We start from the raw sequence: 56553 nt of genomic DNA, 5'->3' as shown, positions 1-56553 counted from the left end.
CGGTGATCGACATGTCCGTCTGCTGTAGCAGTTCGCGCGCGCGTTCGAGCCGCAGCTGCAGATAGAAATGCGTGGGCGTGTCGTTCAGCGACGCGCAGAAGAGGCGCTCGAGCTGTCGCCGCGTGACGCCGATTTCGCGCGCGAGCGCATCGGGCGCAAGCGGCTCTTCCATATGCCGCTCCATCACACCGATCACCTGGATCAGCCGCGGATTGTGCACGCCGTAGCGCGCGGCGATCTCCATCCGCTGATGATCGGAGCGCTGGCGGATGCGGCCCAGCACGAACTGCTCCGAGACTGCCGACGCGAGCGCGGCACCGTGGCTGCGCGCGATCATGTCCAGCATCATGTCGATCGACGCGGTGCCGCCCGCACAGGTGATGCGGCGCTCGTCGATTTCGAAGAGCTCCTGGCTTGCCTGCAGCGACGCATAGCGCTCGTGAAACGCGGAGCGTGCTTCCCAGTGCAGCGTGAGCCGATGCGATGGCCGGAAGAGTCCCGCTTCGGCGAGCACGAAGCTGCCGGTGTCGATGCCGCCTAGTGTCACCCCCACGCGATCGAGCTTGCGCAGGCATTCGCCGAGCGCGCGCGTGTAGCACGCGAGCGGTTCGAAACCCGCGACCACGAACAGCGTGTGCGATGGCGGTGGAGTTTCGACCGATGCTTCCGCGTTCAGCGAGATGCCGTTGCTGGCGGCCACCGGAGCGCCATCGGCACTGAGAATGTGCCAGCGATACAGGTCGCCGCGAAAGCGGTTCGCGACGCGCAACGGCTCCACGGCGGACATGAAGCCGAGTGCCGAAAAGCCCGGCAGCAGCAGGAACGAAATGTCTTCTGGCATCGCGCGAGCGTAGCAAGCGTATGCGGCGTGGGCAAGACCGCCAATATTCATGCAGTTTCGTGCACGAGGCGCGCGGCCCGCGATGCTGCATCGCATCGTACGCGTGGTGCTGGTTTTCCCGCATGGTCGCTGATGGGCAAGAACGGGTCGCCGATGGTCGCTTTGCGGTCAATATGGGGCAGTAACGTTGAGGCGTTCGCACGGATGACATGCGAGTGCGGTTGCGGAGCCGGCGGCGCGCCCGAAGCGCATGCCGGCAAGGTCATACACATTCAACGAAGGCAAAGGGGATGGAGATGAAGTTACGCATCAAGGCGCTGTCCGTCTGCGTCGCCGGCGCACTCGCGCTGCCGGCGTTCGCGCAGGACCCGGCGTCGTGCCGCGACGTGCGTTTCGCGGACATCGGCTGGACCGACATCACGTCGACGACGGCGCTCGCGTCGACCGTATTCGAAGGTCTCGGCTACCAGCCGACGACGACCGTCGCGTCCGTGCCGATCTCGTTCGCGGGCCTCAAGAGCCGGCAGATCGACGTGTCGCTCGGCTATTGGTGGCCGGTGCAGGAGAAGGCGCTCGCGCCGTTCGTGCAGGCGAAGTCGATCGACGTGCTGCAGCCGCCTAACCTGTCCGGCGCGAAAGCGACGCTCGCGGTGCCGAGCTACGAATACGAAGCGGGCCTCAAGACCTTCCAGGACATCGCGAAGCATCGCGCGGAACTGGACGGCAAGATCTATGGGATCGAACCGGGCAGCAGCGCGAACGCGAAGATCCAGAAGATGATCGACTCGAACCAGTACGGGCTGGGCGGCTTCAAGCTGATCGAGTCGAGCGAGGCCGGGATGCTCGTGACGGTGCAGCGCGCGACCCGCGAGAAGAAGTGGGTGGTGTTCCTCGGCTGGGAACCGCATCCGATGAACATCGAGATGAGCATGAACTATCTTGCCGGCGGCGACGACGTGTTCGGACCGAATTACGGCGAAGCGCGCGTCTACACGCTGACTGCAACGGATTTCATGTCGCGCTGCCCGAACGCCGGCAAGCTGATCGGCAACCTGCACTTTACGACGCAACTGGAAAACCAGGTCATGCAAGGCGTGATGAACAAGGAGAAGCCGTCGGAGGTGGCGAAAGCGTGGCTGAAGAAAAACCCGCAGGTGCTGGACAGCTGGCTCGCGGGCGTGAAGACCTACGACGGCAAGGACGGGCTGCCGGCTGTGAAGGCATACCTGGGACTGTAAGCAGCGGAGACGGATACATGAACTACGAAGTCATCGTGACCTGCGCGGTCACCGGCGCCGGCGACACCGTCGGCAAACATCCGGCGATCCCGGTCACGCCGAAGCAGATTGCCGATGCGGCGATCGAGGCGGCGAAGGCGGGCGCGACGGTCGCGCATTGCCACGTGCGCGATCCGAAGACAGGACGCGGCAGCCGCGATCCGAATCTGTATCGCGAAGTGGTCGACCGGATCCGTTCGGCGGATACGGACGTGATCATCAATCTCACGGCCGGCATGGGGGGCGATCTGGAAATCGGCCCCGGCGAAGACCCGATGCGCTTTGGCGCGAACACCGATCTGGTCGGCGGTTTGACGCGGCTGGCGCACGTCGAGGAACTGCTGCCGGAGATCTGCACGCTCGACTGCGGCACGCTCAATTTCGGCGATGGCGACTATATCTACGTGTCGACGCCCGCGCAATTGCGTGCAGGTGCGGCGCGCATTCAGGCGCTCGGCGTGAAGCCGGAGCTCGAGATTTTCGACACCGGTCATCTGTCGTTCGCGAAGCAGTTGCTGAAGGAAGGGCTGCTCGATGCGCCACCGCTGTTCCAGCTCTGCCTCGGCATTCCGTGGGGCGCGCCGGCGGACACATCGACGATGAAGGCGATGGTCGACAACCTGCCGCCAGGCGCGCAATGGGCTGGCTTCGGCATTGGCCGCATGCAGATGCCGATGGTCGCGCAGGCGATGCTGCTCGGCGGCCATGTGCGGGTCGGGCTCGAAGACAACATCTGGCTCGACCGCGGCGTACATGCGAGCAACGGTTCGCTGACGCAGCGCGCGGTGGAGATTGTCGAGCGGCTCGGAGCACGCGTGCTGACGCCGGCGGAAGGCCGCCGCAAGCTTGGTTTGCCGGCGCGCGGCGAACGTCTGCTGGAGCGGCGCACAGTCGAACAGTTTGCCTGATCTTTTTATCAAGGATCACTGAATAAATATTCCAAGGGAAATCGTCATTCATGGCATGGATCGTCGATGTAAAGAAGTTTGCGGCTATCGGCGCGGGCGTGATCGGCAGCGGCTGGGTGTCGCGCGCGCTTGCAAACGGGCTGGACGTTACCGCATGGGACCCGGCGCCCGGCGCGGAAAAGCAGTTGCGCGAAAACGTGGCGAACGCGTGGCCCGCGCTGGAACGGGCGGGCGTGAAGCCGGGCGCATCGCCTGAGCGGCTGCGCTTCGTCGCGACCGTCGAGGAATGTGTGCGCGACGCGGATTTCATCCAGGAGAGCGCACCCGAGCGCGAATCGCTGAAGCTCGAACTGCACGCGCAGATCACGGGCGCGGCGAAGCCCGATGCGATCGTCGGTTCGTCGACGTCGGGCCTGTTGCCGAGCGACTTCTATGCGCGCGCCGTGCATCCGGAGCGCTGCGTGGTGGGCCATCCGTTCAATCCGGTGTATCTGCTGCCGCTCGTCGAAGTGCTCGGCGGTGGCCGGACCGCGCCCGATGCGATCGACGCCGCGTGCCAGGTTTACACATCGCTCGACATGCGGCCGCTGCGCGTACGCAAGGAGGTGCCGGGCTTCATCGCGGACCGTCTGCTCGAAGCGCTGTGGCGCGAGGCGCTGCATCTCGTCAACGAAGGCGTGGCGACGACCGGCGAGATCGACGATGCGATCCGCTTCGGCGCGGGCATCCGCTGGTCGTTCATGGGCACCTTCCTGACCTATACGCTGGCGGGCGGCGACGCGGGCATGCGGCACTTCATGCAGCAGTTCGGCCCCGCGCTCGAGCTGCCGTGGACTAAACTCGTGGCACCGCCGCTCACCGATGAACTGGTCGACCGGGTCGTCGACGGCACGTCGCAGCAGCTTGGCGGCCATTCGATCAAGGCGCTCGAACGCTACCGCGACGACTGCATCACGAGCGTGCTGGCGGCGATCGGCGCAGCGAAGGCGCGTCACGGCCTGCGCGCCGACGAGTGAAACGAAGCGAAGCAAGAGGACTTCAACCGCGATGCACGACAACGCGTTCACGTTCTATCACGACACCGTCAGGCCGGAGTGGGTCGACTACAACGGCCATCTGCGCGATGCGTTCTATCTGCTCGTCTTCAGTCTCGCGACCGACGGGCTGATGGACCGCATCGGCCTCGACGAAGCGGGGCGCGCCGCGCGCCAGCGCACCATCTACTCGCTGCAGGCGCACGTCACCTATCTGCACGAGATCAAGGAGGGCACGCGCATGCGCGTCGACGCGCGCGTGCTCGCGCACGACGCGAAGCGCATCCATCTGTACATGGAGATGTTCGCCGACAGCCGCGCAGATGACGATGGTCCGGTGTCGGCCTGCGAGCAGATGCTGCTGTGCGTCGACACCACGGGACCCTCCGCGGCACGCTTCGACCCGGACGTGCTCGTGAAGATCGAGGCGCTGCACGCGCAGCAGGCTACGCTGTCGCCGGCGAAATACGCGGGCAGGGCGATCGCATTGCCGTCGCGTCGTCAGGGATAGCGAGCGGGGCTGAATCACGTGCGGATGCCGGCTTCGCGCATCGCGATGCCACGAGCGAAGCTATGAGCGAAGCCTGCGCGCGAGCCAGCGTGTAGGTCGCGCGCGCGTGTAAGCTCCCGCCTGTACGGATACCCACCGGAAACCGACTGGAGCCCGCCGATGCTGGAGCCCGAGATCGCCGCGTTCATTGAACAGGTGAACCGCATCAACCCGCGCGACAAGCCGCCGCGCAATGTCACGGAGCAGCGCGCGTTCTATGAACGGATGGCTGCCGCGCTCACGCCGCCGCTGCCTGAGGGCGTGATCGCCGAGGATGCGGCGCTCTCCGCGCCGGCGGGTCATCGCATCGGTCTGCGCCTGTTCCGTCGCCGCGATGTAAGCGCGCCGCGCGCGACGCTGCTGTTCTTCCATGGCGGCGGCTTCGTGGTCGGATCGCTCGACAGCCATCAGGTGATCACCGCGCAACTGGCCGCGGACACGGGCTTGTGCGTTGTCGCGGTCGACTACCGGCTGGCGCCCGAAGCGCCCGCGCCGGCCGCGCACGACGACTGCCTCGGCGTCACGCTGGCCGCGCTCGACGGCCGGCTGCCTTTCAGCGCCGCCCAGACCGGTGGCGCGCCACTTCCGACGACGTTGCTGCTAGCCGGTGACAGCGCGGGCGGCAATCTGTCGGTCAGCATCGCGGCGTGGCTGCGCGATCACGGTCACGCGGACCGGTTGTCGCAGATCAAGGGAATTGCGCTCGCGTATCCGATGGCCGCGTGGGACCCGGAGCTTCCCGCAAGCGAAACCGAAGCGCAGGCGCCGATGCTCACGCTGCCGGGCCTGCTCGTCTACCGGCAGCGCTACTGGAACGACGTTCGCGAGCCAGCGTGGACCATTCCGCTCGACGCGCGCCGCTACGATGGACTGCCGCCGGTGCTCGCGATCGGCGCGGAGCACGATCCGTTGCGCGACGATGCGCGCGTGCTGGCGGAGAGGATTCGCGCGGCCGGCGGCAACGCGCGGTTCTGGCTGGGCGAGGGGCTCGCGCATGGCGTCTGGCGCGCGGTGCACCAGAGCCCCGGCGTGCGCCGGATGCACGATGAAGTGTGCCGGTTCCTGCTCGATGCGGCGGGTTGAGACGAATCCTGCCTGCGGGTCGGCGGACGTTTCGGCGAAAAGCGTGGCTGGACGCTCAAGCGTAGCGCTCGGGCAGACCGCTCAGGTGAAGCGCTCAGCTCGACCGGTCAATCGTGGGCGAGGTCGCCGAGCATTTCGGCCGCGATCATGATGGCCGCGTTCGACGGAGCGGGGCGTTCCGCAGGTTTGAACACCGCGTCGCCGCGGCGGATCTTGCGGCGCGACAGCGCGCAGGTGCCGGACGTGTGAGCCGAGCGCCGACGCCAGCGTTGCTCGCCGTAATGACAGCGGCCAGGCTCGACCCAGCGGATGATCAGGATGGTCTCGGACTGTTCGAGGATCTGGATGCTCGCGCCGTTTGTGCCCTGCAAGGGGATCGACTCTCTGGTCTTCATGGTCGGCTCCGTAGGTGGGTGTGCCGAATGTAGACCCGCGCGCGCGTTAGAGCCATTGTGCCGCAGTTGAAACACTGTTCTCGTTTTAGCAATAATCACCCGCCAAGTCCGCCGCCCGACGATGCAATGCGGGTTTCCCAGCATATCTCCCCGATAACGTGCATTTTTGCAACGCACTGTTGCTTCCAGCGCGACGAGGGACGGATGCCGAAGGGCTTGCCGGGCGGGCTCCACAGCGCCACCTGATGACACCGGAGAAGCGGGGGCAGGTTGCTTTAAGATGCCTCAAGCGGCCGGGGCGCGCGACTTGCGCGTTTTCCGGCGATTCATGACCAATGACACGAGGTCTCATGGCAATACCCCCAAGCGGTCGGCACGACAACGCATCGCCAGGCCGCCCGAAAGTCCAGCGCATCGCATCGTACGTGTTGTACGGCGTGCTGGTGCTGGTCGCGCTGTGGACCGTACGCGATTTCATTCCCGCTGTCGCGTGGGCTTGCGTGATCGCGATCGCGCTGTGGCCGCTGCTCACCCGCATCGAAGGGCTGCCTGGGCTGCGCGGACGCACGACCTTCATCTCGCTCGTTCTCACCGCGGCCGTGATGCTCCTCGTCGTACTGCCGATCGCGCTGGCCATTGCGCGCGGGGCGGCCGAGGCGCACGAACTGCTCGGCTGGTTCCACTCGATCCAGCACGACGGCATCCCGATGCCGGCGTTCGTCGGCCGGCTGCCGTACGGCTCGCAGCAGATTTCGAACTGGTGGCAGGCGAACCTCGCGCCGCCGCTCGGCCAGTCGCCGGCCATGAAAACCTTCCACGGCGACGAGTTCGTGACGCTCAGCCGGCACGCCGGCGCACGAGCCGTGCATGCGCTGGTGCTGTTCGGCTTCACGCTGCTGACGCTGTTCGTGATCTTCCGTGCCGGTCCGAAGCTGTCTGGCTCGCTGATTCAGGGCGCGCAGCGCGCGTTCGGCGAGGATGGCGCGCAGCTCGCGCAGCAGATGGCATCGGCGGTGCGCGGCACCGTGACCGGGCTGGTGGTGGTCGGGCTCGGCGAAGGCGCGCTGCTGTGCGTCGCCTACGCGCTGGGCGGCGTGCCGCATGCGACGCTGCTCGGCCTCGTGACCGCCGTCGCCGCGATGCTGCCGTTCTGCGCGCCCATCGTGTTCGGCTGCGTGGCGCTCTGGCTGCTGACGCAGGGCTCGATGGTGGCGGCGATCGCCATCGCGGTATTCGGCTCGGTCGTGGTGTTCATCGCCGAGCACTTCGCGCGGCCGCTGCTGATCGGCAATTCGTCACGGCTGCCGTTCCTGCTGGTGCTGTTCGGCATTCTCGGCGGCGCGCAGACGTTTGGCCTGATCGGGCTGTTCATCGGCCCGGCGCTGATGACGGTGCTGATGGTGTTGTGGCAGGACTGGGTGGGTTAGAGCCGCAGTGCCGAAGCATCTGGCGGGGCGGCTGGTTGGGTCTCTTCGCTTTCTGGGCAGTTGTCGGCCGTTCAGGCCGTGGTCTCTCCATCCGCGATACGCGACCGCAACGCGCCGATGAGCCGCTGCGTCGCCGAGGGAGCATGCGCGACGGCGACCAGCGCGCCGATCGCGATGGCATCCGCCGCGAGCCCGAGTGGAATGTCGAGCCAGCCATCCGTCAGCCAGTACAGCACCGAATCGACGACGAGCGAAATGACGGTGCCCGCAACGAAACACAGCAGGCCTCTCCGCCCGATCTCGCCCACCCACGGCAGCCTGCGCGCGAGCCGGCCGATCCAGCCGCGTTGCACCATGCACGCGACGAGCCATGCGAGCGCCGCGAAGTTCGCGACGCGAAACCACGCGAGCGTCTGCTTGTACACACCGTCGAGCGGTGCCACTTCGATGGCGAGCTTGTAGAACGCGGCGCCGCCCAGCACGGCCAGCGCTGCCGCCGTCACGAGCGGAGCCATGCGGTGCGCGACGATGCGCGGGTACACCGGCTGGCAGCGCACGATCACACCAGCCACGAACAGCAGTTGCCACGCGAACGGGTTGAAGTCCCACTGACCGTCTTCGACCACCGGAAGCAGCCCCTGCAAGCGCGGCGCGGCGTACCAGAGCGCCGCGCTGCCGACGAACAGCAGCCACGGGCGGCGCTTCGCGAGCGGCAAAACGACGGGCACGGCGAAGGCGAAACACGCGTACATCGGCAGTACCGACGCGAGATAGGGCTGACGCCTGAGCAGCAGGATATCGCGCAGCGCCTCGCCGGGCGACGACAGCAGATCGTCGAGATCGGCGAGCGGCAGATTCGGCGCATCGATGCTGAACGCGACCAGCAGGGCGCTCGTCAGCAGCATCAGGCCGGCGGTGACGAGGAACGCGCGATAGACCTCCAGCGCCCGCCGCACGAAGCGGTAGCGCGCCGCGGTTTCGCTGTGCCGCGCGGCGAGCGATGCGTAAGCCGTGGCGGTGGCGAAGCCGCCGAGGAACACGAAGACTTCGGCTGCGTCGCACACCGCGTATGCGTGTAGCGTGACCCGCGACACGATGCTGCCGCCGATATGATCGACGACGATGATCAGCAGCACGAGGCCGCGAAAGAAGTCCAGTTCGTGCAGACGTTGGGGTCTGGTTTGCATGCGGGGTCAACGAAAGGCGGAACGCCGGCTGACCCCGGTCCGCAGGGGCGGAAGACCGGGGCGACGGCGCAGTAGACGGCCAGATATCGTGGATACCCGGCCGCTGCGACGTCGCAGTGTATTACAAAAAGCCTTCACAAATAGCTGGCAGCTGGCACGTTAGCCGTGTGGCCAGGGGTGCCTGTATCGGAACGGAGGGGCGGCGACGAGCGGACGACTGAGCCGATAACTGAGCCGATAACTGGGCGATGGCCCGCGCGTGCGGGTGGCGGCCCGGCCGCGCCGAGGGAGATCCCGAAACGCGGCCGTTGCCCGGCCCGTCGAGCCAGCCGGATCAAGCGTTGCAGAGCTCGAACCTCAGCCGCTTGCCGAGCGCCGTGGCGGCGCTGGCCAGCGTGGAAAGCGTGAGGCTCGTGTCCGTTTCGTCCAGCAGGCGGTTCAATGCTGCCCGGCTCGTTTTCATGCGCGCCGCCATCGCCGTTTTGGTGATGTGTTGCGCCTTCATTTCCTCCTCGATCTGCCAGGCAATCACGCGCTTGATAGCGGTTGCCGTGCTCTCATCGAGGATGCCTTCCTCGTGGAGAAATTGATCGAAGTCGCTTCCGACGTGTTGGTTAGCCATGTTTCGCTCCATGTCCTGGCCAATTGGTCAAAATGTCCGGATACGCATGAGCCTGTTTCATACGCATCTCGGCAAGTTCGAGGTCTTCCAGCGGCAATGCCTGCGACTGCTTGACGAAGCCGTGCAGCAACACCATGTCACGTGCGGTGACGGTGAAGAAAATCCGGGCAATGTGGCTGAGCAGATGCACCCTGATTTCCCACAGATCTTTCCTGACCTTCCTGACGAGCGGCATGCCAAGGGGCCAGCCGTACTGCACGGTCTTGATGTCCTCGCCTATCGCTTTCTTCTCCGCCATTTCCAGATGTTTCAACCATTCCCGGACTGGTTCATTGCCGCGTTCGGTCCGGAAAAAGCGAACGTGCAGGGTGGGTGCCGTCAATCTGCCGACATCTAACTTCATGGTTGCCGACCTCGATCTTCATAACGCGCCCCTGCTGTGAAGCGCCTTCAATGCACCAAAAAAGATACGATCCGCGCAAGAAAAATGTATGTTTTGCGAAGTGAGGACGATGTGCCGCTCCCAGGCGACGCACGCGGGCGCGGTGCGGCACGCCGACATGTCTTCCCGTCACAGGCGTCTGCACGCGAAAGTTAAAGTTGTGTCTCAAGTTGCCGATATGGCATGCAGGCGGGCAATGCAACCTGCGCGCAGGCGGGCGTCATGACGCGCGACGAACGCCACGGCAGGCGATGGTGGTAAGCGTTGTATCGAAATGTTCGCCTGGCGAAATTTCTGCAAACTGGGATTTACAATCCCGCTTGATATTCAGCCGCCAATCTGGCCCTTTCTGAGCGCAGCGGCGGCTGGCAGAGTGAACCTGACGGATCGAACGCAGGCCGTTCCACGGCCGGCTTCGCCATGCGAACCGCGCCGGGCGGTCCGTCGATGAGCAGAGGTCGAACATGTTCAACGTTCGTTTCGACACGACGAAGATCGCCGCCGGATCCGCGGGCAGTGCCCTGGTGGCGATGCTCCTGCTGGCCGGCTGCGCCAACGTCGCGCAGCAGCAGGCTACCCAGCCGGCCGCCACGGTCGACGCCACGCCCGCGCCCGCGCAGCCGGCCCCGCCGCCGGCACCCGTCGGTCCGCTGACTTACCGCGTGCAGCGCGGCGACACGCTCGCGGGGGTCGCGCAAAAGAACCGCTGCAGCGTGAAGGACCTCGCGGCGTGGAACGGCGTGAAGCCGTCGGCGCGGCTGAAGATCGGGCAGGTGCTGAAAATCGTGTCGCCGGACGTCGCGGCGGCGGCTGCGGCAAGTGCGGCAACAGCGGCCAGCGCGAACACCGGAGCAGGCGCGAGCAGCAATGCCAGCGCAGGCGCGACGACGTCGCCCGCGAGCCCCGAACTCGAACGCCAGGTCGCGGCGGAACTCGATCGCCGCGCGCAGAGCGTGCGGCTCGTGTGGCCGGCGAAGGGCTCGGTGGTCGAGCCGTTCCAGCCCGGCGAGACGCGCGGCATCGAGATCGCTGGCCATCCCGGCGACCCGGTGCGCGCGGCCGCGGACGGCAAGGTGGTCTACGCCGGCACGGGTCTCAACGAGTACGGCAGCCTGATCATCGTCCAGCACAACAAGGACTTCCTGACCGCGTACTCGCACAACCGCCGGCTGCTCGTGAAGATCGGCGACATCGTGCGTCAGGGGCAGACGATCGCCGAGATGGGCGACGAGGCGAACTCGCGCGTGGCGGTGCTGTTCGAAGTGCGCCACGACGGCATGCCGGTCGACCCGATGCCGTATCTGCCCAGCGCGCGCGGCTAACCAGCCGCAGCACGCCGCGCGGCCGGCTGCAGCGCTCAGATCACGTACAGATCCACGTACTCATGCACCGGCATGGCCTCGAGCCGTGTCTGATCCAGCGACACGTCGAGAATCGCGGCCTGCTGCTTCGCGGGGAAGCGGCGCGCGAGGTTGGTCCTGAACTTCTCGACCAGCAGCGGAATGCCTTCGTCGCGACGCCGCCTGTGACCGATCGGGTATTCGACGGCGACTTCGCCGAGCGTCGACCCGTCGTTGAATTCGACCGTGAGCGCATTTGCGATCGAGCGCCTGTCCGGATCGTGATAGTCCTTCGTGAATTGCGGGTCTTCGACGCAGGTCATCTTCGCGCGCAGCGCATCGATGCGCGGATCCGTCGCGATGTCGTCCTCGTAGTCCGCCGCCGTCAGCCGGCCGAAGATCAGCGGCACCGCGATCATGTACTGGATGCAGTGATCGCGGTCCGCCGGGTTCGCGAGTGGCCCCTGCTTGTCGATGATGCGGATCGCGGCTTCGTGCGTGCGGATCGTGATCGTGCGGATGTCGTCGATCTTGCGGCCCTTCGCGGCGAGTTGCGCATGCAGCGTCATGGCCGCTTCGGCCGCGGTCTGCGCGTGGAATTCGGCGGGGAACGAGATCTTGAACAGTATGTTCTCCATCACGTACGAACCGTAGGGACGCTGGAAGCGGAACGGCTGCCCTTTGAACAGCACGTCGTAGAAGCCCCACGTCTTCGCGGTCAGCACCGACGGATAGCCCATTTCCCCGGTCTTCGCGATCAGCGCGAGGCGCACCGCGCGTGAGGTCGCATCGCCCGCGGCCCATGATTTGCGCGAACCCGTGTTCGGCGCGTGACGATAGGTGCGCAGCGCATGTCCATCGACGAACGCGAGCGAGACCGCGTTGATCAGCTCGTCGCGTGTGAGTCCGATCATCTGCCCGACCACCGCAGTGGACGCGAGCTTCACGAGCAGCACGTGATCGAGCCCGACCTTGTTGAACGAGTTTTCGAGCGCAATGCAGCCCTGGATTTCGTGCGCTTTGATCATGCCGACGAGCACGTCTTTCATCGTCAGCGGCGTGCGGCCGGCGGCGACGGCATTGCGCGACAGCCAGTCGGCCGTGGCGAGGATGCCGCCGAGGTTGTCCGACGGATGACCCCATTCGGCGGCGAGCCACGTGTCGTTGAAATCGAGCCAGCGGATCATCGCGCCGATGTTGAAGGCCGCCTGCACCGGGTCGAGCTGGAACTGCGTGCCGGGCACTTTCGCGCCGTGCGGCACGATCGTGCCCGGCACGATCGGCCCCATCAGCTTCGTGCAGGCGGGGTAGGAGAGCGCTTCGAGGCCGCAGCCGAGCGTGTCGATCAGGCAGTTGCGCGCGGTTTCCAGCGCGAGCTCGCTGTCGATTGAAAAGCCGAGCACGTAATCGACGATGTCGACGAGCACCTGATCCGGCTCGGGACGAACGTTGGAAATATGACTGCTCATGATGTCGTCAGAAAAAGAGGTGAACAGGTAACGCGTGCCGGCGGATTCACGCACGCTTCGCGAGCGGCGCGAACTTCAGATTCTCGGGTCCGGTGTAATTTGCACTCGGTCTGATGATCTTGTTGTCGATACGCTGCTCGATGATGTGCGCGCTCCAGCCCGCAGTGCGCGAAATCACGAAGAGCGGCGTGAACATCGCGGTCGGCACACCCATCATGTGATACGACACCGCGCTGAACCAGTCGAGATTCGGGAACATCTTCTTCGCATCCCACATCACCGTTTCGAGGCGCTCCGCGATGTCGAACAGCTTCAGGTTCGACTGCTCTTTCGAGAGTTTCTTCGCGACGTCCTTGATGACCTTGTTGCGCGGATCCGAGATCGTGTACACCGGGTGCCCGAAGCCGATCACCACTTCCTTCGCTTCCACGCGGCGACGAATATCCGCTTCCGCTTCATCCGGCGTCTGATAGCGCGACTGGATTTCGAATGCGACCTCGTTCGCGCCGCCATGTTTCGGGCCGCGCAGCGCACCGATCGCGCCGGTGATTGCCGAGTACATGTCGGAGCCCGTGCCCGCGATCACGCGGCCGGTGAACGTCGACGCGTTGAATTCGTGCTCGGCATACAGGTTCAGCGACACATGCATCGCTTCGACGCACGACTTGCGCGGCTCCTCGCCATGCAGCAGATGCAGGAAATGGCCGCCAATCGAGTCGTCGTCGGTTTCGACCTCGATGCGCTTGCCGTTGTGCGAATAGTGGTACCAGTAGAGCAGCGCGGAGCCGAGCGATGCCATCAAACGATCGGTGATATCGCGCGCGCCCGGCAGGTTATGGTCGTCCTTCTCGGGCAGCACGGTGCCGAGCACGGAGACGGCGGTGCGCATCACGTCCATCGGATGCGCGGAAGCGGGCAGCCATTCGAGCGCGGCCTTCAGGTTCGCGGGCAGGCCGCGCAGCGCTTTCAGCTTCGTCTTGTACGCGGCGAGTTCGGCGACGTTCGGCAGCTTGCCGTGCACGAGCAGAGATGCGATTTCCTCGAATTCGCACGCACTGGCGATGTCGAGAATGTCGTAGCCGCGGTAGTGCAGGTCGTTGCCGGTACGGCCGACCGTGCACAGCGCGGTGTTGCCGGCCGTCACGCCGGAGAGCGCGACGGATTTCTTCGGCTTGAATGCGCCGGTGTTCGGGATGCTGTTGTCTGCTTCGCTCATCGTGTCGTCCTCCAGTTTTTCAGGTTACTTCTGCGCGGCAAAGAGCGCATCGAGCTTGTCCTCGTATGCGTGATAGCCGAGATAGCGGTACAGGTCCTCGCGCGTCTGCATCGTCGGTACGGCAGCTTTCTGCGTGCCGTCGCGCAGCGTCGTTTCGTAGAAGTTGAGCGCCGCCGCATTCATCGCGCGATACGCGCCGCAGCAGTACAGCGCGATGTCGACGTTCGCGTCGCGCAGCTCGGTCGTCGTGAAGAACGGCGTCGAACCGAACTCGGTCAGGTTCGCGAGGATCGGCACCTTCACGGCCGCCTTGAAGCGCCGGTAGTCGTCAAGCGACTTCATCGCTTCGGGGAAGATCATGTCCGCGCCCGCTTCGACGTACGCGACGGCGCGCTCGATCGCGGCGTCGAGGCCTTCCGACGCCGCCGCATCGGTGCGGGCCATGATCACGAACTGGTCGTCGGTGCGCGCGTCGACGGCGGCCTTCACGCGATCCACCATCTCGTCCTTCGCGACGATTTCCTTGTTCGGCCGATGGCCGCAGCGCTTCTGGCCGACCTGGTCTTCGATGTGCACGGCGGCGACGCCCGCCTTGATGAACGAGCGCACCGTGCGCGCGATGTTGAACGCGCCGCCCCAGCCGGTATCGATGTCGACGAGCAGCGGCAGGTTGGTCGCGTCGGTGATGCGGCGCGCGTCGATCAGCACATCGTCCATCGTGCTGATGCCGAGGTCGGGGATGCCCAGCGAGTTCGCGGCGACGCCGCCGCCCGACAGATACACCGCCTTGAAGCCGACGGCTTCGGCCATCTTCGCGGCATACGCGGTGATCGCGCCGACGACCTGCAGCGGCTGGTTTTCGGCCACGGCCTGGCGGAAGGCGGCGCCGGCGCTCGCCGGCTGACGTGTGGTGAGGTTCATATTCGTTCCTTCAGTAACTTGAGAGATGCCTTTGAAGGGCAAGGAACAGGCCAGCCGCGCGCGGGGCCGCCAAGTACCTGATTTGGCGGGAAATCCTGACTGAATGAAGGCGTTGTTCAATTTCATTGATGAATTCATTCATTTCAAAAATGAAATAACGCTGGCACAATGAAAACCTGCTTTCACGTTCGCCACGTTCACTCTGTTGAACCTGTCACCCCTCATGCCCACCGAACCCGCTCCCGATCTCTCCGCCCGTCCACGCATCTGGGCGATCGGCATCAGTCGGCTGCGCGACCTGTTTCGCGATATCGCTGGCGAATACGACGGGCGCGCGGAACTGCGCGTCGTGTCGCGCGGCTATGAAGACGCGGTGCAGGAAGTGCTGGCAGCGGGCGCGGCGCGGCCGGACATCGTGATTGCCGGCGGCTCGAACGGCGCGTATCTGAAATCGCGCGTCGAGGTGCCCGTGATGCTGATCAACCCGACCGGCTTCGACGTGATGCATGCACTTGCGCGCGCGCGGCGCGATGCGGCGTCCGTCGCGCTCGTTACGCATGGCGAGACGCCGGACGAAGTGCGGCGCTTCGCGCTCGCGTACGGCATCGACGTCGTGTTCGCGTCGTACGCTTCCGAGCAGGAGGCGGAGAGCTGCGTGCTGGACCTGCGCGACCGCGGCGTCGGCGCGGTCGTGGGTCCCGGGCTCGTGACCGACCTTGCCGCACGCGCCGGCATGGGTGCGGTGTTCCTGTACTCGCGCGCATCGGTGCGCGCGGCCTTCGATGCGGCGCTCGACGTCGTCCACGCGACGCGTCTCGAAGCGCTGCGCCGGCTGCGGCTCGACAACCTGCTGCAGCATCTGCGCGATGGCGTCGTTGCGCTCGATGCGCATGGCCGCATCGACGCGATCAACCAGCGGCTCGCGGGCGCGCTCGGCATCGATGCGGCGGATGCGGCCGGCAAGCGTCTCGTCGACGTGGCGCCCGAGCTCGAAGGCATCCTGCCCGATACCGACGGCGAGTCGTTCTGCGCGGTGCGCGGGGTCAGCTACGTCGTGCATCGCGGCCCGCTCACGGGGCTCGCGCCGCCCGGATCGTCCGGTCAAGCGGAAGACGGCACGGTGCTGACGTTTCAGGAATCGCGCGCGGTCGAGCGGCTCGACCGCACGCTGCGCTCACGGTCGCGCGGGCAGCAGTTCACGGCGCGCTACCGGCTCGACGATATCGTCGGCGGGAGCGCGCCGATCGCGGCGGTGAAGGCACTGGTGCAACGCTACGCGCAGTCGGACGCGACGGTGCTGATCCGCGGCGAGAGCGGCACGGGCAAGGAGATGGTTTCGCAGAGCCTGCACCGGCTGAGCGCGCGGCGCGAGTTTCCGTTCGTCGCGATCAATTGCGGCGCGTTTCCCGAAGCGTTGCTGGAGAGCGAGCTGTTCGGTTACGAGGAGGGCGCGTTCACGGGCGCGCGCAAAGGCGGCAAGGCGGGATTGATCGAAGCCGCGCACCGCGGCACGCTGTTTCTCGACGAGATCGGCGAGATGCCTCTGCCGCTGCAAAGCCGGCTGCTGCGCGTGCTGCAGGAACGCGAAGTGGTGCGGCTGGGTTCGACCGAGCCGACACGCGTCGATATTCGCGTGGTCGCGGCGACGCATCGCGCGCTGACCGAAGGCGTCGAAGCCGGTACGTTCCGCGCCGACCTCTACTACCGTTTGAACATTCTCAATATCGCGCTGCCGCCACTGCGCGAACGGCACGCGGATCTGTTGCCGCTGGCCGCGGAACTGCTGTGGCAAGCCGCGCGTCGCGAAACTCGACTGAGCCGGCTGATACGCGACCGGGACGCAGCGATGCGGGTGTTCGCGAGCGTCGGTGAAACCCTGCGACGCTATGCATGGCCGGGCAATGTGCGCGAACTGCAGAACGTGGTCGAGCGGATCGCGGTGGAACTGGGCGGCCACGATGAAGATCACGCGAGTGCGAGTGCGAGTGCGAGTGCGCGTGTGCCGGACAGGTTGACACCCGCAGTATTGCGTTCAGTAGCGCCGGAGATATTCACTGCGCGCCCACGTGGCGACCACGCGCCGATGACGTTGCGCCAGCGCAGCCGTCACGTGGAAGCGGACGAAATCCGCGCGGTGCTCGCCGCGTGCAACGGCGACCGCGACGCGGCATGCAGAACACTCGGCATCAGCAAGACCACGTTGTGGCGCAAGCTCAACGCGTCGAGCCAGTGATCATCCGCAACACCGCCGCGACGATCGCTTCGGGCGCATCTTCCTGCATCAGGTGACCGGCGTTCGGCACGGCCACGAAGTGGGCGCCGGGAATCGCGCTCGCGAGCTGCCGGCCGCGCGCGATCGGAATCCACGCATCGTCCTCGCCCCACAAAATTTGCGTCGTGCAGCGGATCGACCCATAACGCGGCTCGACTTCGTCGGTGTAGCGCTGGTCCATCTGCGCGATCTGCCGGTAGAACCCGATGCATCCCTGTTCGCTGAGCCACGGGTCCACATAGGGTTGCAACTCCGCATCGGCGAGCGGCCGGGCGATGGCGCCGCGCACGTAAGCTTTCACAATCGCCTCGTGGATATAAGCCGGCGCGCCTGAAAACGCCTCGGCGTGGTGACGTACATGCTGCACGAACGGCGAGCCCCACGGCGCTACGGCAACGGGGTCGATCAGCGTGAGGGTGCGATAGTCGCAACCGTCGATCAGATGCGCGCGCAGCGCGGTGGCGCCGCCGAAATCGTGCGCGACGACATCCGGGCGATCGAGTTGCCAGTGCGCGAGCAGTTCGGCGAGCAGCGCGTTCTGCACGCCCAGCGACACGTCCTGTCCTGCCCGCATCTCGGACTGCCCGTAGCCCAGCAGGTCGTACAGATACACCGTGCGCGTCGCTTCGAGATGCGGCGCGATCCGGTGCCACACGTACGACGAAAACGGCGTGCCGTGCACCATCACGAGCGGCGGTCCATCGCCGCGCACGCGGTAGCGCACGGTCTGCCCACGAAAATCCATCTGCCGGTCCAGCGTCCACGCTTGCATCAGGTCATGTCTCCCAGATTCGTTATGACATGCCGGCCAGGCGGCGGTGTGATTTCCGATGGCGCGACATGCGATGGTGCGAGTCAGGCAACACACGTTGCGAACGCGCGCTCCCGCAGAGTCTCACCGTTCGCGCGTGTGCAAAACGGCTCGACGAGCCGGAAACGTGCGTCGAAGAGGCGATGAACGCGCCTGCCTGACTGCCTCGACTGGCGATCTTTGCATAAAACGTCGCAAAGTGGGGCACATTCTTGCGGGTATCGGTAGTTCGGAGTGCCAGGTCCATTCACGATGGATAAAAATCGGCGGTTCGCGGCGCAACTGGACAGCGCGTATTTGTCTTTCGCGCAAAGGTGAGGCAATACAGGAGCCGACGGCGCTAACGCATCGCGCAATTCGTCGTTATGCGCCACCCTTCAGACTCTTGAGACACCCGGCGACACGACCATGCTCGTGCAGGATCGAAGGATTGTCCTGCAGCAGCGGACGATAACGCGGCAGGAACACGTTCGTCGCGTCGTCATGCTCGAACAGCATGCGCACCGCGTCGACTGCCGCGATGCGCTCGGGTAGTCCTGCTTCGGCATCGTCGAGCGTCTCGTCGACGTTCGCGATCACCGTCGAAAGCGGCGAGAGCCAGCGAAACCCCGAGCCGTTCAGCAGCACCTGCAGGAAGGTAGCCGGCGTAACCGGCCCGAATTCGCGCTCGTACGACGCGCGCTCATGATCGAGAATCGCCTTGTGCAGCGACAGCAAGGGCCTGCGCACCTCGTTTAAAAACTCGACGGCCTGCGCATCGTTCATCCGTGGATCGCTCATCGTTGCCTCCTCGTGCCGGTCATCCATCGATGGTAGCGCATCACGCGAAGCGGTTATCGCCGCATCAACGGTGCCCGGCAACCTGCTGGCGCCTGGCGAGCACACGCGCATACCACGTTAGCGGGAAGCACATCGCGAAGTAGAGCACCGCGACCATCCCGTACACCTCGAACGGCTTGAACACCGCGTTGGTGATCATCGTGCCGGTCTTCGTCAGCTCGACGAAGCCGATGATCGACGTGAGCGCGGTGCTCTTCACGACCTGCACGAGAAAGCCGACCGTCGGTGCGATCGCGATCTTCGCTGCCTGCGGCCACACGATGTAGCGCAACTGTTGCGCGAAGCCCATGCCGAGACTCGCGCCGGCGGCCCACTGGCCGCGCGGCACGGCCTCGACGCAGCCGCGCCAGATGTCGGCGAGATAGGCGCTCGTGTAGAGCGTCAGCGACACGGCCGCGGCGGTCCACGGCGAGACGTCGATGCCCACGAGCGGCAGGCCGAAGAACGCGAGAAAGAGCTGCATCAAGAGCGGCGTACCCTGGAACAGCTCGACGTACAGCACGACGACGCGCCGCAGCCACGGTAACGGCGACACGCGCATCGCGAGCAGTCCAATGCCGGCGATGCCGCCGCCGACGAATGCGATCGCCGACAGCAGCAGCGTCCAGCGCGCGGCGAGCAGCAGGTTGCGGGCGATGTCCCATGCGGTGAACTCGATCATCACGGACGTTCCACGCTGACCGAACGCGCACTGCGCGGTGTGAGACCCAACCACGCGCGCAAACCCGTGCGGCGGGTGCTCGCGGCGCGCGCCGGCACACGGCCCGCGAACAGCCGGCGGCCAAGCCGCGCGAGCAGCTGGCGCAGCACGATCGCGAGCAGCAGATACGCGGCGGTCACGATCAGGCAGGTTTCGAACGAGCGGAAATTGCGCGACTCGATATAGCTTGCCGCGTAAGTGAGATCGGGCACCGAGATCTGCGACACGACCGCCGAGCCCAGCATCACGATCAGCACCTGGCCGACGAGCGCCGGGAACACGTTGGCGAGCGCCTGCGGCAGCACGACGTGGCGGAACACGTGGCGCGGATGCAGGCCGAGCGCGTGCGCGGCCTGCAACTGGCCGCGCGGTACCGCCTCGATGCCGGCGCGGATGATTTCGGTTGCGTACGCGCCGAGGTTGACCGTCATCGCGAGGATCGCAGCCTCGACTTCGGTGATTCGCACGCCGATGCCCGGCAGCCCGAAGAACACGAAGAACAGCTGCACGAGAAAGGGCGTATTGCGGATCAGCTCCACGTACGACGAAACGAGCGCGCGCGCCCAGCGTGGCCCCGAGCGGCCGACGGCCGCGCCCGCGATGCCGACGAAACTGCCGAGCACCGTCGATACGGCAGTGAGCGCAACGGTCACGCCGGCGCCGCGCGCGAGCATGCCGGCATAGTCGCCGAAGCCGGAGAAATCGAATGCGTAGGTCATGTTGTGACTGGAATGGGGTGCGCGTGGTCCAGCGCGGTGCTTTAGCAACTTCCGGTCCAATCGGCTTCCGCTGCGGGAACGCAGGGCGCCAGGTGACGGGTGTGACGGCGGTAAACCATCGTCCCAACAAGGGAAAGTGGCGGCGGCGCCGATGTTCTTTCAGCCTTCGTGAAAGTCGAAAGCAGCCCGCCAGAAGCCGCTAACTCACGCCCATTCCTGGTGCAAGCCGGACACCGCACTACCGCCCAAGGTGCGCGACCGTCCCATCGCGAGCCATGCGTCGCGCTCATGCAAAGAGCGCCGTCTGCCATCGCCCTGTTATTTTGGATCGCGTATGCTCGCCTCAAGATTCGCCATCGGCCGGCGTCGTCGCGTCCGGGCGACCCGGATTCGAGCGATGCCCGCGTCATGCGTTTTCCAGATACCGGACCCGTGCCATGCGACGTCTTCCTCCACTCAACGCGCTGCAGATCTTCGAGACGGTCGCGCGCCATCGCAGCTTCACGCGCGCGGCGGAGCATCTGTGTCTGACCCAGGGCGCGGTCAGCCGGCAGATCCTGTCGCTCGAAGACTATTACCGCTTTCCGCTCTTCAAGCGCCACGCGAAGGGCCTGACGCTGACCGCCGAGGGCGAACTGCTGCTGCCCGCGGTACGCGAGAGCTTCGGACGCATCGAAGAGGTGTCGCTGCGGCTCACGCGACAGCGCACCGACCTCGCGCTGAAGGTGCCCACCTGCGTGATGCGCTGGATGCTGCCGAAAGTGATGCAGTTCCAGGCCGATCATCCGGACCTGCACGTGCAGATGACCACGACGTGGCAGCACGACGTCGACTTCCACGTCGAGCCGTTCGACGCGGCGATCGTCTATGGTTCGTCGCCGGGGCATGACGTCGAGGCGATCGAGCTGTTCGAGGAGCGCCTGACGCCCGTCTGCGCGCCGGAGCTCGCGCAGTCGCGGCCGCTCGCATCGATCGACGATCTCGCGCAGCACACGCTGCTGCATCCCACGCGCGATCATCGCGACTGGCGCAACTGGCTCGACCACGTGGGCGCGGGCCACGTCGACGCGGAGCAGGGGCCGAGCTTCGATACGCTTGACCTCGCGACCAACGCGGCGCTACAGGGCTTTGGCGTGGCGATCAGCGATCTCGAGCTGATCGACGAAGACGTGGCGTCGAAGCGGCTCGTGAGGCCGTTCGACGCGGTGCTGAAGACCGGCGCGCGCTACTACTTCGTGTATCCGGAAAGCGTCGCGCATCAGCAGAAGGTGCATCTGTTCCGCGAATGGCTCGAAGCGCGCTAGCGGTTGGCTAATTGCGTCCAGTCAACCCGGCGTGAACGACAGGAACAGATAGGCCGCGAACAGCGACAGATGCACGGCGCCCTGCAGGATCGTCGTGCGGCCGGTGCTGAGCGTGAGCGTGCCGATCATCAGCGTGAGCACGAGCAGCACGGTGTCGCGTCCGTCTATGCCGAGCGCGAGCGGACCGCCCGTCCACAGGAACACGGCCGCGACGGTCGGAATGGTGAGCCCGATGCTCGCAAGCGCGGAGCCGAGCGCGAGATTCAAACTGGTCTGCAGCCGGTCCGCGCGCGCCGCGCGCACCGCCGCGAGTCCTTCCGGCAGCAGCACGAGCCCCGCGATCACGATACCCACCACCGCATCCGGCGCGCCGGCCCGATGCACCGCATCCTCGACGACGGGCGACAGCATCTTCGCGAGCAGCACGACCGCGACCAGACACACCAGCAGCAAGACCGCGGCGAGCAGCGTGGCGCGCGCGGACGGCGGCGCGGCGTGCGCGCCATCGCTATCGGCCGCCAGGAAGTAGTCGCGGTGGCGCACGGTCTGCACGAACACGAACACGCCGTACAGCACCAGCGACGACACGCCCGCGAACGCGAGCTGCGAAGGCGACAGCATCGGCCCGAGCTCGCGGCTCGTGTAGTTCGGCATCACGAGCGTCAGCACCGACAGCGACGCGAGCACCGCGAGCGCGGCACTCGCGCCGCGGATCTGGAAGTCCTGCTCGCGATGGCGCAGACCGCCGACCAGCAGACACAATCCGACGATGCCGTTGCAGACGATCATCACCGCGGCGAATACCGTATCGCGCGCGAGCCCCGATTTCTCCGGGCCCGCGCCGAGCATCACCGACACGATCAGCGCGACTTCGATGATCGTCACCGCGACGGCGAGCACCAGCGTGCCGAACGGCTCGCCCACGCGATGCGCGACGACTTCCGCGTGATGCACGGCGGAGAACACGGCGCCCGCGAGCGCAACGCCGACCAGCGCGATGACGAACGGATTGCCGGGCACGAACTTCGACAGCGCGAGGATCACCCACGCGGCGGGCGGCGTCCAGAGAGTCCAGCGGGGCAGGGCGTGCGAAGTCGAGACCATCCGGCGATTCCTGTTGAATACGTGTTGTGCAGGCAGACTGCGCGATTTCCGTGGTGCAATGAAGCAGGCGCGTACGCTGACGTGCATGCATGTCGTGCAGCGCGCAGCATCGAAGGCCGACGCCAATATTAGAATAATTTGACCGTGTGTCGATCCTGTCGGCGCTCGAATGATGTTGCAACGCGTTTCACCCCGTTCATCCAGAGGAGACACACGACGTGATCCGTAGCGAGGAAACCCTCAACCTGCTGCTCGACAGCATTCGCCGGTTCGTCCGCGAGCGTCTCGTGCCGAACGAAGATACTGTCGCGGAAAACGACCAGATTCCCGCTGCGCTGCTGCAGGAGATGAAGGACCTTGGCCTGTTCGGCATGTGTCTGCCGGAAGAATACGGCGGACTCGGTCTCACGATGGAAGAGGAAGTGCTGGCCGCGTTCGAACTCGGGCAGACGTCGCCCGCATTCCGTTCGGCGATCGGCAGCAACAACGGCATCGGTTCGACCGGCATCGTGATCGACGGGACGTCCGCGCAGAAGGAGCAGTATCTGCCGCGGCTGGCCTCCGGCGAACTGATCGGCTCGTTCTGCCTGACCGAGCCCGAGGCCGGTTCCGATGCAGCGTCGCTGCGCACCACCGCGATTCGCGACGGCGATCACTACGTGCTGAACGGCACGAAGCGCTTCATCACGAACGCGCCGGAGGCGGGCCTCTTCACCGTGATGGCGCGCACCGATCCGGCGGGCAAGGGCGCCGATGCGATCTCGGCGTTCGTCGTCGAAGCGGGGACGCCGGGGCTGTCGTTGGGCAAGATCGATCGCAAGATGGGCCAGAAGGGCGCGCATACCTGCGACGTGATGTTCGACCAGTGCCGCGTGCCGGCCGCGAATCTGATCGGAGAGCGGGAAGGCGTGGGCTTCAAGACCGCGATGAAGGTGCTCGACAAAGGGCGGCTGCATATCGCCGCGGTCGCGACCGGCGCCGCCGAACGGATGCTGGCCGATGCGCTGCGCTATGCGACCGAGCGGCGGCAGTTCGGCCAGCCGATCGTCGAGTTCGAGCTCGTGCAGGCCATGCTCGCCGACAGCCGCGCGGAGATTTATGCGGCGCGCTGCATGATCGTCGATGCGGCGCGGCGGCGCGACGCGGGCGAACGTGTGACGCTTGAGGCTTCATGCGCGAAGATGTTCGCCACCGAGATGTGCGGGCGGGTTGCGGACCGCGCGGTGCAGATCTTCGGCGGCGCGGGGTATATGGCCGAATACGGCATCGAGCGGTTCTATCGCGACGTGCGTCTGTTCCGCATCTACGAAGGCACGACGCAGATCCAGCAGATCGTGATCGCGCGCGAGATGCGGCGGCGTTTCGAAGGTTGAGGCCGACGCGCGAGGTCAGACGAAAAGCCGCCCTTCGTTGCGAAGGGCGGCGCGGCAGCACAGCGGGACGAAAGGCGTGCGCGAGTCGTTCGCGAGTCGTTCGTTACTGACCGCCACCTTTCTCGCGTATGGTCAGTGAATTCTTCAGCGACGACACGCCGGATACACCCTGCGCAATCGTTCCGGCCTTGTCGCTTTGCGCCTGCTCGGGCACCGTGCCTTCGAGGACGACCGCGCCATGATTCGCGCGGATCTTGATGTTGCTGGTGTCGATGGACTTGTCTTTCGACAGTGCGCGTCGCACGTCGCGCGACAGCTTGCGGTTGGCCGCGCGGTCCGCCTTCTTCATCGACGTGGGGCTGGTGGCCGTGCCGGTATCGGTGGCGGACGTGTCGCTGCTTTGCGCGTACGCGTTCAGCGATGCGGCGACGATCAGCGCGCCGCTGACGAGCGTAAGTACTCTGAATGCCTTCATTTGACGTTTCTCCAGTTGTTGTGACACACGGTACCGCTTTGATGGTCAACCGTACCCGACGAACGGGCGGTTGCGACTGCGAAGACTCGTGGTGACTTCTGAAAAGTACGCTTAACCTGATTTCACTCAGATGAAGGATGGCGGCGCTTCGATCCGCGTCAAGGTTCCGCCGACATCGCGCTCCTGTCAAATCGCCGATACCGCATACATGACCCCACGTTCAACGCCTGCTACGCAATCCGACTTCGTCGCGCTGTCGCGCGAAGACCTGCCGGTGGACCCGACCGCGATGGCCCGTTATCTGGTCGGCAAGGTGCTGGTTCACGACCTGCCGGAAGGACGCGTGAGCGGCCGCATCGTCGAAATGGAAGCCTACCCGCTCGGCGATTCGACGAGTCATGCGTTTCGCGGGCGACGTGCGGACAATGGCTCGATGTTTCTCGCGCCGGGGCATGCGTACGTGAAGCTCACGTATGGCGTCTCGTACATGCTCAACATCTCCGCGGAAGCGGAGGGTGTCGGCGCTGGGGTGTTGATCCGCGCGCTGGAGCCGTTGGAAGGCATCGAGATCATGCGTGCGCGCAGACCGCGCTCGACACCGCGCGATCTCGCGCGCGGCCCCGGGCGCCTCACGCTTGCGCTGGGTATCGGCCCGCCGCACGACGGCGTCGATCTATGCGCAGGCCGCGGCTTGTGGCTCGCATCGCTGGCGGCCGAAGTGAATGGCACGCTTGCGCCGACGCGCGTGGGCATCACGACGCGCATCGGCCTCACGCGCGAAACGCATCGCCTGCTGCGCTTTTATGCGGCCGGCAGCCCATTCGTCAGCGGTCCTCGACATCTGCTATCGGCCTGATATGCAGCGCCGATCGGCGCACGTTGGCAACGACATGACAGCCCTGCCATCTGCAGCGGCAATCCGTTCCGACCGCGATATCCACTTCGCAACGTCAAGGCAACTATTACAGAAAGCTCTGTAAAGTTCGATCGAGCCGTGCACCACCACGGATATTCTTGTCGGAATAGCAATGAAGTTTCTTCGAATTAGGGGTTTTCCCTTGCTCCGGTGCTCACTAGACTGAAGCCAATCGCTTTTCACCAGACGTGTCAAGCGACGTCAAAAACAAGTTCTGGAGGTAAGCACCATGAAGACGCTGATCAAGGCAGTTGCCATCGCCGCTATTCTCGCCGCACCGGTCGCATCGTTCGCCCAGCAATCGAACGATCCGGTGACGCGCGCCCAGGTCCGTCAGGATCTTCAACAGGTCGAAGCCGCGGGCTACAACCCGGCCGCGAGCAACGACTCGACCTATCCGGCCGACATCCAGTCCGCCGAAGCCCGCGTCGCCACGCAGAACGGCGAAGCGCAGGCACAGAATCCGGTCGCCAACACCGGTTACGGCGGCACGGTGAATGGTTCGTCGCAGTCGGGCGGTACGACCGTGCAGCCGGCGGGCACGAAGCCCGTGTATTTCGGCCAGTAAATGAACGGGTAGTTTTGCAGGCATGAATGCACGACGGTCGCACCGTGAAGCCGCGGTGCGACCGTCGTCATGTGAACCCTCGCTGTCGCGCCGCCGTCGCGCGAATCACCAGCACGCGCAGGACCTCCGCCGCGCTTCGAGCGGCTTCGCCCAACCCGTCGAGGCTTGGGCTTTTTTTGCGGAACGACGCGCGTCAGGCCGCTTCCGGCCGTTCTCCGGTGATGTAGTGTTCGAGCTGCTGGATCGTGAACTGCTGCTCGGCAATGATGTTCTTCACCAGGTCGCCGATCGACACCATGCCGACCAGCCGGTCGTTATCGATCACCGGCAGGTGACGCATGCGGCGCTCGGTCATCAACGCCATGCATTCGTCGGTCGTCTGGTCGAGACGCACGAAGCGCACCGCGCTGCTCATGATGTCGCGTACCGGCGTGCCCTTCGATGAACGCTCCATCAGCACCACTTTTCGCGCATAGTCGCGCTCGGTGACGATGCCGGCGATACGGTCGCCGTCGGTCACGACGAGCGCGCCGATCTGCTTTTCCGCCATCAGCTTGATTGCGTTGTAGACCGAATCATCGGCGGTGATCGTAAAGACCGGCGTGTCCGGCTTCGATTTGAGGACCTGTGCGACGCTTGTCATGAGTCGGCTCCATTGTCACTGCTTGCCCGGAACCCGCGATGCCGCAAACCAGGTGCCAACGCCACGTTGCAGCGCTACGCGGGTACAGCGCGGTCGCGGCGCGGAACGTGATGCGGCACAGGTAGGGCGCGGGCGTGGCATGGGTGCGGCATACCGCCGTTCAAAGGGTGGTATCGGTCCAGTATAGGCGTCGCGGGCGTGTCGCGGCGAGCGAAGTCCGTGCGGGATGCCCCGTATTGCGCGGGCCGTCCGATGCGGGTTGGCGATTAGCGGTACACTCCTGAACCGTACTCATCCCGGCCGCGCGCCGGTTCATGTTCGCATCACAGTTCAACGCCATGCATACGCCTCACGTTCCATCGCCCACCGAAACCGTTCGCGATGGCGAATGCGTCGTTCTCGACGCGGTCGCTACGCTGCCCACGCGCTACGGCGTGTTCAAGTCCTACGTGTTCCGGGTGGTCGATGGCGATGCCGAGCACGTTGCGCTCGTGATGGGCGACGTGGCGAGCGGCAAGTCCGTGCTGACGCGTCTGCATTCCGAGTGTCTGACGGGCGACGTGCTCGGTTCGTATCGCTGCGACTGCGGTGAGCAGCTCGATCTCGCGCTGCGCTACATCGCCGCCGAAGGCTGCGGCGTGCTGCTGTATCTGCGTGGTCACGAAGGGCGCGGTATCGGTCTCAGCAACAAGATCCGCGCGTATGCGCTGCAGGAGCAGGGGCTCGATACGGTCGAGGCCAATCTCGAACTCGGCCTGCCAGACGACGCGCGCGAATACGATTCAGCTGCCGGCATCCTGCGCACGCTCGGCGTCACGTCGGTGCGCCTGATGAGCAACAACCCGGAGAAGTTCGATACGCTCGTCAAGCACGGTATTCCGGTGTGCGAGCGGGTCGCGCTCGCAATCCCCACGCGCGAGGAAAACGAGCGGTATATCCGCACGAAGCAGATCAAGTTCGGGCATTACTTCGAAGAGAACGAGTAGGGCGCGAATCTGGCGTTGCGCCATCGTTCTGCCGTGGTCCGCGGCCTGGTGCGTAAAAATTGCCAGCCACGTCCGTGCGCCCGCACACCAACACCACAGTATGACCCCCTAGTGACAAGCCCCAATTCCCGCACAGTCAATGCCGGCGCATGCTTGCGCCCAATACCGGATTGACACGGGTACGGGGTAAAAAGTGCTGACTGCATTTCTGATCGCATCGCCGATCGCTATTGCCGCACTGGTCGCGTTTGCATGGTTCGTCGACCCAGTGAGCGGCCATTTCCGCCGGCGCTGAAGCTGAAACTCAAGCTGAAGCGTTCTACGCACACTCGCTGCCGATGCGTCCCACGTGACGCCATCCACGCCAGTGCCTCAGGCGCGCCGCACCGCGCGGCACGCCATCCGGTCTCCGCTGCCCATCCGTTTGAACGTTTGCGCGCAATGCGTTTCAGCGTGCTGCCGCGAGCAATGCAGGCGCGAGCGCGCCGAATGCCTGTGCGATAGTCGTCGTGCCGAATGCGCGGCTGCCCGCATCGGGCTCGACATCGATGCGCCCCAGGTTCTGCGCGTCGTACAGATCGACGATCAACTGTGCGTGCGGCTGCGAAAGTCCCGCGCGCTGCAGCGTCGCGAGCCATTGGTCGCGCGGCAGCGCGAATGCGGCGACATCGCGCGCCAGCGCCGTGGCGAACGCGCTCGCGATATCGTTTGCGCTTACGCGCTGCGGACCTTCGATGCTCACGATGTCCACCCGTCGTTCCGCTTCGTTCAACGTCGCCGCGGCCGCGCCATGCTCGAGCAGTAACCGGCCCGCCAGGGCGCCGACGTCCTGCGCGGCGACGGTCGGAAACGGCCGCGTCAGCGGATGATGCAGGCTCGGCAGATTTCCGGTGGCGAGCGCCGCCGGCACCACACGCGCCCAGTTGTGCGTGTGCTCGGCCGAGCGCAGCAGGATCAGATGCGTGTCGATTGCGCGAAAGCGCTGCTCGAGCGTGTGGAAGAGACCCGTAATCCCGGTGCCGTCCTGTAGTTCCGCGCCGTAGTCCGACAGCGCGAGCAGCAGCTTCGGCGGATTCGCCTGCAATGCAACGGCGGCGGCGTCGATCCCGCGCTCCATCGTCACCGCGGGATCGCGGTCGCCGTGCGGCACCGGACACAGCATCTGCACGGCGTCGGCGCCTTCGATCGCGCGCGCGATGTCCCGCGCTTCCAGCAGATTGGCGGCGACCACTTCGCAGCCGAGCGCCTCGAACTCGCCGCGCTGCCGTTCGTCATGCAGCACCGCGCGCACCGGCTGCCGGGCGTCGCGCAATGCGGCGATCGTTGCGCGTCCGACGCGGCCCGTTGCTCCGAAAATCACGTACATGGTTTGCCTCGCTTCAGAAAAAGGTCGAGGCCATCGTAGCGGCCGGTCAGGCGCGCGTCGCGCAGCGTCGGATGAAGGCGAGCAGATCCGGATGACGTGTTGCGCGCGTCGCTCGCGCGCGGGAAAGGGCCCTATGCGGCGCGATCGGCAGCGCACCGCGACGTCATGCACAATGGTGCGTTATTCGACGTATCGCGAGGTCTCGCATGCAATCGATCGTATCCGGCTCCACCATCGCGCCGATCCCGTTCAGCGCCGCGCGCGCGAGCCTGCGTTCGAGCGCCGGGCTCGGATGGGATGGCTTCGGTGCGGAGCTGATCGGCATCAGCGCGGGCGTGCATCGCGTGCCCGCCGTCGATCATCATCGCATCGGTGTGCATGTGGGCGCGCCGGTCCGGGCGAATTGCCTGTGCAACGGCCGCCGGCTCGCGCGTCTGCAGTCGCACGGCGATGCCGATGTGATTCCCGCGGGTCTCGATGGCGAGTGGGCGGATGACGGCGACTGCACGGTGCTGCGCATCTGGCTCGCGAACGAGTTCGTCGAGCGCACCGTCGGACAGCTCGACCTGAAGCCGTCGCGCGCGCAGATCAGGCCGCAGCTTCAGCTGCGCGACAAGCGCCTCGAACATCTGGCCTGGGCGCTGCGCGCGGAACTGGAATCCGACAGCGCGTCGGACCCGCTGTATGCGGAGAGCCTGTGCACGGCGATCGTCGTGCGGCTGATCGACGCGAGTCCGAAGGAGGAAAAGCGCCGTCGCGTGCTGATGCCGAAAGCGGCCGCGCGTGTCATCGACTACATCGAAAGTCATCTCGATACGCCGTTGACGCTCGCGGAACTCGCGGCGCTCGTCGGACTGAGCGTGCCGCATTTCAAGGTGCTGTTTCGCGAGACCGTGGGCATGCCGGTGCATCGGTATGTGGTGGGCCGACGTGTGGAACGCGCGTGCGCGCTGCTGCGCGACGGTCGGTTCAGCGCGGCGCAGGTCGCGCTCGAAACGGGCTTCGCGCACCAGAGCCATCTCGCGTACTGGACGCGAAGGCTGGTCGGCGTGACGCCGCGCGAGATTGCCGCGGCGTCTTCCACATCGGCTCAGATGAACGCTGACCGCGGCTCCGTCACGCCTTGACGCGGGCGGACGCCGGATCGTACGGCGCCTTCAGATGCGGCGTGACCGGCAGCAGTTCGCCCGCGAGATCGATCGCGTAGCGTGCGTTCTGCAGCCACGCGGCATCCACCGCGCCATCGTCGCGACGATTCACGTAACCCAGCGCGACCGGACAGCCGAGCGTATGTCCGAATGCCGCCGACGTCACCGAGCCGACCGGCACGCCGTCGCGCAGGATCGCTTCGCCACCCCACAGCATGCGATCGCGTGCGCCATCCACGGTGAGCGACACGAGGCGACGGCGCAGCGGCGCGTCGCGTAGCGCGAGCAACGCGTCGCGGCCGCGGAACGGTATGCCCTTGTCGAGCTTGCATGCGAACGCGAGACCCGCCTCGAACGGATTGACGTCGGGCGACAGCTCGCGACCCCATGCGCGGTAGCCTTTCTCGATGCGCAGCGAATCCACCGCGTAATAGCCCGCGTTGACCAGGCCGAAGCCGAGCCCGAAGCGTTCGCCCGCCGCGCGCAGCGTCTCGTAGACGCCCACCGCGAATTCCGTCGGCACGTACAGTTCCCAGCCGAGTTCGCCGACGTACGTGATACGCGTCGCGCGCACGGTCGCGTAGCCGAGATCGACTTCGCGGCTTTGCCCGAACGGGAACGCGGCAGGGCTCCAGTCGGCCTTCGATACGCTCTGCAGCAATTCGCGCGAACGTGGGCCCATCACGGCGAGCACCGCGTACTGGCTCGTCACGTCGACCAGCACGCAGTGGCTGTCGGCCGGAATGAGCCGCTCGATCGTGTCGAAGTCGCGCGTGGCCTGCGCGGTGCCCGTGACGATCAGATACTGGTCGTGCGCGAGACGCGTGACGGTGAAGTCGGACTCGTAACCGCCGCGCTCGTTGAGCAGGCCGGTGTAGACGGTGGTGCCGGGCGCCACCGCGACGTCGTTCGCGACGAGCGCCTGCAGCACCGCTTCGGCGTCGCGTCCCTTGACGAGAAACTTCGCGAACGATGTCATGTCGATCAGCGCCACCGCTTCGCGGCACGCGCGATGCTCGGCGCCGCTCCACGGCAGCCAGTTCTGCTGGCCGAACGCATACTCGATGCGCGCGTCGTGCTTCGATGGCGCGAAGAAATTCGCACGCTCCCAGCCCATCTTGCTGCCGAAGCACGCGCCGTCTTCCGCGAGCAGCGCGTACAGCGGCGAGCGGCGGAACGGCCGCGCGGTGTCGAGCTCGCGGTTCGGCCACGGCATCGCGTAATGCAGGCCGAGCGTTTCCTTCACGCGGTCGTGCAGCCACGTGTCGTTGCCGTTGAAGCGCGCGAAGCGGCGGATATCGACCGGCCACAGGTCCGTCGTCGGCGCGCCGTTGACGATCCACTCGGCGAGCGCCATGCCCGCGCCGCCCGCCGACGCGATCCCCATCGAGTTGAACCCCGCGCCGATGAAGAAACGCCGCAGCTCGGGCGCTTCTCCGAGCATGAAGTTGTTGTCGGGCGTGAACGATTCGGGGCCGTTGTAGAACTGCCGGATCTGCGCGGTTTCGAGTGCCGGCACGCGCTGCAGCGCGTTTTCCATCAGGATTTCGAACTGATCCCAGTCGTCGGGCAGCAACTGGAATTCGAAGTTGTCCGGAATGCCGTGCATGCCCCACGGTTTCGCGTCGGGCTCGAAACCGCCCATCACGAGACCGCCCACTTCTTCCTTGAAGTAGATGAAGCCGTCCGGGTCGCGCATCACCGGCAGGTCCGGATGCACACCCGCGATGGGTTCGGTCACGACGTAGTAGTGCTCGGCCGAATGCAGCGGCACCGTGACGCCGCACAGCCGGCCGATCGCCTTCGCCCATTGCCCCGCGCAGTTCACGACGATTTCCGCGTGCAGCGTGCCGGTCTCGCCGTCCTTGCTCTGCCATGACACGCCCGTGACGGCGCGCCCGGCGGCGGATTCGTCCGTATGGATCGCGGTGATGCGCGTGTTCTCGACGATGCGCGCGCCGCGCAGCCGCGCGCCGCGCGCGAGCGACTGCGTGAGATCGGTCGGATTCGCCTTGCCGTCGCCGGGCAGCCAGACGGCGCCGAGCAGGTCGTCGGTGCGCATCACGGGCCACAGCTCGCCGGCCTCGCGCGGCCCGATCACGTCGCAGGCCACGCCGTAGGCCCGCGCGACGGCCGCAGTGCGCTCCAGCTGCGTCATCCGTTCGGCGGTCCGCGCAACCGACAGCGAGCCACACTGCTTCCAGCCCGTCGCGAGGCCGGTTTCGGCTTCGAGTTCCGTGTAAAGCTTCGTCGAGTAGCGGATCAGCTTCGTCATGCTTTCCTGCGCGCGCAACTGGCCGACGAGGCCGGCGGCGTGCCACGTGGTGCCGCACGACAGTTGCCCCTGTTCGAGCAGCACGACGTCGGTCCAGCCGAGCTTCGTCAGATGCCATGCGACCGAGCAGCCGACGATGCCGCCACCGATGATGACGACGCGTGCGTGTTGGGGAATGGGAGTAGGCATGGGGCGGGTCGGAGTGTGTCCGGGAGTCGTTCGTCCGGTGATGGAGTTTGCCAACAAACGCCACAAATTGCAACATACGACGGTTGCGCAATGAGGGGGCGATCGCGCGGTTCACCGTCGGCTGCACATCGCAAAACCGATAACCCGGCTTTAGAACCGATTTAATTGAATCCTGAAAATAGTCGGGTTTTCGCTTTAAATCGACGTTTTAATCGTCAGATTGAACGATAAACGCGGCAGTAAACAGCGTAAACGCGACATGTAAAGCGCATCTGACAATCTTTAAACGATTTAATTGCGAAGCCTTCTTATACTGGCGGACAGTCGGGACCCATTGCACCGGGTCCTGGCCCCGAATCGGATGGGCGCGTGTGGACGCGGGGAGCGACAGGAGCCACACGATTGTCACGCGCGAGCGGGATGTTCTTTTCGAGGCCTGGAGTCATCCGATGGCGTGCGCGGCACGCCTGAACGGCAGTCAGGTGCGGCGCGCGACAGGCGGCCGACCATGCGTCATCCGGCAGCGGACGTCGCGCTGCATCCACCCGCGCAAGAGCGGGAACACGAGCAGGACCAAAGCGGGAACCACGACGCATCCGGCCGGCATGGAGGTTCGTAAGCCTGTGAAAGGCGGACGGACGGCGCCAGCGGCCAGCCTGATGACGGATCAGTGACGAGAGCAAGGGCCAACGACGCTCGCCAGCAGCGCGGCCGCGCATTTCGATGCGTGCGCAACGCGGCCGCAGGCGGGTGGAAGACATTCGAGGCGGATGGCGTTTTCGATTAAGATGATTTTTCCCGACCGCGGCAACCGGTAGTCCGATGCAGTAAATGGCGGTCGTGCGCCGTATTTTTGAGATAGCCCGGAGCCGCTTGAGCAAGTGGCGGAAACCAGCGGGCATCCCGCCAGGCGGCGCGGTCGGATCGTCGAAAACGACGCAATGGGCAGGGCGGGACCTGGCAGTACGCGACGTCGCGGCGCGGGAAGTTCGCCGTTTGCGTCGTGACACGCACTCCACCCGAAGTACGCGGGGCCATCCAGAAGCGAACAACGAAGTTGCATGGCGGGGTGCTATGAGAATTGCAGTTCTGGATGACGATCAGGCTCAGGCCGACTTTGTCTGTCAGACGCTGGCTACGGCGGGGCATGTGTGCCATGCGTTCGCGGAAGGTCGCGAACTGGTGCGGCAGCTGCGGCGGCAGACCTTCGATCTGCTGGTGCTCGACTGGAACGTGCCCGACATGTCCGGCGACGAAGTCTTGCGCTGGGTGCGCCAGAGTCTCTCCGAGCGGCTGCCGGTGCTGTTCATGACGAGCCGCAGCCACGAAACCGACATCACGTCGATGCTCAACACCGGCGCGGACGACTACGTCGTCAAGCCGGTGCCCGCGGGCGTGCTGCTCGCGCGCGTCGGCTCGCTGCTCAGGCGCGCGTATGCGCTGCGCCCGTCGGCGGTGAAAGAGGTGTTCGGCGAGTTCGAGTTCGACGTGAGCGCGAAGCAGGTCGTCGCGCGCGGCGAGCAGGTGACGCTGACGCTGAAGGAGTTCGAGCTCGCGCTGCTGCTGTTCCAGCACCTGAGCCGGCCGCTGTCGCGCGCGCACATTCTCGACGTGATCTGGAAGCAGCAGAACGAAATCCCGTCACGCACGATGGACACCCACGTGTCGATGTTGCGCTCGAAGCTTGGCCTGCGTCCGGAGCGGGGCTACCGGCTTACGCCGATCTACGGATACGGCTACCGGCTCGAGCGGGTGGATAAAGGCGAGCTGTAGCACGGCTCGCGCCGTGGCACGGCCGGCAGCGGTCGCCGTGCGGTCCCTCAGCGCACCAGAACCATGAATACGAAATCGAAGCGCACGCAGCGCGTGTTGCACTCCGCGATGCCGTGCGTCGCAGTCCTCGGGGCACTGGCCATCGTAAGCGGCGAGGCTCGCGCGCAGTCCGGCGCGCACGCCGAACACCATGCCGCACGTCACGCGCCATCGGCCACCGTCCGCTACGTCACGCGCGCGGGCGACACCCTCTATGATCTCGCCGACCGCTATCTCGCCGACGCCCGTGACTGGGCGTTGCTCGCGCGCGTCAATCGCATCGCCGAGCCGCGCGCGCTCCGGCCCGGCACGGTGCTGCGTCTGCCGGTCGCGGCGCTGAAGCAGGAGCGCCAGGTGGCGCGTGTGGTCGCGACGAGCGGCGTCGCCGAGCACGCGTTTCGCGCGGAGCCGTTCGCGCCGGTGACGGTGGATATGGCGCTCGTCGAAGGCGACCGGGTGCGGACCGGCGCGAACGGTTTCGTGTCGCTGGAGCTGGCGGACGGTTCGCACGTGTCGCTGCCGCAGAACTCGGAGATCGAGATCGGCACGCTCCGGCGCACGGCGATCGTCGGTTCGACCGACCGCGTGATCCGGCTGAAGCAGGGCGAAGTGGACAGCGAGGTCACGCCGGCGAAGAAGCAGGACGACCGCTTCCAGATCCGTTCGCCGTCGGTGGTGGCGGGCGTGCGCGGCACGCGTTTTCGCGTCGACTACGACGGCAGCCAGCAGCAGACCGCGGTGGAAGTGCTCGATGGCGCGGTGGGCGTGGACAAGGACACGATGGACCGGCAGGCCCCCGCGCGTGGCGTGCCGCTCGGCGCTTCGGCGCAGCTCGTGCGCGCGAAGTTCGGCAACGTGACGCACGCGGGCGGCAGCGTCGGCGCGCCGGTCGAACTGCTGCCGGCGCCCGCGCTCAACCATCCAGCAAAGATCCAGGACGCGGACGACGTCGCGTTCGACCTCACGTCGACCGATGCGCGAGCGCTCGCATGGCGCGTGCAGATCGCGCGCGACGCCGGCATCCTCGACCTGATCCGCGACACCCAGGTGACCAGTCCGCACGCGTCGTTCGGTGCGCTTGCGGACGGCACCTACTTCGTGCGCATCTCGGCGATCGATGCGAACGGCCTCGAAGGCATCCCGCAGACCTATGCGTTCGAGCGCCGGAAGATGGGGCTCGACGCATCGGCCGCGCCGGTCGGCGAACGTCACGCGTATGCATTCCGCTGGTTCGTCACGCGCTCGAATCCCGACACGCGCTTTCGCTTCGTGCTCGCGAGCACGCCCGATCTGGCGAACCCGCTCGTCGATCGCACGGACCTGAGCGGCGGTCAGCTGACCGTGTCCGATCTGCCGCGCGGCGTATATTACTGGACCGTGATCGCCGAGCAGTTCGAGCACGGCCGCTTCTACGCGAAAAGCAGCGCGGTCCGCTCCTTTACGCTGGCGTACTGAATGGCCTGCCGAGGGCGCGTGCCCCAGCCGGCGAACGACGAACGCGTGATGAACCCATTCGATGAGCACTGATCCACGCGCCTTTCCGGGCCGCTCCGTCGACCGGCGACGCTTCGTCGGCGAATGGTGCGTGGTCGCGTGCTTCGGTATCGCGCTGATTCTGTGGAGCGCGGCGGGCGGCCTCACCACGGGCCTGAACCGCCTCGTCTACGACGCGTTGCTGACGCTGCGCACGGTGCCGGTGTCGCGCGACATCGTGATCGTCGAGATCGACAACGCGAGCATCGCGGCGCTCGGCCGCTGGCCCTGGTCGCGCGCCGTGCACGCGCGTTTTCTCGAACAGCTGCAGCGCGCGCAGCCAGCCGCGATCGTCTACGACGTGCTGTTCACCGAACCCTCGGCGGACGATGCGCTGCTCGCGGATGCGCTGACGGGGAAGCCGGTCTATCTGCCGGTGCTGCTGGCGCCCGCGGACAATCACGGCGCGCGCAGCGTCGTCGAACCGGTCGCGCCGCTCGCGACACGCGCCGCCGGCCTCGGTCATATCAACCTCGAAGTGGACGGCGACGGTATCGTGCGCAGCATCGCGATGTTCGAAGGCGACGCGCGCTGGCCGCATATCGTGGTGCCGGTGTGGCGCGCGGCCGAACGCGGCGCGCTGCGTCTCGCGCATCCGCCCGATCCCGCCGGGCAGCGTGTGCCGGGCGGCGGCGACGAAGGGCGCTTCCTGATTCCGTTCAGTCCGCAGTCCGATGCGTACGCGCGCGTGTCGTTCGCGAGCGTGCTCGCGGGCGACGTGCCCGCATCGACGCTGCGCAACCGCATCGTGCTGGTCGGCGTGACCGCATCGGGTCTCTACGATCGGTTCGCGACGCCGGTGTCCGGCCGGCTCGGCCCGCTGCCCGGTGTCGATATCCACGCGAACGTGCTCGATGCGCTGTTGACCGGCCGCGAGATCGAGCCGCTGCGCGCGTGGCCCGTCGCGGCGCTCTCGCTGCTGCCGCTCGCGGTGCTGCTCGCCGGTTTTCTCGTGCTGTCGCCGCGCCGTTCGCTCTTGCTGACGCTCGGTCTCGCCGCGCTCGCGTTTGGCTGCAGCGCGCTGCTGCTGTACGGCGCGCGGCTGTGGATGTCGCCGGTGCCGGCAATCGTCGGGCTGATCGCCGTGTATCCGCTGTGGAACTGGCGCCGCCTCGAAATGACGATGTCGTATCTGCGCAAGGAACTCCAACGGCTCGCCGACGAACCTTATCTGCTGCCCGAAGCGCCGCGCGCACGCCACGAGTTCGGCGGCGATGTGCTGGAGCAGCACATGGCGCTGATGGCGCAGGCCGCGCAGCGCGTGCAGGACATGAAGCGCTTCGTGTGGGACAGTCTCGACAGCATGCCCGAGCCGATCCTCGTCAGCGATCTGAACGGGATCGTGCTGATCGCGAACCACGCGGCGAAAGCGCATTTCACGCGGCTGGGCGCGCCGATGCCGGAAGGCCGGCGCATGCGCGACGCGTTCGGCGAGCTGACCTTCATCAAGACGATCGACGTCGACGCGGAGGTCGAGACGCTCGTGCGCACGCACTGGCCGACGGTGCTCGATCCGGTGCGCAGCGAATTCGCCGCGGCGATGGATACCGGCATCGAAGTGCGCGACAGCAGCGGCCGCGACCATCTGCTGCGCTACGCGCGCTGCACCAATGCGGAAGGCGAGGCGAGCGGCTGGATCGCGGGTCTCGTCGAGGTGAGCGCGCTGCACGCGGCCGAGCGGACCCGCGAGGACGCATTGCGGCTGCTGTCGCACGACATGCGCTCGCCGCAGGCGTCGATTCTCGCGCTCGTCGAGATCGAGCGTGCGCTGATCGATTCGCGCGCGGCACAGGGCAGCGGCACGATCGAGCCTGCGCAGGTGCGCGATCTGCTCGAACGCATCGAGCGCTACGCGCAGCGTTCGCTGACGCTCGCCGACGATTTCGTGCAGCTCGCGCGCGCCGAGTCGCAGGCGTACGCGCTCGAACCTGTCAATTTCGCGGATCTGATGATCGATGCGAGCGACGAGGTGTGGCCGCAGGCGCACGCGAAGCAGATCCAGCTCGATGCGCAGCTCGACGACACCGGCGCGTTCTGGATCCACGCGGACCGCTCGCTGATGACGCGCGCACTCGTGAACCTGCTGAACAACGCAGTCAAATACAGCCCGACCGGCACGCGCATCGCCTGTACGATGGGCGCGCGCGACGGCGTGCCGGAACGGGTTGCTTGCACGATTCTCGACCAGGGCTACGGGATGTCGGCCGAGCAGCAGGCGCGGATGTTCGAGCCGTTCCGCCGTTTCCATGCGAGCGAGCATCCGGCCATCGACGGTATCGGGCTCGGCATGGCCTTCGTGCGAACGGTCGTGTTGCGACACGGCGGCGAAGTTGAAGTGGCGAGCGAACCGGGCGTGGGCACGGCCGTGACGATCGCGCTGCCGGTGGCGGAGGAACCGGCGACCGGTTGGTGAGTTTGCACGCGCAGGCGGGAAGAACGAAGAAAAACGAAGCGAGGGAGTACGAAGCAATGAAAATTGGACCGGTTCAATACGCTGTACTCGCGGTAGCGTTGTTGTGCCTCGGCGGCTGTGCGGGGATCGAGGCGGACGTGCATGCGTCGGGCGTTGCAGGGGTGGCCACGACGACTGTCGCCGCGGGCACTGCGGTGAAGCTGCCCGGCGCGCAGACGTATCGCGTTGCGCGCATGCCTTCCCAGGAAGGAGCGGTGGATCACCCGCAGTATGAAGCGCTGCTACGCGATCAGCTTGCAGGCTACGGCCTCGTCGACGACGAATCGGATACGGCGCACTACGTGCTGTCGATCGCGTATGCGACCCGGCCCACGACGGTCAATGTGCATACCGGCGATTGCAGCGCGCCCGAGTCAGCCAGCGCTGCCGATACCGGATGCGGCGCGCAGGCATCGCCGGGAGCAGCGTGGTTCGGGCGACAGACATACCGGCATGCGCTGTCGCTGCGCTTCTTCGATCGCGCGACAGGCGCGGAGGTCTACAAGGTCAGCGCGATGCTTGATGACCGCGATGCCGATCCGGCGCACGCGTTGCCGGGTCTCGTGAAAAGCGCGCTCGCGAAGTTTCCGTTTGAAAGCGCAGGACAATGGCGCGTGAAGCTGCGTGTCGACGACGACACGCATACGCCGGCGGTGGTGTCAGTCATGCCGGTTACGCCGGCTATGCAGCGCTAGTCACTCGCGTGGCTTCAAAGGCCACGCGTTGTCGAACACGCATTCCTGCAAAGGCAAACGCGTCGCCCAGCGCTCGGTCTCCAGCATCGGTTCGGGATAGAACGCGGCCACGTGCCCGAGGCACAGGATCGCGACCGGCTTCGCGCCCGGCGGCATGCGCAATAGCGTTCTCACTTCGTCGATGTCGAACAGCGACACCCAGCCCATGCCGAGCCCTTCGGCGCGCGCCGCGAGCCACATGTTCTGGATCGCGCACGCCACCGACGCAAGATCCATCTCCGGCAGCGTGCGGCGCCCGAACACATGACGTTCGCGCCCATCCATCAGCGCGACGACCAGCAGCTCGCCGCACTCGCGCATGCCTTCCACCTTCAGCTTCATGAACTCGTCGCGGCGTTGGCCGAGCGCGTCGGCGGTACGCTGCCGTTCACGTTCGACCCCTGCATGCAGCGCGTCGCGCAGCGCGGGGTCGGTGATCCGCACGATCCGCCACGGCTGCATGTAGCCGACGCTCGGCGCGTGATGCGCGGCGTCGAGCAGACGTTGCAGCACGGCTGCATCGACCGGATCGCGTACGAAGTGACGCATGTCGCGCCGTTCGTGGATCGCGCGATAGACCGCCGCGCGCTCGGCGTCGTCAAAAGGTGTCGTCATGAAAGAGCGCCGCGGCGAACGCGGGATTCGATGGCCAGTAGCCGTGCATATAGGTCGCGACGATCGCCCCCTCGCGATAGAGCGCTTCGCCAGGCACGTCGGTGTGTGGATTGGTCGCGCGGATCAGCGGCGCGAGCGGCGTCGCGATCTTCGAGTAGTGGAACGTGTGGCCGCGCAACGGGCCGTGCGCGCCGTCGAGCTGCTGCATGCCGAGCGCGGTGAAGCGCGGCTGCATCGCGGCCTCTCCGGGGATCAGACCGAGCATCGCGCTCGTTGCGCCGTCGCGCGTCGTCAGGCGTTCGAGCAGGTACAGCATGCCGCCGCATTCCGCGACGATGCGTTTGCCCGCTGCCGCGTGCGCGCGGATCGATGCGGCCGTGCGTGCGGCGGCCGTGAGCGTTGCAACGTGCAGCTCGGGGTAGCCGCCCGGCAGATAGAGCGCATCGGCATCGGCGGGCGCGGGCTCGTTGGCGAGCGGCGAGAACATCGTGACGCGCGCGCCGAGTGCCGTGAGCAGCGCGAGATTCGCGGGGTAGATGAACGAGAACGCGGCATCGCGAGCGACCGCGATGTGCATGCCTTCAAGCAATGTCGGCACCGCTGCGGGTTCTTCGTGAGCGAATTCGACCGCGGGCGGCAGCGCGGCGAGCGCGGTCTGTGCAAGTGCATCGGCCGCACGGTCGAGGCGCGCGTCGAGCCCGGCGATCTCGTCGGCCTGATGCAACCCGAGATGCCGCTCCGGCAATTCGATTTCGCTCGATGCGCCTACGTGACCCAGCCAGCCGATCTCGGCGGGCAGCACTTCGGCGAGCATCTGCGCATGGCGCGGCGAGCCGACGCGATTCGCGAGCACGCCATGAAACGGCACCTCGGGCCGAAAGCGGGCAAGACCGAACGCGACCGCGCCGAAGGTCTGCGCCATCGCCTTCGCGTTGATCACCGCGGCAACCGGTACGTTGAACGCCGTGGCGAGATCGGCGCTGCTCGGCGTGCCGTCGAAGAGACCCATCACGCCTTCGATCAGGATCAGGTCCGCGCTTGCCGCGGCCTGCGCGAGCAATGCACGGCACGCGGCTTCACCAACCATCCACAGGTCCAGCGATTCGACGGGCGCGCCGCTCGCGTGCGCGAGAATCATCGGGTCGAGAAAATCCGGGCCGGTCTTGAACACGCGCACGCGCCGGCCCGCGCGCCGATGCAGCCGCGCGAGGCCCGCGGTGATCGTGGTCTTGCCCTGACCCGACGCGGGCGCGCTGATGAAGAGCGCCGGACACGCGGGCACGCTCAGAACTCCACGCCGCGCTGCGCTTTCACGCCTTGCTCGCGATACGGATGCTTGACGAGGCGCATCTCGGTGACGAGATCGGCGGCTTCGACCAGCTCATCCGGCGCATGCCGGCCGGTGATCACGACGTGCAGCATCGCGGGACGCGAACGCAGCACGCCGAGCACTTCGTCGAGCGGCAGGTATTCGTACTTCAGCACCGTGTTCAGTTCGTCGAGGATCACCATCTGATACTCGCCGCTGTCAATCATCCGGCACGCCTCGGCCCAGCCCTTGCGCGCGGTCGCGATGTCGGCATCGCGGTTCTGCGTATTCCACGTGTAGCCGTCGCCCATCGTGAAAAAATCGCATTGCGCATGCGCGCCGAGGAAATCGCGCTCCGCCGTGTGCAGCGCGCCCTTGATGAACTGCACGACGCCGAGACGCTGGCCGTGGCCGAGCATCCGCACCGCCATGCCGAATGCCGCCGTGCTTTTGCCCTTGCCGTTACCGGTGTGCACGATCAGCAGGCCTTTCTCGACAGTCGCGGCGGCCTGTTTTTTCTCGTGGCCTTCGCGGCGCCGCTGCGTCATTCGCAGATGCGATTCCTCATCGGTTTTCATCGTGTGCTCTTATCCTTGTGTGCTTCTGTTGAAGTTGCCGAAGTGGTCTGTGCGTTCGAACTGGCCGATGCGATCGCGACCGTCACGCCATCGAACGACTGCTTGCGCACGACGAGTGTGCCGCCCGGCATCGCGAGCAGCGCACATGGCTCGCATACGCCATCGACCTGCAGGTATTCACGCGCCGCTGCCGAATGCGCGAGCTGTGCATTAGCGCTGAACAGCGTGGCGATCGCGTCGCGGGTGAACGTGACGAGCGGCAGTGCGTGGCTTGCGCAGAACGCGACGAGTGCGGCTTCGTCGCGTTTGTCGCCGATCGTGCCGACGCGTTTCACGTCGCTCAGCGCGCGTGTGCCGAGCGCCACCCGCACCGCGCGCTCGATCTGCCCGACCGATACGCCGCGCCGGCAACCGATGCCGAGCGCCAGTGCATCCGCGTGATCGTTCATGCGAGTTTGGGGAAGGTACGGGTGTTGAGCGCGGACGCAGCCGGCGTCATGCAGCAGCAGCCCGTTTCGATGGGCGCATACGATAGCATACGGACCCTGCGCGGAGATTGCAGGCAAGCCGCGCGCCAGTGCGTTGCCTTGACGCACGGAGGCCGCGCGCCTACACTCGCACGCACTCTGGTGCTCGCGCGCGCGGCCCTGCGCGCGCAGTTAAACGGGAAACAGGGCGCCGCGCGTCGCTATCGCGCCGCCGGCCAACCTGTGCTGCCCCCGCAGCGGTAAGCGAACGCATCGCCAACGCGATGCAGAGCCGCCTTCGCCGTGTCTGCCATTCGCCGTCGTCCATCGTCGGCATCCGGCCGGTGCGGAATCATCCACTGTGCGAACGCCTGGCGTTGTGCACGGGAAGGAGAAGCGGTGCTCTCGCCAGCCCGAATACCGGCCGGAGGGCAGGAGTTGACGTCGCGGGGATGCGGCGTTTCGTCCACGACTTCATCGTATCGCCGCAGTGCGGCCGTTGCCACCACGCGTTTCGTCTCCATGCTGAAACCCGCGGCCTTGCGCAGGCGAGCGATCGAAGTGCGTGCCCCAGCACTCAACCGGAGTCTGTATGACACAGGCGCGCAAGATTCCCGTCACCATCGTCACGGGCTTTCTCGGCAGCGGCAAGACCACCTTGCTGCGCCATATCCTTCAACATGCGGGCGGCCTGCGGGTCGCGGTGATCGTCAACGAGTTCGGCGAACTCGGCATCGACGGCGAGATTTTGCGCGGCTGCGGCATCGGCTGCGACGAAAGCGGTAACGAAGCCGAAGGGCAACTGTACGAGCTTGCGAACGGGTGTCTCTGCTGCACGGTGCAGGAAGAGTTTTTCCCCGTAATGGAAAAGCTCGTCGAGCGCCGCGGCGAGATCGATCACGTGTTGATCGAAACCTCGGGCCTCGCGTTGCCGAAGCCGCTCGTGCAGGCGTTCAACTGGCCGACCATCCGTAACGGCTTCACGGTCGACGCGGTGGTCACGGTGGTGGATGGCCCGGCCGCCGCGAGCGGCCAGTTCGCCGACGATCCTGCAGCGGTGGACGCGCAGCGCAAAGCGGACGCGAATCTCGATCACGAATCGCCGCTGCACGAGCTGTTCGAAGACCAGCTCGGCTCGGCAGACCTCGTGATCCTGAACAAGACCGACCTGCTCGACGATACGCAGCAGGCCGCCGTCGAAACGCTGATTCGCGAAGAAGTACCACCGCAGGTGAAGATCGTGCGCGCGCAGAACGGGCAGCTCGATCTGCACACGCTGCTCGGGCTGGAGTCGGCATCGGAAGAGACGATCCATCTGCGCCACGATCATCATGGCTCCGCCGACGATCCCGATCATCACCACGACGATTTCGATTCCGTCGTCGTGGAAGCGCACGTGCAGTCGCGCGACACGATCATCGCGGCGCTGCAGACGCTCGTCGAATCGCACACGATCTACCGCGCGAAAGGTTTCGCCGCGTTGCCGGGCGCGCCGATGCGGCTCGTGATCCAGGGCGTGGGCCGCCGCTTCGACAGTTACTTCGATCGCCGCTGGCGCGCCGACGAAGCGGGCATCGCGAGCCGCTTCGTGCTGATCGGCGAGGACCTCGACCAACCCGCGCTGCAGCGCGCGCTGAACGAAGCGCTCGCGGCGTCCGCCGCGGAAGCGTCGCAGGCGTAGTCACGCATGCATCTGCTGCGCACCGTCCCGGGCGGTTTCGTCGACGATACGGCGGGCGTGATCCGCATCGACCAGCGTCCCGCCGACATCGTCGTGATGAGTTCGGCCGACACCACGCTGTCGCTGCTCGCGAGCGTCGCGCCGCGCCTGGGTAGCGATTTCCCGAGCCTCAGGCTCGCGAACGTGACGTTCCTGCGGCAGCCCGCGTCGGTGGACTTCTATGTCGACGACGTGCTGCAGCGCGCGAAGGTGGTGGTCGTCGATCATCTGGGCGGCGAAGCGTACTGGCCGTACGGTATCGAGCAGGTCGTCGCACTCGCCGCGCGCAAACGGCAACTGCTCGCGATGTTTTCGGGCGACCTGCAGGAAGATCCGAACCTGCTTGCGCGCAGCACTGCGGACGCCACGCTGTGCCAGCGGCTGTGGCGCTATCTGCGTGAAGGTGGACCGCTGAACGCGGAGGCGTTCCTGCGGCAGATCGCGTTCAGCGCGTTTGGCTGGGGTCGCGAGCCGGCGCCGCCCGCGCCGCTGCCCGCCGCGACGCTCTACCATCCGGCGCGCGACGTGCCGACGGTCGCCGACTGGCAGACCCGCTGGCGCCCCGGCGCGCCGGTCGTCGCGATCCTCTTCTATCGCGCGCATCTGCAGGCCGCGAACACGGCCGTGTTCGACGCGCTGATCGAAGCGCTCGACTCACACGGCCTCAACGCGTTGCCGATCGCGATCACGTCGCTGAAAGACGACGTGAGCCGCGACGTCGTCCAGCAGTTGTGCGCGCGGCACGACGTATCGCTGGTGCTGAATACCACCGCGTTCGCCGCATCGGCGATCGACGACCCCGCGCCGCTCGAGATTGCCGGCGACGCGCCAGTGCTGCAGGTGATCCTGAGCGGCGGCAACCGCGAAGCGTGGGTGAAGGACAACCACGGCCTGAACTCGCGCGACATCGCGATGCACGTCGCGCTGCCCGAAGTGGATGGCCGCATCATCACGCGCGCGATCAGCTTCAAGGGGCTTGCGTATCGCTGTCCGCTGACCGAAGTCGACGTGGCGCGCTACCAGCCGGATCACGAGCGGATCGAGTTCGTCGCGGAACTGAGCCGGCGCTGGTGCCATCTGCGCGTCACCGCGAACGCGGAGAAGCGGCTCGCACTGATTCTCGCGAACTACCCGATGAGTGAAGGCCGCATCGGCAACGGCGTGGGGCTCGATACGCCAGCGTCGGTGGTCGGCATTCTGCGGATGCTGCGCGATGCGGGCTATCGCGTCGATGCGTTGCCCGACGATGGCGATGCACTGATGCACACGCTCACGGAAGGCGTCACGAACGATCCCGCGGTGCGCGATCTGCGTCCGGCACTGCAGAGCCTTTCGCTCGACGACTATCTCGCGCATTTCCGCCGCTTGCCGCAGGACGCGCAGCAAGCGCTGATCGAACGCTGGGGGCCGCCCGAACAGGATCCGACCGTGCGTCGCGGTCGTTTCATGATCGCGGGCTGGCGCTGTGGGCACGTTTTCATCGGTATCCAGCCGGCGCGCACGCACGATCGCAACGACTACGCGACCTATCACGACGCGGACCTCGTGCCGCCGCATGCGTACCTCGCGTTCTACGTGTGGCTGCGCGAGCGTTTCGGCATCGATGCGATCGTGCACATCGGCAAGCACGGCAATCTGGAATGGCTGCCGGGCAAGAGCGTCGCGTTGTCCAACGCATGCTGGCCCGACCTTGCGCTCGGGCCGCTGCCGCATCTGTATCCGTTCATCGTCAACGATCCGGGCGAAGGCAGCCAGGCCAAACGTCGCGCGCAGGCAGTGATCGTCGATCACCTGATGCCGCCGCTGACGCGCGCCGAGAGCTACGGGCCGCTGCAGGACCTCGAACGCCAGGTCGACGAGTACTACGAAGCATTGATGGTGGATCCGCGGCGCGCGAAACTGCTGCGCAAAACCATTCTCGCGACGATCGTCGAGCACCGGCTGCACGAAGAGCTGAGTCTCGCGGCGCCTTCGGGGCAGGACGCGGAAGACGAACTGCTGACGCGCGTCGACGCATGGCTGTGCGAACTGAAGGAAGCGCAGATCCGCGATGGGCTGCATACGTTCGGCGAATCGCCGGAGGGTGTGCAACGCCGCGATACGCTGCTCGCGCTCGCGCGCTTTCCGGTGGGCGATGGGCAGCGTGGTAACGCGGGGCTCGTCGATGCGCTCGCGCGCGACTTCAATATCGCGCACTTCCTCGATCCGCTGACGGTGGATTGGGCTGCGCCATGGCAAGGACCACGTCCCGCGCCCTTGCAACGCATCAGCGATGCGCCGTGGCGCCATTGCGGCGATACGCGCGAGCGGCTCGAACTGCTCGCGTCCGCGATGCTCGACTCGATGTGCGGCCGTATTGCGCACGCCGACGAGCCGGCTGATCTGCACGACGTGCCGCTCGAACACACGAACGCGGTGCTGCAACGCCTGCAGGACGACGTACTGCCGCGTCTCGATGCGTGTGGCCGCGAAGAGATGCGTCATCTGCGACGCGGTCTTGAAGGTCGTTTCGTGCCGCCAGGGCCGAGCGGCTCGCCGTCACGCGGGCGTCCCGACGTGTTGCCGACTGGCCGCAATTTCTATTCGGTCGATACGCGCGCGATTCCAACTCAGGCCGCGTGGTCGCTCGGGCTCAAGTCCGCGCAGCAACTGATCGAGCGTCATCTGCAGGACCACGGCGACTATCCGCGCGCGATCGGTCTTTCGGTATGGGGCACCGCGACGATGCGCACCGGCGGCGACGACATCGCGCAGGCGCTCGCGCTGCTCGGCGTGCGGCCGAAGTGGGCACCCGGCAGTCACCGCGTGACGGACTTCGAGATCATGCCGATCGCGGCATTCGACCGGCCGCGCATCGACGTCACGCTGCGCGTGTCCGGCTTCTTCCGCGATGCGTTCGCGAACGTGATGCATCTGTTCGATGCAGCCGTGCAGGCCGTCGCGGAACTCGACGAACCCGCGGACGTGAACCCGATCCGCGCGCGCGTGATGCAGGAACGCGATGCGCTGGTCGCGCAGGGCATCGCGCCCGACGAAGCGCGGCAGCGTGCCGGCTGGCGCGTGTTCAGCGCGCGGCCTGGCGCGTACGGCGCGGGCCTGCAGGACCTGATCGACTCGCGGCAATGGCAGACCGACGCCGATCTCGCGCATGCGTACCAGAGCTGGGGCGGCTTCGCATACGCGCAGCGCAGCACCGGGGAAGCCGCGCGCGATGCATTCGGCCGGCGGCTCGCGGCACTCGACGTGGTGCTGCAGAATCAGGACAACCGCGAACACGACGTGCTCGATTCGAACGACTACTACCAGTTCCAGGGCGGCATGGTCGCTGCCGTGCGACACCTCGCGGGCGAACAGCCGCACGTCTATCACGCCGATCACAGCAATCCGGCTGCGCCGAAGCTTCGCACGTTGAAAGAAGAGATTGCGCGCGTGATCCGCTCGCGCGTCGTGAACCCGAAGTGGATCGACGGCGTAAAGCGGCACGGTTACAAGGGCGCCGCCGAAATTGCGGCGACGGTCGACTATCTGTACGGCTACGATGCGACGGCGCGCGTCGTGGCAGATCATCAATACGCGCTCGTGACCGATGCGTATCTGAACGACCCGGCCACGCGCGATTTTCTGCGGCAGCACAATCCGCACGCGCTGCACGGCATCTGCGAGCGGCTGCTGGAAGCGATCCAGCGTGGCTTGTGGCAGACGCCCGGCGCGTATCGCGAGCAGATCGAACGCCATCTGCTTGAAAGCGGCCAGCATATCGAAGGACACACCCCATCATGACGACGTCCATGACGACGCCTGTTGCGCTGCCGTTTCCGTTCACCGCACTGGTCGGCCAGGCGGCGTTGCAGCAGGCGCTGCTGCTCGCGGCGATCGACCTGGCGCTGGGCGGTGTGCTGGTCAGTGGGCCGCGCGGCACCGCGAAGTCGACGGCGGCGCGCGCACTCGCCGAATTGCTGCCGGAAGGGCGCTTCGTCACGCTGCCGCTCGGCGCGAGCGAGGAGCGGCTGACGGGCACGCTCGATATCGAAAGCGCGCTGCGCGATGCGTCGGTGCGATTTTCGCCGGGGCTGCTCGCGCAGGCGCACGGCGGCGTGCTGTACGTGGACGAAGTGAACCTGCTGCCGGATGCGCTCGTCGACCTGCTGCTCGATGCGGCCGCGAGCGGCGTCAACTCGGTGGAGCGCGACGGCATCTCGCATTCGCACGATGCGCGTTTCGTGCTGATCGGCACGATGAATCCGGAAGAGGGCGAACTGCGGCCGCAACTGATCGACCGTTTCGGTTTGATGGTCGCACTGGACAGCGGCTTCGACGTCGCGCTGCGACAGCGGATCGTCCGGACGCGGCTAGCGTTCGATGCCGACCCGCATGCGTTCCGCGCGCAGTGCGATGGCGAACAGCGCACGTTGCGCGAGCGCGTGCAATGCGCGCGCGATGCAATTGCGACGCTTGCGTGGAGCGATGAAGTGCATGAGCGTGTGAGTGCGCTGTGCGTCGCGGCGCAAGTCGACGGCGTGCGCGCCGATCTCACGATGCTGCGTGCCGCGCGTGCGCTCGCCGCATTCGAAGCAGCCGATGCGGTGACGGTCGCGCATGTGGACCGAGTAGCGGAGAGCGTGTTGTGTCATCGTCGGCGCGATGGTGGCGTGAGTGTTGAAGCGCGGGCGTCGAACGAACGGCTCGATGCTGCCGATGCGAAACCGCAAGGCGAACGTGCGGATCGCGGGCATGCTGCACAGCTTTCCGATCCGTCAACGCCCGATGATGCGGACCCCGGCCACACTAACCATGCGAGCCACGCACAAAGCGATTGGGGTTATCTCCCGCCGGAACCCGTCGGCACCACGCAGGTGAAGGGCGTCATTCCGCTGCACCCAAAAAAACGCTGAACCGCCGGGAACGCGCGGCCGCGGACATGTCTCGCTTGTCCAGCGGCGCCCGGCGGTCCGATACTACGCGCGCTGCAGTGTTCGCGGCTTCGCCGCGACGCGCGTCGTCACGCATGGGCGAACGCCCGCGCATTGTCGCGCGCGACGAACGCGGCAGCGCGTCGATCGCATGGTCGGCCACGTTGCTGCTCAAGCGCGATCGCGCGCTCGCGCCCGATCATCTGCGCTACCGCAAACGCACGCCGCCAGAACGTGTGCTGCATTGCTTCGCGCTCGACTGCTCGGGCTCGATGCTGGGCGGCGAGCAGCTTGCGCTCGCGAAGGGATTGCTGATCGCGCTGTTCGATCGCGCGGGGTTGCAGCGCGCGGAGGCCGCGCTCGTCTGTTTCGGCGGCACGTCGGCCGAGCTGCGCTTCGGGCCTGCGGTGCCGCGCTGGTGGAACGAACGCTGGCTGCGCCCGGTGGGCGGCGGAGGCGGCACGCCGCTCGCGCTCGGCATCGCGCGCGCGGACCAGCTGCTCACGCAAGCCGCGCGGCGTGATGCCGTGCAGCGGCGCTGGCTGTGGGTGCTGTCCGATGGACGCAGCACGGATACGCCGCAACGGCCGCGGCACGCCGATCGCATCGTGTTCGTCGATTTCGAGCGGGCCGCGGTGCCGTTGCGGCGGTGCGAACGCCTCGCCGGCGAATGGGACGCGGAATGCATCCGGCCCGAAGCGCTGATCGCGCACCACGGGCGGGATATTCGTTCACCTGATCAATGACCGAGCCCGCTGGCCGCGATCTGCTGCTCCACGTACTGCGCGAACAGCGCGTGCATATGGGTGGTCGGGTGAAGTTCGTCGGCGAACATGTAGGTCTGGTCCGCGTTTGACGATACGTAAGTGGCCGGCGAACAGAGCAGCGACGTGTCGTCAGGCGTTTTAGACGGGTCGCAGGCTTGCGCGGTGTTGGACACCGTAAAGCCGTTCGCCTGATAGTTCGCGATGGTCTGCGTGGTCCACGTGTACGAATCGACCATGATCACCTTGCTCTGCACGCCGTCGGTCTGCAGCGCGGAGGTCAGCGTCGAGTTGAACAGCTGCGACAGCTGCGTGAAGTTCGCACCGCCATCGGACTGTTTGAGGCCGTCGGGCGAGAGTCCGATGTTGGGCACGTTCACCACCACGACGTGCGTGGCGCCGTTCTGCACGATCTGCGTGACGAGTTGCGCGAGTGTGGTGGCCGCGGTCTGCACGGTCGTGTTGGCGGCGGGCGGACTGCCCGCGCGCAGCACGTCGTTCGCGCCGGCCCAGACCAGCACCAGCTGGTTCGAATTGAAGCTGCCATGCGCGGACAGATAGCTCGACAGCTGCTGGTTCACCGGCATTTCGACGTTGCCGATCACGTCGGTCAGGAACTGATACTGGTTGGCGGGCGTCGCGACGGTGGAGCCGCCTTCCGCGTAGCCCAGGCCGCTCTGCGCGCTGAGCTCATGTCCGACGTCGATCGTGAAGGCGGCCGTGAGCGTGTCGCCGTAATACTGCGCGACGTCCTGGTCCCACACCTGGCCTGGGTTGGTGGTGAAGCGGCCGCCGCCGACGGCGCTCGCGAGCGGCGCGTAGGTGCCGACGTCCGACAGACTGTCGCCGAACGAGACGACCTGCAGATGGATTCCGCCGGCCGGCGTCGATGAGCTGCTGCTACTGCTTGAGTGGCCGCCACCGCCGCATGAGGTAAGCAGTGCAATCAGCACGGCAGAAATTGCAGTACGAGCCCCTGGTTTGGTATGACGCATCGCTCCTCCGTGCCCACCGCTTGACCGGGCCGATGTGCCCTCGTGGGTGGTTGGCCGCCGGCTGTGGATAGCAGCGATGCGGCTGGAAGTATCGGTAAGCAAGAATGATGCGCCGTCAGTTTCTGACAGCTATTGGTAAGCTGTGCGCGTTGCAACGGTTTAGCTGCTAGACGTGATATTTACGTCTCCCGGCGGTAGTTCGCCTCGCTTCGAGAGAAGGCGAGCGTTCATCGAGAGAATGCGTTGCTTCTTCAGCGCGCTTCGCGCCGGTGAACTGCTGGCGATACGCGACGGGCGTCAATGCTCTCGTCGCCTTGAACTGCCGGTTGAAGTTCGACACGTTCGAAAATCCGGAGCGTGCCGCCACCACGGAAACGGGCAGCTGCGTATCGGTCAGCATCCGGCACGCGTGTCCGATCCTCACACGCGCGATGTACTGCCCGACGCTTTCGCCGAGATGCTGCGCAAAATGTCTCGTCAGCGATCGCTCGGAGAGTCCGGCCGCGTTTGCGAGCGTCGCAAGAGGCAACGGCTGCGCGAACTGCGTATCGATCAGCGCGAGCACGCGGTTGAGTTGTTCAGGTTCGTAACCCGAAGGCGCACCGACGCGCGCATCGAACGCGCTCGGCGAAGCAAGCTGCGCGGCAGGCAGATCGGACAGCCATACCAGCACATCCAGCACCGCCGACAGCCGTTCGCGCGCATTAGCCGAAAGCAGCCGGTCCAGCTGTTCGCGCATGCGCGTACCCGCGCCGGATTCGAACGCGAGTCCGCATGCCGCGCGCCGCAACAGGTTGCGCAGATCGGCGTATTCCGGGCAGAGGTCCGCGAAGCGGCGCACCCATGCGCCGTCGAACCAGATGACGATCGCCACCTGGGCGCTCGACGGTTCGATCGAGCGATTTGAAGCCCACGTATGCGGCATGTCCGGCGGCACGAGCACGAGATCGTCGTCGCCATATACCGTGACTGAATCCCCGATGTAGCGTTTGCCCTGACTGTTCATGGTCAGCGTCAGTTCGTACTCGGGGTGGTGATGCCACTCGAACGGAATTTTCGGCAGCCGCCGGTTATAGATCCGGACCGAACAGCGCTCGCCGAAGTCGACGTATTCGTAGGCGGGTTTCATGGCTGGATATACGAAGCAATTGACTGGATATTATCACTACGCGTAGTCGTGCCGGCGTACGCTTCCATCTATCGAAATCACGACATGGAGACGACGCAATGGCATTGCAGATCGATGACCTGCCAGCAGCCATCAGAAACGCGAAGCGCGAGCTGCGCGAGATGCTGCCGAACTACAAGGCGGTCTTTGCCGAGGTCGAGGCCGCGATGAACGCGGAAGCACAGCATCTTGCGAAGCTGCGCGAGCGCGGCGAACCCGTCATTCCTGAAATCCAGTTCGACGACATCGTCGCGAATCGCGTAAGCGCGGAGCAGATCGCGCTAGTGAAAGCGCGCGGCGCGTGCGTGATCCGCAAAGTGTTCGACCGCTCGCTCGTCGAGCAGTGGGACGACGAGATCGCGAACTACGTGGAGCGCAACGATCTCGACGCGAAGCTGCTGAACCGTGCGGAAGACAAATACTTCGGGCAGCTGGCGTCGAGCAAACCGCAGATTTACGGCGTGTACTGGTCGAAGCCGCAGGTGCTTGCCAGGCAGTCGCAGGAGCTCACGCGGGCGCGCGTGTTCCTGAACCGGCTCTGGCGCACCGAGAGCGAAGGGCGTGTGCATTTCGATCCGGATCGCGTGCCGGTCTACGCCGATCGCTTGCGCCGCCGGCCGCCGGGTTCAGAATCGCTGGGTTTGTCCGCGCATTGCGATGGCGGATCGGTCGAACGCTGGATCGAAGCGAATTTCCGCCAGGTGTATCGCCACGTGTTTTCCGGGAACTGGCGTGCTTACGATCCGTTCGATGCCGCGTACCGGACGCAGGTCGAGGAGATTCCTTCGCCCGCGGTGTGCTCGATGTTCCGCACGTTTCAGGGATGGACCGCGCTCACGCCGCAAGGCCCTGGCGACGGCACGCTGCAACTCGTGCCGATCGCGAACGCGATGGTCTATATCCTTCTGCGCGCGCTGCAGGACGATGTGGCCGACGACGATCTGTGCGGCGCGATGCCAGGCCGCGCGCTATCGATCAAGAGCCAGTATCACGCGCCGCTGTTCGACGCGCTGTCGTCCATTCCGTTGATGCAGGCGGGCGACACGGTGTTCTGGCATAGCGACGTGATTCACGCGGTCGAAGACGCGCATCGCGGCAACGGCTATAGCAACGTGATGTATATCGCGTCGGCGCCCTCATGTGCGAAGAACGATGCGTATCTGAAGCGTCAGTTGCCCGCGCTTCTGGAAGGCAAGAGTCCGCCCGATTTTCCGACCGACCATTTCGAGGTCGATTTCGTCGGGCGCGCGACGGCCGACGACCTGACGCCGCTCGGCCGCGCGCAGATGGGCTGCGATCTGTAGCACGAGGCGCGTGCTTCGTGCGGTTCACTTGCCCGGCGTCAGCACTACGCGGAAGCGCGCCTTGCCGCTCATCATGCGGTCGTACGCTTCCGCGGCGCGCGATAGCGGGTATTCCTCGGTCATCGGTTTTACACCGGAAAGCGCGCTGAACGCGAGCGTTTCCTGCGAATCCGCCGCGGTGCCGGAGGGCCAGCCCTGCACCGAATTGCGGCCCATCACGAACTGCACGATCGACACTTCGACCGGCTCTTCGGACACGCCCACCATGATCATCTTGCCGTTGAGGCCGAGGCCGCCCAACGCGGCGCTCATCGCCTTGCCGCTCGTCGCCGTTGCGAGGATCACGCGTGCACCGCCAAGCGCCTGCAAGGCTTCGGCGACGTTCTGTTTTTCGCTGTCGATATAGTGATGCGCGCCGAGCTGCTTCGCGAGCGGCGCCTTATCCTGTCCACGCGCGATCGCCGCGGTGACGAAGCCCATCTGGCGCGCGTACTGCACGCCGAGATGTCCAAGACCGCCGACACCCAGCACCGCGACCACGTCGCCCGCCCGCGCGCCGCTGTTGCGCAGCGCGTTGAACGTGGTGATGCCCGCGCACAGCAACGGCGCCGCGTCGACGTCGGACAGATCGTCCGGCATGCGCGCGAGCGCTTCCTGCGGCGCGACCATGTATTCCGCGTAACCGCCGTCGTAGCTGATGCCAGGAATGAGCGCGTTCGCGCAGGCCACGAAATCGCCATGCCGGCAGCGCTCGCAATGGCCGCAATGCCCGCCATGCCAGCCCACGCCGACGCGTTGTCCCTCCTTCCACCCTTCGACGCCCGCGCCCATCTTGTCGATCACGCCCGAGATTTCGTGACCCGGTATGCGCGGAAGCTGCAGCCCCGGCCACTGGCCTTCCTTCGTGAACATGTCGCTATGACAGATACCGCACGCGTGCACCTTGATCAGCACATGGCCATCGGACGGCTCCGGCACATCGCGTTCGACGATTTCCAGCGGACCGCCGGCTTTCGCTACCTGCACTGCCTGCATCTTTCGCATCGTTCGCTCCTTCGCATGGGTTGGGCCGTGCGCGGTGAGTATCGCGGGCCGCACACGAATGACGCGGGACAGCAATCTGCAATCCCGCCGCGTGATGGGGAACGTTCCTTTGGAGAAAACATCGCAGCTGCTAAAGAAGCATGGTAATTCGTCGTCGCGAAAAGCCCAGGACGATTTACTGCGTTTGAAAATCGGATGCGCTGCCAAAGCGCTCGACGATGAAATCGACGAAGCTGCGAAGCTTGGGTGACATCTGCCGGTCACGCAGATAAAGGAGGTTCAGCGACCGGTCCGGCGCGGCGTGATTCGGCAGCACTTCGACGAGACGCTTCGACTGAATGTCCGCGTCCACCAGAATGGCCGGCAGCATCGCGATGCCCATGCCGGCAAGCACGGCCCGTCGCAGCGCTTCCGAGTTGTCGATTTTCAGCCGTCCATCCACCGGCACACTGATGCGTCCATGCGGACCGGAGAGCGGCCATTCGGGCCGCGCCGCGCGGAATTCGGAGCGCGGCGGGTACGCATACGTCAGACATTGATGCGAGCGAAGATCGTCAGGCGCGGCCGGCGCGCCGTTCGCAGCGAGATACGCTGGCGACGCGCACAGCACCAGACGATACGGCCGCAAAGGGCGCGCGACGAGGTCCGGGTCTTGAAGCGTGCCGATGCGAATCGCCGCTTCGAAGCCATCTTCGATCAGGTCCGACAGCATGTCCGACGCAACCACGTCGAGCTGTACTTCCGGATAGCGCTCGCAATATTCCGCGATAGCGGGAATCAGGCACTCGTTGCTGAAGATCACGGGCGCGGTGACGCGCAGGCGCCCGCGCGGCGTCGCGAGATGATCGAGCGCCAGCCGTTCCGCGTCATCGACGAGACCGAGGATTTCCACGCAACGCTCGTAGTAGGCCTGCCCGAATGCGCTGATCTGCTGCTTGCGCGTGGTGCGATGAATGAGCCGCGTACCGAGCCTGGCCTCCAGCGCCTGAAGATGATTGCCGACCATCGTCGGCGACAGATCGCACGCGATTCCCGCCGCCGTGAGGCTGCCGGTTTCGACCACGCGCACGAACACGGTCATCGCTTTGAGGAGATCCATTCCCCGATATTAGTGGGTTCTGTGCGCATCTGCAGGCGGTTTATCAAGCGTGACTGAGGGAATAGAGTGGTTTCAGTCCAATCTGCACCGCTCATCATGCACCGACACCACTCCACGCCTTCGCCACGACTTGCGCTGCTTGTCACCAGTCTTGGCTTCGTCATCATCTGTCTCGACGTCACGGTTGTGAACGTCGCGCTCGAGCGCATTCGCGAAGCGTTATCCATTAGCGCCACCGGGCTCGAGTGGGTGCTCAACGCGTACACGCTGGCGTTCGCGAGCCTCCTGCTCAGCGCGGGCGCGCTGGGCGATCGGATGGGCGCACGGCGCGTGTTCGTCGCAGGCTTTGCGTTGTTTACGCTCGCGTCCGTTGCGTGTGGGTTCGCGTCCGGCGCTGCTGTGCTGATCGCGGCACGGGCGGTGCAGGGCGTCGGCGCGGCGCTGTGCGTGCCGTCTTCGCTTGCGCTGCTCAGCGCGAGTTTTCCAGAACCGCGGTCGCGCGCGAAGGCGGTGAGCATCTGGGCGGGAACGGCGGCGCTTGCGCTTGGTGCGGGTCCCGTCGTGGGCGGCGTGCTGATCACGCGGTTCGGCTGGCCGAGCATCTTTCTGATCAATGTGCCGTTCGGTATTGCCGGTATCTGGCTCACGTTGAGACATGCGCCCGATACCGTTCGTGATGCAACGCGTCATATCGATCTGACTGGACAGACGCTGGCGGTCGTGTCGTTGGGCGCGCTGATGTTCGCTGTAGTGGAAAGCGGACGGTTGGGCTGGGGAAGCGCGGCGGTGCTTGGCGGTATCGGTGGTTTCGTTGCGTCCGGCTTGTTGTTCGTGCTCGTTGAAGCACGGCAACGGCAACCGATGCTGCCACTTGCGCTCTTCCAGATACCGGCGGTCAACGTGAGTTCGCTGGTCGGGCTCGCGCTCAACTTCGGTTACTACGGCCTGATGTTCGCGATGAGCCTGTATTTCCAGAACGTCCGGAAGTACACGCCGCTGGAGACCGGTCTCGCCTTTTTGCCGATGACGGCCGTCGTGACCGTGGCCAATCTCGCATCCGGCGCGCTCACCGCGCGCTTTGGCTATCGTCTTCCGATGATCGCCGGGCAAGCATTGGCGGCGCTTGGCTTTCTGTCGCTAGGGCTCGTCGAGGTTCACAGCAGCGATGTCGCGATTACGGTGCCGTTGCTGGCGATCGGCGTTGGCGTTGCACTCGCGGTGCCTTCGATCAACACCGCGATACTTGCGCATGTCGAGTCGCGATCCGTCGGCATCGCTTCCGGCGTGCTGAACACCGCGCGTCAGATCGGCGGTGCGCTAGGCGTGGGTGTGTTCGGTGCGTTGCTTGGGGACCAGACGGGCGGCTTGATGCGTGGGTTGCATGTGGCTGTCGGGCTGGCTGCGGCGGTGATGATGGTTGGTGTCGCGATTGCGGTGGGAGGGTTGAAAGCGGCGCGTCGTGATGCGCGAACGGGGGCGGCTTGCTAGCGCCTGGCGTGGCCGGCCCGGTCACGTGTTCGAGTTCTTGACCGGGCCAGACAACGCGCCGCTGTGGCTTAGAAGCGTTAACAAAATGATTTTTGAAGGTGGCGCCAACAGATGATGCAGCAGGCCAGCTTCAGGAAAGCTTCGTGAATGAAGGCAAGGC

Annotated in this window: 49 protein-coding genes and 1 riboswitch (1 of these 50 only partly in view); of the genes, 24 read left to right on the top strand and 25 right to left on the bottom strand. The window is 65.9% G+C overall.

What is annotated here, in order from left to right; translation table 11 throughout:
- A protein-coding gene (locus DVS29_RS09495) for a GlxA family transcriptional regulator (protein WP_118180200.1) crosses the window boundary here: on the bottom strand, positions 1–841 show its 5' portion. Its footprint begins 185 nt before the window's first position; only the first 841 of its 1026 coding nucleotides appear in the window; it begins with the start codon at positions 839–841; the stop codon falls past the left edge of the window.
- Between the two features lie 296 nt (positions 842–1137).
- Here DVS29_RS09495 and DVS29_RS09490 point away from each other — a divergent pair, with 296 nt between their 5' ends.
- From DVS29_RS09490 to DVS29_RS09470, 5 genes are all read left to right on the top strand, one after another.
- Positions 1138–2079 (top strand): choline ABC transporter substrate-binding protein, encoded by a 942-nt coding sequence (locus tag DVS29_RS09490; RefSeq protein ID WP_118180357.1) that lies wholly within the window; start codon positions 1138–1140, stop codon positions 2077–2079.
- Positions 2080–2096: 17 nt separating this feature from the next.
- The gene (gene cdhC, locus DVS29_RS09485) at positions 2097–3026 is read left to right on the top strand and encodes a 3-dehydrocarnitine:acetyl-CoA trimethylamine transferase CdhC (RefSeq protein ID WP_118180199.1); all 930 of its coding nucleotides are present in this window, start codon (positions 2097–2099) and stop codon (positions 3024–3026) included.
- Between the two features lie 50 nt (positions 3027–3076).
- Positions 3077–4042 (top strand): L-carnitine dehydrogenase, encoded by a 966-nt coding sequence (locus tag DVS29_RS09480; RefSeq protein WP_118180198.1) that lies wholly within the window; start codon positions 3077–3079, stop codon positions 4040–4042.
- A 31-nt stretch (positions 4043–4073) separates the two neighbouring features.
- Positions 4074–4571, top strand: coding sequence for a thioesterase family protein (locus tag DVS29_RS09475; protein ID WP_118180197.1), 498 nt, complete (start codon positions 4074–4076; stop codon positions 4569–4571).
- Between the two features lie 159 nt (positions 4572–4730).
- Positions 4731–5693 carry an alpha/beta hydrolase fold domain-containing protein gene (locus DVS29_RS09470; RefSeq protein ID WP_118180196.1) on the top strand — a complete coding sequence of 321 codons (963 nt, stop codon included), beginning with the start codon at positions 4731–4733 and terminating at the stop codon, positions 5691–5693.
- 107 nt (positions 5694–5800) lie between these two features.
- On the opposite strand, the gene DVS29_RS09465 is transcribed toward DVS29_RS09470, so the two are convergent.
- A complete protein-coding gene (locus DVS29_RS09465) occupies positions 5801–6088 on the bottom strand; it encodes a DUF3331 domain-containing protein (RefSeq protein WP_118180195.1) in 288 nt (95 codons plus the stop codon).
- 350 nt (positions 6089–6438) lie between these two features.
- On the opposite strand from DVS29_RS09465, the gene DVS29_RS09460 reads away from it, so the two are divergent.
- Positions 6439–7515 (top strand): AI-2E family transporter, encoded by a 1077-nt coding sequence (locus DVS29_RS09460; protein WP_118180194.1) that lies wholly within the window; start codon positions 6439–6441, stop codon positions 7513–7515.
- Between the two features lie 71 nt (positions 7516–7586).
- Here the strand turns inward: DVS29_RS09460 and DVS29_RS09455 are convergent, their stop codons facing one another.
- The 3 genes from DVS29_RS09455 to DVS29_RS09445 all read right to left on the bottom strand — a co-directional run bounded on the left by DVS29_RS09455 (position 7587) and on the right by DVS29_RS09445 (position 9727).
- A complete protein-coding gene (locus DVS29_RS09455; protein WP_118180193.1) occupies positions 7587–8702 on the bottom strand; it encodes an OpgC domain-containing protein in 1116 nt (371 codons plus the stop codon).
- 334 nt (positions 8703–9036) lie between these two features.
- Positions 9037–9324: a helix-turn-helix domain-containing protein gene (locus DVS29_RS09450; protein ID WP_118180192.1), complete on the bottom strand. Its 288-nt coding sequence runs from the start codon at positions 9322–9324 to the stop codon at positions 9037–9039.
- A complete protein-coding gene (locus DVS29_RS09445; protein WP_118180191.1) occupies positions 9317–9727 on the bottom strand; it encodes a type II toxin-antitoxin system RelE/ParE family toxin in 411 nt (136 codons plus the stop codon). Before DVS29_RS09445 ends, DVS29_RS09450 begins: the two co-directional genes overlap by 8 nt.
- A gap of 503 nt (positions 9728–10230) precedes the next feature.
- Here DVS29_RS09445 and DVS29_RS09440 point away from each other — a divergent pair.
- Positions 10231–11088 (top strand): peptidoglycan DD-metalloendopeptidase family protein, encoded by an 858-nt coding sequence (locus DVS29_RS09440; protein ID WP_118180190.1) that lies wholly within the window; start codon positions 10231–10233, stop codon positions 11086–11088.
- A gap of 35 nt (positions 11089–11123) precedes the next feature.
- Here DVS29_RS09440 and DVS29_RS09435 read toward each other — a convergent pair whose 3' ends face one another.
- From DVS29_RS09435 to prpB, 3 genes are read right to left on the bottom strand one after another with little or no spacing between them, the layout of a single operon-like run.
- Complete coding sequence (locus tag DVS29_RS09435; RefSeq protein ID WP_118180356.1) at positions 11124–12575, bottom strand: bifunctional 2-methylcitrate dehydratase/aconitate hydratase; 1452 nt, start codon at positions 12573–12575, stop codon at positions 11124–11126.
- Between the two features lie 46 nt (positions 12576–12621).
- A complete protein-coding gene (prpC, locus tag DVS29_RS09430) occupies positions 12622–13791 on the bottom strand; it encodes a bifunctional 2-methylcitrate synthase/citrate synthase (protein WP_118180189.1) in 1170 nt (389 codons plus the stop codon).
- A gap of 24 nt (positions 13792–13815) precedes the next feature.
- A complete protein-coding gene (gene prpB / locus DVS29_RS09425; protein WP_118180188.1) occupies positions 13816–14712 on the bottom strand; it encodes a methylisocitrate lyase in 897 nt (298 codons plus the stop codon).
- A gap of 223 nt (positions 14713–14935) precedes the next feature.
- Between prpB and prpR the strand changes: the two genes are divergently transcribed.
- Positions 14936–16945, top strand: a complete 2010-nt coding sequence (gene prpR / locus DVS29_RS09420; RefSeq protein WP_118180187.1) for a propionate catabolism operon regulatory protein PrpR — start codon at positions 14936–14938, stop codon at positions 16943–16945.
- On the opposite strand, the gene DVS29_RS09415 is transcribed toward prpR, so the two are convergent.
- The 4 genes from DVS29_RS09415 to DVS29_RS09400 all read right to left on the bottom strand — a co-directional run bounded on the left by DVS29_RS09415 (position 16926) and on the right by DVS29_RS09400 (position 20054).
- Entirely contained in the window at positions 16926–17756 is an 831-nt protein-coding gene (locus DVS29_RS09415) for an alpha/beta fold hydrolase (RefSeq protein ID WP_118180186.1), read from the bottom strand. The two genes, prpR and DVS29_RS09415, sit on opposite strands and share 20 nt — an antisense overlap.
- Positions 17757–18158: 402 nt before the next feature.
- A complete protein-coding gene (locus tag DVS29_RS09410) occupies positions 18159–18560 on the bottom strand; it encodes a hypothetical protein (protein ID WP_118180185.1) in 402 nt (133 codons plus the stop codon).
- A 79-nt stretch (positions 18561–18639) separates the two neighbouring features.
- Entirely contained in the window at positions 18640–19296 is a 657-nt protein-coding gene (locus DVS29_RS09405; protein WP_118180184.1) for an amino acid ABC transporter permease, read from the bottom strand.
- Entirely contained in the window at positions 19296–20054 is a 759-nt protein-coding gene (locus DVS29_RS09400; protein ID WP_118180183.1) for an amino acid ABC transporter permease, read from the bottom strand. Before DVS29_RS09400 ends, DVS29_RS09405 begins: the two co-directional genes overlap by 1 nt.
- Positions 20055–20491: 437 nt before the next feature.
- On the opposite strand from DVS29_RS09400, the gene DVS29_RS09395 reads away from it, so the two are divergent.
- Positions 20492–21358, top strand: coding sequence for a LysR substrate-binding domain-containing protein (locus DVS29_RS09395; protein ID WP_118180182.1), 867 nt, complete (start codon positions 20492–20494; stop codon positions 21356–21358).
- Between the two features lie 21 nt (positions 21359–21379).
- Here the strand turns inward: DVS29_RS09395 and DVS29_RS09390 are convergent, their stop codons facing one another.
- The gene (locus DVS29_RS09390; protein WP_118180181.1) at positions 21380–22462 is read right to left on the bottom strand and encodes a calcium:cation antiporter; all 1083 of its coding nucleotides are present in this window, start codon (positions 22460–22462) and stop codon (positions 21380–21382) included.
- Between the two features lie 218 nt (positions 22463–22680).
- On the opposite strand from DVS29_RS09390, the gene DVS29_RS09385 reads away from it, so the two are divergent.
- A complete protein-coding gene (locus DVS29_RS09385; protein ID WP_118180180.1) occupies positions 22681–23835 on the top strand; it encodes an acyl-CoA dehydrogenase family protein in 1155 nt (384 codons plus the stop codon).
- A gap of 103 nt (positions 23836–23938) precedes the next feature.
- Here DVS29_RS09385 and DVS29_RS09380 read toward each other — a convergent pair whose 3' ends face one another.
- Positions 23939–24310 carry a BON domain-containing protein gene (locus DVS29_RS09380; protein ID WP_118180179.1) on the bottom strand — a complete coding sequence of 124 codons (372 nt, stop codon included), beginning with the start codon at positions 24308–24310 and terminating at the stop codon, positions 23939–23941.
- Between the two features lie 208 nt (positions 24311–24518).
- Between DVS29_RS09380 and DVS29_RS09375 the strand changes: the two genes are divergently transcribed.
- Together DVS29_RS09375 and DVS29_RS09370 are read left to right on the top strand one after the other, a co-directional pair.
- Positions 24519–25166: a DNA-3-methyladenine glycosylase gene (locus DVS29_RS09375; protein WP_118180355.1), complete on the top strand. Its 648-nt coding sequence runs from the start codon at positions 24519–24521 to the stop codon at positions 25164–25166.
- Between the two features lie 289 nt (positions 25167–25455).
- On the top strand, positions 25456–25794 hold the full coding sequence (locus DVS29_RS09370) for a DUF4148 domain-containing protein (protein ID WP_118180178.1): 339 nt from the start codon (positions 25456–25458) through the stop codon (positions 25792–25794).
- A 193-nt stretch (positions 25795–25987) separates the two neighbouring features.
- On the opposite strand, the gene DVS29_RS09365 is transcribed toward DVS29_RS09370, so the two are convergent.
- Positions 25988–26437: a CBS domain-containing protein gene (locus DVS29_RS09365; protein WP_118180177.1), complete on the bottom strand. Its 450-nt coding sequence runs from the start codon at positions 26435–26437 to the stop codon at positions 25988–25990.
- Between the two features lie 338 nt (positions 26438–26775).
- On the opposite strand from DVS29_RS09365, the gene ribA reads away from it, so the two are divergent.
- Positions 26776–27423 carry a GTP cyclohydrolase II gene (ribA, locus tag DVS29_RS09360; protein ID WP_118180354.1) on the top strand — a complete coding sequence of 216 codons (648 nt, stop codon included), beginning with the start codon at positions 26776–26778 and terminating at the stop codon, positions 27421–27423.
- A gap of 448 nt (positions 27424–27871) precedes the next feature.
- Here ribA and DVS29_RS09355 read toward each other — a convergent pair whose 3' ends face one another.
- Positions 27872–28789 carry an NAD(P)H-binding protein gene (locus DVS29_RS09355; protein WP_118180176.1) on the bottom strand — a complete coding sequence of 306 codons (918 nt, stop codon included), beginning with the start codon at positions 28787–28789 and terminating at the stop codon, positions 27872–27874.
- A gap of 206 nt (positions 28790–28995) precedes the next feature.
- Here DVS29_RS09355 and DVS29_RS09350 point away from each other — a divergent pair, with 206 nt between their 5' ends.
- Positions 28996–29916: an AraC family transcriptional regulator gene (locus DVS29_RS09350; RefSeq protein WP_118180175.1), complete on the top strand. Its 921-nt coding sequence runs from the start codon at positions 28996–28998 to the stop codon at positions 29914–29916.
- On the opposite strand, the gene DVS29_RS09345 is transcribed toward DVS29_RS09350, so the two are convergent.
- A complete protein-coding gene (locus tag DVS29_RS09345) occupies positions 29906–32401 on the bottom strand; it encodes a GcvT family protein (protein WP_118180174.1) in 2496 nt (831 codons plus the stop codon). The genes DVS29_RS09350 and DVS29_RS09345 overlap by 11 nt on opposite strands.
- Positions 32402–33475: 1074 nt before the next feature.
- Here DVS29_RS09345 and DVS29_RS09340 point away from each other — a divergent pair.
- The 4 genes from DVS29_RS09340 (at position 33476) to DVS29_RS09325 (ending at position 38893) form a co-directional block, all read left to right on the top strand.
- Positions 33476–34174 (top strand): response regulator transcription factor, encoded by a 699-nt coding sequence (locus tag DVS29_RS09340; protein ID WP_118180173.1) that lies wholly within the window; start codon positions 33476–33478, stop codon positions 34172–34174.
- Between the two features lie 63 nt (positions 34175–34237).
- Positions 34238–35668: a FecR family protein gene (locus DVS29_RS09335; RefSeq protein ID WP_205962421.1), complete on the top strand. Its 1431-nt coding sequence runs from the start codon at positions 34238–34240 to the stop codon at positions 35666–35668.
- A 61-nt stretch (positions 35669–35729) separates the two neighbouring features.
- Positions 35730–38159 (top strand): CHASE2 domain-containing protein, encoded by a 2430-nt coding sequence (locus DVS29_RS09330; protein ID WP_118180172.1) that lies wholly within the window; start codon positions 35730–35732, stop codon positions 38157–38159.
- A 56-nt stretch (positions 38160–38215) separates the two neighbouring features.
- Positions 38216–38893: a DUF4136 domain-containing protein gene (locus DVS29_RS09325; RefSeq protein ID WP_118180171.1), complete on the top strand. Its 678-nt coding sequence runs from the start codon at positions 38216–38218 to the stop codon at positions 38891–38893.
- Here DVS29_RS09325 and bluB read toward each other — a convergent pair whose 3' ends face one another.
- From bluB to DVS29_RS09305, 4 genes are read right to left on the bottom strand one after another with little or no spacing between them, the layout of a single operon-like run.
- On the bottom strand, positions 38894–39547 hold the full coding sequence (gene bluB / locus DVS29_RS09320; protein ID WP_118180170.1) for a 5,6-dimethylbenzimidazole synthase: 654 nt from the start codon (positions 39545–39547) through the stop codon (positions 38894–38896).
- The gene (locus DVS29_RS09315) at positions 39531–40829 is read right to left on the bottom strand and encodes a cobyrinic acid a,c-diamide synthase CobB (protein ID WP_118180169.1); all 1299 of its coding nucleotides are present in this window, start codon (positions 40827–40829) and stop codon (positions 39531–39533) included. Before DVS29_RS09315 ends, bluB begins: the two co-directional genes overlap by 17 nt.
- Positions 40830–40831: 2 nt before the next feature.
- Complete coding sequence (gene cobO / locus DVS29_RS09310; protein WP_118180168.1) at positions 40832–41434, bottom strand: cob(I)yrinic acid a,c-diamide adenosyltransferase; 603 nt, start codon at positions 41432–41434, stop codon at positions 40832–40834.
- On the bottom strand, positions 41431–41883 hold the full coding sequence (locus DVS29_RS09305; protein ID WP_118180167.1) for a cobalamin biosynthesis protein: 453 nt from the start codon (positions 41881–41883) through the stop codon (positions 41431–41433). Before DVS29_RS09305 ends, cobO begins: the two co-directional genes overlap by 4 nt.
- A gap of 161 nt (positions 41884–42044) precedes the next feature.
- Positions 42045–42344, top strand: a riboswitch (cobalamin riboswitch).
- A 149-nt stretch (positions 42345–42493) separates the two neighbouring features.
- Between DVS29_RS09305 and cobW the strand changes: the two genes are divergently transcribed.
- The 4 genes from cobW to DVS29_RS09285 all read left to right on the top strand — a co-directional run bounded on the left by cobW (position 42494) and on the right by DVS29_RS09285 (position 49277).
- Complete coding sequence (gene cobW / locus DVS29_RS09300) at positions 42494–43582, top strand: cobalamin biosynthesis protein CobW (protein WP_118180166.1); 1089 nt, start codon at positions 42494–42496, stop codon at positions 43580–43582.
- Positions 43583–43588: 6 nt separating this feature from the next.
- Complete coding sequence (cobN, locus tag DVS29_RS09295) at positions 43589–47401, top strand: cobaltochelatase subunit CobN (RefSeq protein ID WP_118180165.1); 3813 nt, start codon at positions 43589–43591, stop codon at positions 47399–47401.
- Positions 47398–48513: a magnesium chelatase ATPase subunit I gene (locus DVS29_RS09290; protein WP_118180164.1), complete on the top strand. Its 1116-nt coding sequence runs from the start codon at positions 47398–47400 to the stop codon at positions 48511–48513. The genes cobN and DVS29_RS09290 overlap by 4 nt, the downstream gene beginning before the upstream one ends.
- A gap of 113 nt (positions 48514–48626) precedes the next feature.
- Complete coding sequence (locus DVS29_RS09285; protein WP_205962420.1) at positions 48627–49277, top strand: vWA domain-containing protein; 651 nt, start codon at positions 48627–48629, stop codon at positions 49275–49277.
- On the opposite strand, the gene DVS29_RS09280 is transcribed toward DVS29_RS09285, so the two are convergent.
- Both DVS29_RS09280 and DVS29_RS09275 read right to left on the bottom strand, forming a co-directional pair.
- On the bottom strand, positions 49271–50290 hold the full coding sequence (locus DVS29_RS09280; protein WP_118180163.1) for an SGNH/GDSL hydrolase family protein: 1020 nt from the start codon (positions 50288–50290) through the stop codon (positions 49271–49273). The two genes, DVS29_RS09285 and DVS29_RS09280, sit on opposite strands and share 7 nt — an antisense overlap.
- A 166-nt stretch (positions 50291–50456) precedes the next feature.
- Positions 50457–51419, bottom strand: coding sequence for a helix-turn-helix domain-containing protein (locus tag DVS29_RS09275; protein ID WP_118180162.1), 963 nt, complete (start codon positions 51417–51419; stop codon positions 50457–50459).
- 98 nt (positions 51420–51517) lie between these two features.
- On the opposite strand from DVS29_RS09275, the gene DVS29_RS09270 reads away from it, so the two are divergent.
- Entirely contained in the window at positions 51518–52762 is a 1245-nt protein-coding gene (locus DVS29_RS09270) for a DUF1479 domain-containing protein (protein ID WP_118180161.1), read from the top strand.
- A 24-nt stretch (positions 52763–52786) separates the two neighbouring features.
- Here DVS29_RS09270 and DVS29_RS09265 read toward each other — a convergent pair whose 3' ends face one another.
- Both DVS29_RS09265 and DVS29_RS09260 read right to left on the bottom strand, forming a co-directional pair.
- Positions 52787–53806, bottom strand: a complete 1020-nt coding sequence (locus DVS29_RS09265) for an alcohol dehydrogenase (protein WP_118180160.1) — start codon at positions 53804–53806, stop codon at positions 52787–52789.
- A 175-nt stretch (positions 53807–53981) separates the two neighbouring features.
- On the bottom strand, positions 53982–54905 hold the full coding sequence (locus DVS29_RS09260) for a LysR family transcriptional regulator (protein ID WP_118180159.1): 924 nt from the start codon (positions 54903–54905) through the stop codon (positions 53982–53984).
- A 96-nt stretch (positions 54906–55001) separates the two neighbouring features.
- Between DVS29_RS09260 and DVS29_RS09255 the strand changes: the two genes are divergently transcribed.
- Positions 55002–56393 carry an MFS transporter gene (locus DVS29_RS09255; protein ID WP_118180158.1) on the top strand — a complete coding sequence of 464 codons (1392 nt, stop codon included), beginning with the start codon at positions 55002–55004 and terminating at the stop codon, positions 56391–56393.
- The last annotated feature ends 160 nt before the right edge of the window (positions 56394–56553 follow it).

Origin of the sequence: Paraburkholderia phosphatilytica, assembly GCF_003443895.1 — a bacterium.
Taxonomy (GTDB): Bacteria; Pseudomonadota; Gammaproteobacteria; order Burkholderiales; family Burkholderiaceae; genus Paraburkholderia; species Paraburkholderia phosphatilytica.
This window is presented reverse-complemented; position numbering and strand designations above follow the sequence as displayed.

What these genes read in the sequence shown, in the direction of transcription:
- DVS29_RS09475 (WP_118180197.1), top strand. Translation starts at nt 4,074, where the DNA reads ATGCACGACAACGCGTTCACGTTCTATCACGACACCGTCAGGCCGGAG.
- DVS29_RS09380 (WP_118180179.1), bottom strand. Translation starts at nt 24,310, where the DNA reads ATGAAGGCATTCAGAGTACTTACGCTCGTCAGCGGCGCGCTGATCGTC.
- cdhC (WP_118180199.1), top strand. Translation starts at nt 2,097, where the DNA reads ATGAACTACGAAGTCATCGTGACCTGCGCGGTCACCGGCGCCGGCGAC.
- DVS29_RS09415 (WP_118180186.1), bottom strand. Translation starts at nt 17,756, where the DNA reads ATGCAAGCGTGGACGCTGGACCGGCAGATGGATTTTCGTGGGCAGACC.
- DVS29_RS09325 (WP_118180171.1), top strand. Translation starts at nt 38,216, where the DNA reads ATGAAAATTGGACCGGTTCAATACGCTGTACTCGCGGTAGCGTTGTTG.
- DVS29_RS09335 (WP_205962421.1), top strand. Translation starts at nt 34,238, where the DNA reads ATGAATACGAAATCGAAGCGCACGCAGCGCGTGTTGCACTCCGCGATG.
- cobN (WP_118180165.1), top strand. Translation starts at nt 43,589, where the DNA reads ATGCATCTGCTGCGCACCGTCCCGGGCGGTTTCGTCGACGATACGGCG.
- DVS29_RS09290 (WP_118180164.1), top strand. Translation starts at nt 47,398, where the DNA reads ATGACGACGTCCATGACGACGCCTGTTGCGCTGCCGTTTCCGTTCACC.
- DVS29_RS09255 (WP_118180158.1), top strand. Translation starts at nt 55,002, where the DNA reads ATGCACCGACACCACTCCACGCCTTCGCCACGACTTGCGCTGCTTGTC.
- DVS29_RS09460 (WP_118180194.1), top strand. Translation starts at nt 6,439, where the DNA reads ATGGCAATACCCCCAAGCGGTCGGCACGACAACGCATCGCCAGGCCGC.
- DVS29_RS09400 (WP_118180183.1), bottom strand. Translation starts at nt 20,054, where the DNA reads ATGACCTACGCATTCGATTTCTCCGGCTTCGGCGACTATGCCGGCATG.
- DVS29_RS09280 (WP_118180163.1), bottom strand. Translation starts at nt 50,290, where the DNA reads ATGCGTCATACCAAACCAGGGGCTCGTACTGCAATTTCTGCCGTGCTG.
- DVS29_RS09390 (WP_118180181.1), bottom strand. Translation starts at nt 22,462, where the DNA reads ATGGTCTCGACTTCGCACGCCCTGCCCCGCTGGACTCTCTGGACGCCG.
- DVS29_RS09375 (WP_118180355.1), top strand. Translation starts at nt 24,519, where the DNA reads ATGACCCCACGTTCAACGCCTGCTACGCAATCCGACTTCGTCGCGCTG.
- DVS29_RS09350 (WP_118180175.1), top strand. Translation starts at nt 28,996, where the DNA reads ATGCAATCGATCGTATCCGGCTCCACCATCGCGCCGATCCCGTTCAGC.
- DVS29_RS09365 (WP_118180177.1), bottom strand. Translation starts at nt 26,437, where the DNA reads ATGACAAGCGTCGCACAGGTCCTCAAATCGAAGCCGGACACGCCGGTC.
- DVS29_RS09330 (WP_118180172.1), top strand. Translation starts at nt 35,730, where the DNA reads ATGAGCACTGATCCACGCGCCTTTCCGGGCCGCTCCGTCGACCGGCGA.
- DVS29_RS09370 (WP_118180178.1), top strand. Translation starts at nt 25,456, where the DNA reads ATGAAGACGCTGATCAAGGCAGTTGCCATCGCCGCTATTCTCGCCGCA.
- DVS29_RS09305 (WP_118180167.1), bottom strand. Translation starts at nt 41,883, where the DNA reads ATGAACGATCACGCGGATGCACTGGCGCTCGGCATCGGTTGCCGGCGC.
- ribA (WP_118180354.1), top strand. Translation starts at nt 26,776, where the DNA reads ATGCATACGCCTCACGTTCCATCGCCCACCGAAACCGTTCGCGATGGC.
- DVS29_RS09260 (WP_118180159.1), bottom strand. Translation starts at nt 54,905, where the DNA reads ATGGATCTCCTCAAAGCGATGACCGTGTTCGTGCGCGTGGTCGAAACC.
- DVS29_RS09285 (WP_205962420.1), top strand. Translation starts at nt 48,627, where the DNA reads ATGGGCGAACGCCCGCGCATTGTCGCGCGCGACGAACGCGGCAGCGCG.
- DVS29_RS09445 (WP_118180191.1), bottom strand. Translation starts at nt 9,727, where the DNA reads ATGAAGTTAGATGTCGGCAGATTGACGGCACCCACCCTGCACGTTCGC.
- bluB (WP_118180170.1), bottom strand. Translation starts at nt 39,547, where the DNA reads ATGACGACACCTTTTGACGACGCCGAGCGCGCGGCGGTCTATCGCGCG.
- DVS29_RS09480 (WP_118180198.1), top strand. Translation starts at nt 3,077, where the DNA reads ATGGCATGGATCGTCGATGTAAAGAAGTTTGCGGCTATCGGCGCGGGC.
- DVS29_RS09455 (WP_118180193.1), bottom strand. Translation starts at nt 8,702, where the DNA reads ATGCAAACCAGACCCCAACGTCTGCACGAACTGGACTTCTTTCGCGGC.
- DVS29_RS09265 (WP_118180160.1), bottom strand. Translation starts at nt 53,806, where the DNA reads ATGCGAAAGATGCAGGCAGTGCAGGTAGCGAAAGCCGGCGGTCCGCTG.
- DVS29_RS09355 (WP_118180176.1), bottom strand. Translation starts at nt 28,789, where the DNA reads ATGTACGTGATTTTCGGAGCAACGGGCCGCGTCGGACGCGCAACGATC.
- DVS29_RS09490 (WP_118180357.1), top strand. Translation starts at nt 1,138, where the DNA reads ATGAAGTTACGCATCAAGGCGCTGTCCGTCTGCGTCGCCGGCGCACTC.
- DVS29_RS09410 (WP_118180185.1), bottom strand. Translation starts at nt 18,560, where the DNA reads ATGAACGATGCGCAGGCCGTCGAGTTTTTAAACGAGGTGCGCAGGCCC.
- cobO (WP_118180168.1), bottom strand. Translation starts at nt 41,434, where the DNA reads ATGAAAACCGATGAGGAATCGCATCTGCGAATGACGCAGCGGCGCCGC.
- DVS29_RS09450 (WP_118180192.1), bottom strand. Translation starts at nt 9,324, where the DNA reads ATGGCTAACCAACACGTCGGAAGCGACTTCGATCAATTTCTCCACGAG.
- DVS29_RS09440 (WP_118180190.1), top strand. Translation starts at nt 10,231, where the DNA reads ATGTTCAACGTTCGTTTCGACACGACGAAGATCGCCGCCGGATCCGCG.
- prpC (WP_118180189.1), bottom strand. Translation starts at nt 13,791, where the DNA reads ATGAGCGAAGCAGACAACAGCATCCCGAACACCGGCGCATTCAAGCCG.
- DVS29_RS09340 (WP_118180173.1), top strand. Translation starts at nt 33,476, where the DNA reads ATGAGAATTGCAGTTCTGGATGACGATCAGGCTCAGGCCGACTTTGTC.
- DVS29_RS09275 (WP_118180162.1), bottom strand. Translation starts at nt 51,419, where the DNA reads ATGAAACCCGCCTACGAATACGTCGACTTCGGCGAGCGCTGTTCGGTC.
- prpB (WP_118180188.1), bottom strand. Translation starts at nt 14,712, where the DNA reads ATGAACCTCACCACACGTCAGCCGGCGAGCGCCGGCGCCGCCTTCCGC.
- DVS29_RS09435 (WP_118180356.1), bottom strand. Translation starts at nt 12,575, where the DNA reads ATGAGCAGTCATATTTCCAACGTTCGTCCCGAGCCGGATCAGGTGCTC.
- DVS29_RS09345 (WP_118180174.1), bottom strand. Translation starts at nt 32,401, where the DNA reads ATGCCTACTCCCATTCCCCAACACGCACGCGTCGTCATCATCGGTGGC.
- DVS29_RS09405 (WP_118180184.1), bottom strand. Translation starts at nt 19,296, where the DNA reads ATGATCGAGTTCACCGCATGGGACATCGCCCGCAACCTGCTGCTCGCC.
- DVS29_RS09470 (WP_118180196.1), top strand. Translation starts at nt 4,731, where the DNA reads ATGCTGGAGCCCGAGATCGCCGCGTTCATTGAACAGGTGAACCGCATC.
- DVS29_RS09395 (WP_118180182.1), top strand. Translation starts at nt 20,492, where the DNA reads ATGCGACGTCTTCCTCCACTCAACGCGCTGCAGATCTTCGAGACGGTC.
- DVS29_RS09270 (WP_118180161.1), top strand. Translation starts at nt 51,518, where the DNA reads ATGGCATTGCAGATCGATGACCTGCCAGCAGCCATCAGAAACGCGAAG.
- DVS29_RS09465 (WP_118180195.1), bottom strand. Translation starts at nt 6,088, where the DNA reads ATGAAGACCAGAGAGTCGATCCCCTTGCAGGGCACAAACGGCGCGAGC.
- cobW (WP_118180166.1), top strand. Translation starts at nt 42,494, where the DNA reads ATGACACAGGCGCGCAAGATTCCCGTCACCATCGTCACGGGCTTTCTC.
- prpR (WP_118180187.1), top strand. Translation starts at nt 14,936, where the DNA reads ATGCCCACCGAACCCGCTCCCGATCTCTCCGCCCGTCCACGCATCTGG.